This is a genomic window from Streptomyces sp. NPDC087787 (assembly GCF_044743035.1).
GTDB lineage: Bacteria > Actinomycetota > Actinomycetes > Streptomycetales > Streptomycetaceae > Streptomyces.
In genome coordinates this window covers 680,425-734,861 of the sequence record NZ_JBIUVQ010000001.1, presented here as the reverse complement: position 1 = coordinate 734,861, position 54,437 = coordinate 680,425, and the positions used below count along the sequence as shown (strand labels likewise).

Genomic DNA, 54,437 nt, shown 5'->3' with positions numbered 1-54,437 from the left:
TTCGCCGTACCCGGTGCGGCAGGCGGGGCAGAAGCACAAGGACATCAGGTACTGTCCGGCCTCCCCGAGACCCACCCCGGCCGTCTTGTCGTGGGCGTGCAGATGGGCGAGCCCGTACCAGCCGAGGGACTCCAGCTCGGTGCCGCGCGCCCCGGGGCGGACGGCCGCCTCGGCGGCCAGCTCGGTCAGGTACGCGCGCGTGGCGGGCTGGGCGATGCACGGCGCCCACGGGTAGCGGTCGCCGTAGGCGTTGACGACGGAGGTGTCCGGATGCTCGGCGCCCAGGCGGGAGTTGTGCGCGAGGACGACCCAGGTGTGCACCTCGAGGCCGGTCCCGGCCAGGGCCGCCGCGGCCTCGCCGTACGCGTCGCCCGGTGCCCAGTCGCCGGCCGGATACGGGCGCGGGGTGCGGCCCTCCCAGCGGGCGTCCACCGGATACAGCACGGCGGCGTGCTCGGCGGTGACCACACGGTGGCGCGGATGGCGGGGGGTCAGCGCGCGCGTGGAGTGGTAGGCGGCGGCGAGCGTCACCTGCTCCACTCCGAGGGCGGCCAGACGGCCGGGCGCCTCGGGATCGCCGTTCACGTCCCAGGGGTAGACGAAGGCCGAGGTCTTCACGCTTCCTCCTCGTCGAGCAGCACGCTGCCGCGCTCGATCAGCCGGGCGAGTACATGTTTCTGAGCAATGTCCACGTTCATGAACGCGATCACGTTAGGAGGCCCCATTCGGGCAGGTCAAGCGCGCGAACCGGCAACACGCAAGCGGATTTCGCGCGTTCACGACACACTTGACGGGGTACGGACACTGTTCATAGCGTGTCCATCCATGTGAATCATGGCCACACACAGGAACGCCCCCTTCAAGGAGACCGAGGATGCCCGCTCCCCGCACCGTTCTGCTCACCGGCGCCGCCGGCGGGCTCGGCACCCTGATGCGGGGCCTGCTGCCCGACTACGGCTACGCGCTGCGCCTGCTGGACATGCGGCCCATCGAGGACGAGCCGGACGCGATCGTCGCGGACCTCTCCGACCGGAACGCGCTGCGCGAGGCCGTCCGGGGCGTCGACGCGATCATCCACCTCGCGGGCATCTCCCTGGAAGCCCCCTTCGAGAAGGTCCTGAAGGCCAATATCGAGGGCACGTACCACCTGTACGAGGCGGCCCGCGAGGAGGGCGTGCGGCGGATCGTCTTCGCCTCCTCCAACCACGTGGTGGGCCACACTCCGCACCCCGGCCCCGGCGAGCCGCTCCTGCCGGTCGGGACCCCGCGCCGCCCCGACACCTTCTACGGCCTGTCCAAGTCCTTCGGCGAGGACCTCGCCCAGCTCTACTGGGACAAGCACGGCCTGGAGACCGTCTCGGTGCGCATCGGCTCCTGCTTCCCCGAACCGACCAGCGTGCGGATGCTCTCCATGTGGATGAGCCCCGCCGACGGCGCCCGTCTCTTCCACGCGGCCCTGACCGCCGGGGACGTGGGCCACACCGTCGTCTACGGCGCGTCCGCCAACACCCGCCTGTGGCTCGACCTGACCAGCGCGCGGGAGCTCGGCTACGAACCGCAGGACGACTCCGAGCCGTACGCCGAGAAGCTGATCGCCGAGCAGGGCGAGCTCGACCCGGACAACAAGGCCCATCTCCACATCGGCGGCCCCTTCGTGACGGACCCGCCCATCTGGCCGTACTGACGCGGCGGAAAATCGACGCAACGAAGGGCGGGCGGGCACCCAACGGGCCCGCCCGCCCTCGTGTTCGGGCATCCGCGCTGCCCGTTCCCACGTTCCGGAACACCCCCTCGCAGGTCCGAGGCGGGCACCAGCCGAGCCGAACGGGCGTAAACGGGCAGGAGTGAACCCAAAACAAGCCTGGTCAGAACCGCTTACCCGCTGTAGAACATCCGGCAAGGGCCGCACCGGGCCCGAACGGGCATCGAAACCAGGAAGCGGGTGGTCGACCCATGAGCCACGGGACGGCCGAGGAGCGCCAGCGCGAGATCGTGCGGCTGGCGCGTGCCACCGGATCGGTAGACGTCACCGCGCTCGCCGCCGACCTGGGCGTGGCCAAGGAGACCGTCCGACGGGACCTGCGCTCCCTGGAGGACCACGGTCTGGTGCGTCGTACCCACGGAGGCGCCTACCCCGTGGAGAGCGCCGGCTTCGAGACCACCCTGGCCTTCCGCGCCACCAGCCACGTACCCGAGAAGCGCCGGGTGGCGACCGCCGCCGCCGAACTGCTCGGGGACGCCGAAACGGTCTTCGTCGACGAGGGCTTCACCCCGCAGCTCATCGCCGAGGCCCTGCCCCGGGACCGGCCGCTGACCGTGGTCACCGCCTCCCTGCCGGTCGCGGGCGCGCTCGCCGAGACCGGCACCATCTCCGTGCTGCTGCTCGGCGGCCGGGTCCGCTCCGGCACCCTCGCCACCGTGGACCACTGGACGACGAAGATGCTGTCCGGTTTCGTCATCGACCTGGCGTTCATCGGCGCCAACGGCATCTCCCGCGAACACGGTCTGACCACGCCCGACCCGGCGGTCAGCGAGGTGAAGGCGCAGGCGGTCAGGGCCGCGCGCCGGGTGGTGCTCGCGGGCGTCCACACCAAGTTCGGGGCGGTCAGCTTCTGCCGGTTCGCCGAAGTCGGCGCGCTGGAGGCGATCGTGACGAGCACCCTGCTCCCGGCGACCGAGGCACACCGCTACTCCCTGCTCGGACCGCAGGTCATCCGGGTCTGACCGCCGAGTCGCCCGGCACCCCGCTGGACCTCACCCTTCACCCGCCCCGCGAGGCGCTCTCGTCCCCCCTCAAGTCCCCATTAGTGTCAACATCTCCTGGAGTACCCATGCGAACCCAGAGCCGACGCTCGCCACGGACCCTCTTCGCCGTGGCGGCGGTAGGGACGCTGATCGCTCCGCTCGCCGCCTGCTCGGGCGCCGGCGGGTCCGGATCCGCCGGCGGCAGCTCCGTCAACGTCCTGATGGTGAACAATCCGCAGATGGTGGAGCTGCAGAAGCTGACCGCCGCCCACTTCACCAAGGACACCGGCATCAAGGTGAACTTCACCGTCCTGCCGGAGAACGACGTCCGGGACAAGATCAGCCAGGACTTCGCCAACCAGGCCGGGCAGTACGACGTCGCCACCCTGAGCAACTACGAGATCCCGATCTACGCCAAGAACGGGTGGCTGCACCCCCTCGACGCCTACGTCAAGAAGGACACCGCCTTCGACCAGGCCGACATCCTCCCCCCGATGACCCGGGCGCTCACCGCCGAGGACGGCAAGCTGTACGGCGAGCCGTTCTACGGCGAGTCCTCCTTCCTGATGTACCGCAAGGACGTCCTGGAGAAGAAGGGCCTGAGCATGCCGGACAAGCCCACCTGGAAGCAGGTCGCCGACCTGGCCGCCAAGGTCGACGGCTCCGGCATGAAGGGCATCTGCCTGCGCGGACTGCCGGGCTGGGGCGAGGTCATGGCACCGCTGACCACGGTGGTGAACACCTTCGGCGGCACCTGGTTCGACAAGGACTGGACGGCACGGCTGGACTCCAAGGAGTTCAAGGAGGCCACCCGGTTCTACGTCGACCTGGTCCGCAAGCACGGCGAGGCCGGTGCCGCCCAGTCCGGCTACGCGGAGTGCCTGAACAACATGACCCAGGGCAAGACGGCCATGTGGTACGACGCCACCGCCGGGGCCGGCTCCCTGGAGGCCGACGGCTCTCCGGTCAAGGGCAAGATCGGCTACGCCCCGGCCCCGGTCGAGAAGACCGACGGCTCGGGCTGGCTCTACACCTGGGCGTGGGGCATCCAGAAGGCGTCCAAGAACTCCGAGAACGCCTGGAAGTTCATCTCCTGGGCCTCCAGCAAGGACTACGAGAAGCTCGCCGGCGAGAAGGCGGGCTGGTCCAACGTCCCGGCCGGCAAGCGCGCCTCGACCTACGACATCCCGGAGTACCGCAAGGAGGCCGCCGCGTTCGCGGACGTCACCCGGGACGCCATCGCGAACGCCAAGCCCGAGGACCCGGGCGTGCAGCCCCGGCCCGCGCCCGGCATCCAGTTCGTCGGCATCCCCGAGTTCACCGACCTGGGCACCAAGGTCTCCCAGGAGATCAGCTCCGCCATCGCCGGACGCCAGTCGGTGGACAGCGCCTTGACGAAGGCCCAGAAGCTCGCCGAGGCCGTCGCCCAGAAGTACGAGGGGTCATGACCTTGACGTCCCCGGCCCGCGCCGCCGCCGTCCCCGGACGGCCGGCGGCCCGGCGCCCGAACCGCATGCGTGCCTGGGCCACCCGGGCGCCCCTGCTGCCGGCGCTGATCTTCATGATCGTCGTCACCCAGCTGCCCTTCGTGGCCACCCTGGTGATCTCGTTCCTCGACTGGAACGCGCTCTACCCCGACCGTCGCCACTTCGCCGGATTCGCCAACTACGGCGAGGTGCTGAGCGACCCCGAGCTGCGCAGTTCGGTGTGGACGACCATCCTGCTGACCGTCACCGTGGTGCTGGTCAGCCTGCTGCTCGGCCTGCTCCTCGCGCTGCTGCTCGACCGCCGCTTCCGCGGCCGGGCCGCCGTGCGCACCATGCTCATCGCGCCGTTCCTGCTGGTGCCGATCGCCGCCGCGCTGATGTGGAAGCACCTGCTGTTCAACCCGGAGTACGGGCTGTTCAACGGCATCCTGCACGCCATCGGCGGGGACGGGGCGGTTCAGCCGGACTGGATCTCCGAGATGCCGCTGATGGCGGTGGAGGCCGCGCTGATCTGGCAGTGGACCCCGTTCATGATGCTGATCCTGCTGGCCGGACTGCAGAGCCGCGACTCCCAACTGCTCGAGGCGGCCAGGATGGACGGCGCGAGCGACTGGCAGATCTTCGTGCACATCACCCTGCCGCATCTGCGCCGCTACCTCGAACTCGGCGTGCTGCTCGGCTCGATCTACATCGTGCAGAACTTCGACGCGGTGTTCACCATCACCTCCGGCGGCCTGGGCACCGCGAACCTTCCGTACACGATCTACCAGACCTTCTACCAGGCGCACGAGAACGGCCTCGCCTCCGCGGCCGGCGTCATCGTCGTGATCGGCTCGATCATCCTGGCGACCTTCGCGCTGCGCGTGGTGTCGTCGCTGTTCCGTGAGGAGGTGTCCCGCTGATGGCCACCGTCGCCACCACCGCCTCGCGGTACGGCAAGCCGCGCGGCCGGTTCCGGGGTGCGGCCCTGGGCGTCGTCGCCTGGCTGGCCGGACTCGTGTTCGTGCTGCCCCTGCTCTGGATGGTGCTGACGTCCTTCCACTCCGAGGCGGACGCCGCGACCAACCCGCCGTCGGTGGCCGCATCGCTGACGTTGGACGGCTACCGGCAGTTCTTCGGGCTGACCGGCGGGGCCAGTCCCTGGCCCGCGCTGATCAACTCCATGACCGCCTCGCTGGTCTCCACCCTGCTGACCCTCCTCCTCGCGCTGCCCGCCGCGTACGCGCTGTCCATCCGGCCGGTGAAGAAGTGGACCGACGTCCTGTTCTTCTTCCTGTCCACCAAGATGCTGCCCCTGGTGGCCGGTCTGCTGCCGATCTACCTGTTCGCGAAGAACACCGGTCTGCTCGACAACATCTGGGCGCTGGTCATCCTCTACACGGCCATGAACCTGCCGATCGCGGTCTGGATGATGCAGTCCTTCCTGTCCGAGGTGCCGGTCGCGATCATCGAGGCCGCCCAGATCGACGGCGCCCGGCTGCCGACCGTGCTGGGCCGCGTGGTCGCCCCGATCGCCCTGCCCGGCATCGCGGCGACCGCCCTGATCTGTTTCATCTTCAGCTGGAACGAGCTGATGTTCGCGCGGGTCCTCACGGGTGTGGTCGCCGAGACCGCCCCCGTGTTCCTCACCACCTTCATCACCAGCCAGGGCCTGTTCCTGGCCAAGGTGTGCGCCGCGTCGCTCGTCATCTCCCTGCCGGTGCTCGCCGCGGGGTTCGCCGCCCAGGACAAACTGGTCCAGGGCCTGTCGTTGGGAGCCGTCAAATGAAGGCCGCCGTCATCGAGTCCGTGGGCCGCGCCGTCGTCACCGAGGTCCCCGACCCGACGCCGGGGCCCCGCGAGGTCGTCGTCGAGGTGGCGGCCTGCGGGCTGTGCGGCACCGATCTGCACATCCTCCAGGGCGAGTTCGCGCCCAAGCTGCCGATCGTGCCCGGGCACGAGTTCGCCGGCGAAGTGGCCGCGGTCGGCACGCAGGTCACGGAGGTGTCGGTCGGCGACCGGGTCGCGGTCGACCCGTCGCTGTACTGCTACGAGTGCCGCTACTGCCGCGACGGGCACAACAACATGTGCGAGCGGTGGGCCGCGATCGGCGTGACCACCGCGGGCGGCGCCGCCCGGTACGCCGTGGCCCCGGTCGCCAACTGCGTCAAGCTGCCCGAGCACATCCGCACCGAGGACGCGGCCCTGATCGAGCCGCTGTCGTGCGCGGTCCGCGGCTACGACGTGCTGCGCACGCGCCTGGGCTCGCACGTGCTGATCTACGGCTCCGGGACCATGGGCCTGATGATGCTGGAGCTGGCCAAGCGGACCGGCGCGGCCGGCGTCGACGTGGTCGACGTGAACCCGGCCCGCCTCGAGACGGCCCGGCAGCTGGGCGTGTCGGCGTCCGCGGCGAACGCCGACGAGCTGGACCGGCCGCAGGGCTGGGACGTGGTGATCGACGCGACCGGCAACGCGGCGGCGATCCAGGACGGCCTGGACCGGGTGGCCAAGGCGGGCACCTTCCTCCAGTTCGGGGTGGCCGACTACGCGACCCGGGTGATGATCGACCCGTACCGGATCTACAACCAGGAGATCACCATCACCGGCTCCATGGCGGTGCTGCACAGCTTCGAACGGGCCGCCGAGCTGTTCGCGGCCGGGGTGCTGGACCCCGAGGTCTTCATCAGTGACCGGATCCCGCTGGAGCGGTACCCGGAGGCGCTCGACCAGTTCGCCTCCGGAGTGGGCCGGAAGATCGTGGTGGTTCCGTAGGGCCTCTCGTCTGGACCATGCCGGGCTCGCGGGCCCCGGCACCGCACCCTGATCCGGCCCGATCCGGACGAAAGACCCTGGCGGGCACCGGCTCCGGCCGGTGCGGGCGCTGCGCCGCCTCACCCGTTTGCCGGGTAAGGGAACGGTAAAGCGCCCTCGCTCGTTACCTCCCACATGACAGCTATGACCCCTGGCTCGAACATCCCGCTGGCCGTCGCGCGTGTGACGGTCGACGTCGCCGCTCCGGTGCGGCTGGACGTATCGGGCCTGCTGCTCACCGCCGACGGCAAGGTGCGCTCGGACGACGACTTCATCTTCTACAACCAGCCGTCCGGGCCGGGCGTGACCTACCGTTCGGGCGGCGGCGGCGCGCCCGACGCGATCACCGTGGACACCGCCGCGGTGCCGCCGGGCATCGAGAAGATCGTGGTCACCGCGAGCCCGGACGCCGCCGGGCAGACCTTCCAGGGCATCGAGCCCACGGCCACCGTCCGCGACGCGGACACCGGTGCGGTGCTGGCCACCTTCACCCCGCCGCGGCTCGGCACCGAGACGGCGCTGGTGGTCGTGGAGATCTATCTGCGCGGCGGCCAGTGGAAGGCGCGGGCCGTCGGCCAGGGGTACGCCGACGGACTCGCGGGCATCGCCACCGACTTCGGCGTGACGGTGGAGGAACCTGTCCCCGCCCCGGTGGCCCCGCCACAGCCGGCCGTCCCGCCGCGGCCGCTCACCCCGCCGCCCCCGGCGCCCGCCGCGCAGACTCCGGCCGCCCCTCCGGTTCCCCCGGCCCCGCCGGCCGCCCCCGCCCCGGGCACCGGGAAGGTCAACCTGGACAAGGGCCGGGTCAGCCTCCGGAAGAACCAGACCGTGTCCCTGGTCAAGGGCGGCCGCCCGCTGCTCGCCCGGGTCAAGATGGGCCTCGGCTGGGAACCGGCGTACCGCGGCGCCGACATCGACCTGGACGCCTCGGTCATCGCCTACGGCCCGCAGCGCAACCACATCGACAGCTGCTACTTCGGCAAGCTCACCATCCTGAACGGCGCCGTGAAGCACTCCGGCGACAACCTCACCGGCGAGGGCGCGGGCGACGACGAGGTGATCGTGGTCGACCTCGGGCGCCTGCCCCAGGAGGTGACCGGCCTGGTCTTCACCGTGAACTCCTTCTCGGGCCAGAAGTTCACCGATGTCGCCAAGGCCTACTGCCGCCTGGTGGACGCCACCACCGAGGAGGAGCTGGTCCGCTTCGACCTCACCAACGCCGAGGCGCAGACCGGGGTGCTGATGGCCAAGCTCATCCGTCAGTTCACCGGCGAGTGGGAGATGACGGCCATGGGCGACTTCGTCAAGGCGCGCACCGTGCGGAACATGGTGAAGCCCGCGGCCCAGGCGCTGTAGGACAGAATTCGCCTGTCGCAGCCACTTTCACCAGAGGATGAACCACACATGATCACGCTGACGAAAGAAGACGGACCGGCGGACCTGGACGGGGTGACCCACATGTCCATCGGCGTGTCCTGGGACCCCACCGGGGGCACCTCCGGCGGGGTGATGGGCGTGCTCCGCCGCAAGATGGGCACGGACCTCGACCTGATCGCCGTCGCCATGCAGGGCGCGGACCCGGTGCGTCTGGCGGGCCTGGACTCGCTGGACCCCATGGGCAACGGCTCGTTGCAGCACAGCGGCGACAACCAGACCGGCCGCGGGGACGGCGACGACGAGACGGTGACGGTGGAGTTCGCGCGGATACCGCAGAACATCACCTCGATCGTGTTCATCGCCGCCGCGTTCAAGAAGGGCAGTTCCTTCCAGAAGGCGCGCAACATCAGCTTCAAGGTCTACGACGCGACCGGGGGCACCTCCCAGCAGGTCGCCGACATCTGGCCGAGCCTGCTCACCCAGGACAACGGCTGCGCCGTGGCCAAGGCCATGCGCGTCGGCGGCTCCTGGAAGCTCGAAGTGATCAACGAGACGGGCAAGATCAAGCAGGGCGACGAACACGCCCTGATGCGCTTCGCCGTCAGCAAATGACGTACCCCGCCCCATGACCGAACGGCCGCGGCCCGCACAGTGAACGCGGGCCGCGGCCGGTCACCGCCTCCGCTCAGCCGCCGTGCGCGGAGCGTGCCTTGAAGGCTGCCTTGCGGGCCTCCTTGGCGGTCTTCTTGTCCGGGTGCAGGCGGCCCATCGCCTCCAGTACGTCCGCCGTCTGCGGATGGTCCACCCGCCAGGCGGCCGCGAAGAAGCCGCTGTGCTGTTCGGCGAGACCCTCGACGAGGGCGTGCAGTTCCTCGGAGTCGCCCTCGGCGGCCAGTTGCGCGGCCACCGTGTCGATGGTCAGCCAGAAGATCATCTCCTGGGACGGCGCCGGCACGTCGGCCAGGCCCCGCTCGGTCAGCCAGACCCTGGCGAGACCGCCCAGTTCGGCGTCGTCGAGCACCTCCCGCAGCGCCGGTTCGGCCTCCGCGCCCACCAGGGACAGCGCCTGCTGGCAGCGCAGCCGCCGCAGCGGAGCGCCCGCGTCCGTGCCGCGCGCCGCGGCGATCAACTCCCGTGCGGCGGCGAGCGGTTCACGGCTCGCCAGCCACTGCTCGGTCTCCGCGTGCGTGGCCGCGGGCGGAAACCCGGCGGTACCGTCGAGCAGCGCGTCGGCACCCTTGTCCGCGAGCTCGCCGATCACCGGCGCCCGGCAGCCGGCCTCGAGCAGCCGGGTCCGCAGGCCGTGCAGTCCGAGCGGGGTCAGCCGCACCATGCCGTAGCGGGCGACGTCCACCTCCTCGACCGGCGTGGACGGCTCGCTCTCGGCCTCCGCCATCAACTCCTCGTCCACCGGCCGGTACTCGACCAGACCCGCCGGCTCCAGCAGCCGGAACTGGTCGTCCAGCCGCATCATCGCCTCGGAGACCTGCTCCAGTATGTCGTTGGTGGGCTCCCCCATGTCGCTGGGCACGATCATGGAGGCGGCGAGCACGGGCAGCGGCACCGCAGCGCCGCCGGCCCCCTCCGCGCCGGCCGTCAGCCGGTAGAGATTGGCGAGCACCCCGTCGAGGAACTCCGCCTCCGCCTCGGGGTCCCAGTCCAGCCCGGAGAGGTCGACCGCGCCGCCCTGGCCCACCGCTTCGACCAGCGCGTCCAGGTCGGGCACGCTCGCGTCGGCCAGCACGGTCTCGAGGGCGTTCGACCAGAGGGCGAGCACGTCGTGCGGCGAGCCGCCGGTCAGCAGCTCCAGGTCGGGGCCGGGTGCGACGGCGCCCTCGTCCTCGTCGGCGACGCGGACGAGCCCGGTGTCCAGGGCGACCCGCCAGGCCTCGCCCGCGGCGGCCGCCGCGTCGTCGCCGCTCAGACCGAGCACCTCGGCCGCGGCGGGCAGTTGTTCCTGCGCGAGCCCGCCGTCCGCGTCGACCCGTGTCCCGTCCCCGGCCCAGCGCGCGAGCCGCGCGGCGCGGGAGAGCAGCGGTGTGGCGAGCGCGTACCGGGCCAGCTCCGGTTCGGAGGCGATCCGCACCGGCGGGAACGAGGACCTGTCTGACATCGGCTGGTATCTCCTAGCGGACCGGGGCCCGCAGGGTGGGAAGCCCACGGGCCGGTAAGCCTGACGACTCAAAAGCTCAGCCTAGACGGATTTCGCCCCATCCCATCCGGTTCACCTTTCCGTCACCTCCCGTCCATGGCGCAAACCTTGACAACCGACCGGGCCGCCCAGCAGATTGACGCGCGTAGAAATGCGGAGGCGGCTCGTTCCCGTCACGCTCTACGCGCGTCGACCGGTGCTCCCGCCCGCGTCCCGCGTTTTCGCGTCGCACCCCGTCGCCGTACTCCGTCATGCCCGAAGGGATTCACCGTGCCCAGCAAGTCCTCCGCCCGTCTCGCCGCGCTGACCATCGCCGCCGTCTGCTCGGCCGCGTCCGCCGTCGTCCTCACCTCTCCCGCGCACGCGGACACCGTGCGCATCCACGACATCCAGGGCACCACCCGGATATCCCCCTACGCGAACCAGCAGGTCACGGCCGTGCCCGGCATCGTCACCGCCGTGCGCACCTACGGCTCCACCAGAGGCTTCTGGATGCAGGACGCCAATCCGGACAGCAACCCCGCCACCAGCGAGGGCATCTTCGTCTTCACCAGCTCCATCCCGACGGTCGCGGTCGGCGACTCCGTCACGGTGACCGGAACCGTCTCCGAGTACGTCCCGGGCGGCGCCACCTCCGGCAACCAGTCGGTCACCGAGATCACCAAGCCGGTGGTCACCGTCGTCTCCAAGGGCAACCCGGTCCCGGCCCCGGTCGTGATCGACGCCAAGTCGGTTCCCGCCGTCTACGCCCCGGCCGGCGACCCCGCCGCGAAGGGCTCGGTCAACGGCCTGACCCTGGAGCCGACGAAGTACGCCCTGGACTACTACGAGTCCCTGGAGGGCATGAACGTCCAGATCGCCGACGCCCGCGTGGTCACCGCCACCAACCCCTACAGCGAGCTGTGGGTCACGGTGAAGCCGGACGAGAACCGCAGCTCCCGCGGCGGCACGGTCTACGGCTCCTACGACTCCCAGAACACCGGCCGCCTCCAGGTCGAGTCGCTGGGCTCCACCGCCGACTTCCCCGTGGCGAACGTCGGCGACACCCTCGCGGGCACCACCACCGGCCCGATGGACTACAACTCCTACGGCGGCTACACGCTCGTCGCCGGCCGGCTCGGCACGCTCGAGAGCGGCGGCCTGCAGCGCGAGACGACCGCCAAGCAGTCCCCCGGTGAGCTCTCGGTGGCCACCTACAACGTCGAGAACCTCGACCCGTCCGACGCCACCTTCGACGAGCACGCCGCCGCGGTCGTGCACAACCTGCAGTCGCCCGACATCGTGTCCCTGGAGGAGATCCAGGACAACAACGGCGCCGTGAACGACGGCACGGTCGACGCGAGCGCGACCATGGGCAAGCTGATCGACGCGATCGTCGAGGCCGGCGGCCCGAAGTACGACTGGCGCTCCGTCGACCCGGTCAACAACCAGGACGGCGGCGAGCCGGGCGGCAACATCCGCCAGGTGTTCCTGTTCAACCCCGCGCGGGTCTCCTTCACCGACCGTCCGGGCGGCGACTCGACCACCGCGGTCGGCGTCAGGAAGGTGAACGGCAACAAGGCGGCCCTGACGGTCTCCCCGGGCCGGATCGCCCCCGCGAGCGACGCCTGGAAGAACAGCCGCAAGCCGCTGGCCGGCGAGTTCGTCTTCCGCGGCCGCACGGTCATCGTCATCGCCAACCACTTCGCCTCCAAGGGCGGCGACCAGGGCCTGACCTCGCAGTACCAGCCGCCGGCGCGCAGCTCGGAGGTCCAGCGCCACCGCCAGGCGGCCGAGGTGAACTCCTTCGTCAAGGACATCCTCAAGGTCGAGAAGAACGCGGACGTCGTCGTGCTCGGCGACATGAACGACTTCGAGTTCTCCGACACCGCGAAGATCCTCGAGGGTGACGGCGAGCTGTGGTCGGCGATCAAGTCGCTGCCCAAGAACGAGCGTTACACCTACGACTACCAGGGCAACCTCCAGGTTCTGGACCAGATCCTGATCAGCCCGGCGATCAAGCGCGGCGGCAACTTCGACTACGACAGCGTGCACGTCAACGCGGAGTTCCACGACCAGACCAGCGACCACGACCCGCAGGTGCTGCGCTTCCACCCGTGACACCCGCGCGTGCTGAGGACGGGGTCGGCGGCCGTCAGGCGCAGGCCCCGTCCAGCCATTCCCGCCAGGCCAGTTCGTTGGCCTTCGCGTCGGCGTCCGGCGCGAAGTCGTGGACGCTGACGCCGACGGGGGCGCCCCAGCGGTTGCGTCCGAAGAGGCGGATGAGGGCGTCGTCGGTGCGCAGCCCGATGAAGTACGGGGTGCGGTAGTCGAGTACGGCCTCGAACGTCCGAGGCCCTTGGACGGTCACGCGCGCACCCGTGGCCGTGTCGTCGGTGAGCCCGAGGGCCCGGCCCACGGTTGTGAAGGCATCGGGTGCGGTGGATGCCTCCGGGCCGTCCAGGGTCGCGAAGGCCACCGGGCGCGGCGCGAAGTGCGTCAGGTACTCGCGCAGGGTGTGCAGATAGAAGTCGGTGTGCTTGTTCGCGCCGTCGTACTGGTTGTCCCAGTCGTCGGTGAAGATGCCGCTGTGCACGTACCGCACCCAGGCGCGGCGGCCGCCGTCGCGCGGTTCGATGGTGTGGTCGAGCTGGTTGAGCGACTGGACCGGGAACCCCGGGTCCTCACTGCGGTTGGTGTAGCGGTGCGGCGGATCCCAGGCGGTGACCGTGGACCCGAAGGGTCCGGCGCCGCCCACCCGGGGCTCCGGCGGCTCCATCGGCCACAGATATCCACCGGTACCGGTCGTGATCGCCTCCCACACCTCCTGGGGGGTGGCGTCGACCTCAAACTCACGGACGATCTCGAATTCCTTGGACATGACGGGCTCCTGCTCGGTGACGGTCGGGTCGGTGACGATCGGGGGGTACTGGGCCGTTATCGGGCTTCGGGTTCCACGGCGGGCGCGGCCTGCTCCTTCACCGTGGGATGGAAGGCGACGACGATCCGATGGCCGCGTCCGCCCTCGGAGTCCGGGGCGTCGTACTTGCGGATCAGGGCGGTGACGCCGGCCGTCAGCTCCTCGACGAACGCGGCCCGGTCGGCGGCCGACGCGAGGCGGATCTCGCCGTCCAGCGCGTAGGTCGCCAGCCGCTTGCGGGCCTTGGCCGCGCCGGTGATCAGCGAGCCGACATCGCGCACCAGCCGGGCACCGAGGGCAAGCAGCCAGCGCGCGGAGAGCTGGTCGCGGAAGCGGTCCGGGTCGGGCTGCACGGCGGCCAGGGCCAGCGGGGAGATGACGTACGACGCGGCGGTGGCGCGCATCAGCCGCTCGGTGACGTTGCCCTTGCGGCGCTCGCCGGCCAGCTCGACCAGTCCGTGCCGCTCCAGCGCCTTGAGGTGGTAGTTCACCTTCTGCCGGGGCAGGCCGACCGTGCCGGCCAGCATGGCGGCCGAGGCGGGGCCTGCCGCCAGCTCGGCGAGCAGCCTGGCCCTTATGGGGTCCAGGGAGACGGCTGCGGCCTCGGGGTCCTCGATCACGGTGACGTCCAGCATGCGACTCACCCTCCCACCGGAAACTTTTCTTGTCCAGACGGTTCTAGTTTTCGGTGGGTCGTCGCGCCCGGTCCTCGGCGCACAGGAAGGCCGCCCCCACCTCTCGGGTGGGGGCGGCCTTGAGGAAGCCGGTGGTCCCGGTGTGGCGTGGTCCGGGTGTACCGATGGTCCCGGTGCGCCGTGCCGGACCGGACGGTCTCAGCGGCGGCGGCTGCGCCGGATCAGCAGTCCGGTCGCGACCAGCGCCGCCGCGCCCGCCGCGAGCGCCATCACCATCGGGCGCGGGTTGCGCCGGTACGCCTCGACCGCGTTGCTCACCGGGGCGGACTGCCCGACCCGGGAGGCCCGCTCCTGGACCGTGTGCCCGGCACGCGTGGCCCGTTCCTGGACCAGGTGACCCGCGCGCGTGGCCCGCTCCTGAAGCACGTGCCCGGACCTGCCCGCCCCTTCCTGGGTCCGGTGACCGGCATGGGTGGCCTTCTCCTGGACGCGATGGCCGGCGTGCGCGGCCGAGCTGCGCAGCTGGACCGTCAGGGCGCCGGCCTTGTCCATCAGGTCCGCCGCGCGGGCCTTCGCGCGGCCCTTCACGTCCGCCTTGGCCGCCAGTTCCTCGACGGTGTCGCCGAGTTGGCTCCTCGTCTGCTCGATCTGCTGCCTCAGCTCGTCGGGGCCCTTCGCTCCGGTCGGCGGGGTGGCGCCGCCGTCCCCCTGTGTCCTGTCCGTCATCGGTGGTGTGCCCTTTCCTTGATCGCCTCGACGTCCGCCTTGACGCTGCCGAGCATCTCCTCCGGCGTGGGTGGTGAGGCGCGGCGCAGCTGGGCGCGGCCGACGATGGCCAGCACACCGGCGATCGCGAACAGCAAGGCCGTCACGACAAGCGCCGCGGCCCACACGGGCAGCGCCAGCGAGAGGGCGGCGGTGGCCGCGCCGGCGAGGGCGATCAGCCCGACATAGCCGACGGCGCCCGCCGCGCCGAGCAGTCCGCCGCCGCGTCCCATGCGGCGGCCCTTCTCGGTCAGCTCCACCTTGGCCAGCGCCATTTCCTGCCGTACGAGCTGGGAGAGCTGCTCGGTGGCCCGGTGGACGAGTTCACCCACCGAGTGCTCGCCCGCCACCGGCACAGCCGGTGCACGGTCGCCCACCGACGGTTCGGCCGGCAGACGTTCGTCCAGCGAACGTGTATCCGGCGCACGGTCGCCCGACGGGCGCTCGCGCACTGGGCGGCGCTGGTCGGGCGCAGGCCTCACATCGATCGTCCCGGTCACGGTGTCCGCCTCCTCTCGGTCCGGACCATCCGGGTACCCGGGACCTCCGCGACTACCCGTGGCCGGGACCATCAGGACCGCGCTCGCCGAGCCGGGCCAGCTGGGTCTGGAACCAGTCGAGGCGCGCCTGCAACAGGGCGGCCTCCGCGGCGAGTTCGGGTACCCCGAGCCCTTCGGGTCCGGCGAGCCGGCCGCTCGGCGCACCGGACGCGGCGACCGTCGGGGCGATCACCGCCGGCCCGCTGCCGCCGGCCACGACCCGCAGCCCGGCCCCGGCCAGCCGGGCGAAGCCGGCGCAGGTCACGGACGTACGGCCGTGCAGGCAGCCCGCGCAGGCGGCGGTCAGCGCCCGCCAGCCGGGCCTGCCCCACCCTGCGTCGGCCAGGGCGGCGGCGGGCGCGCCGCACGCGCACGGGCCGACCGTCGCCGTGCGCACCCGCTGGCGGGCGTAGCGGAACCCGCGTTCGTAGCGGATGTAGGCGCCGAGGACGGAGACCTCCAGCAGGACGGCTCCGCGGTGCTCGGCCGTGCACAGCAGGGCCTCGGCGGCGGCGCGCTCGTGCACGCAGTGGAAGCCGCAGTCGCACAGACGGGCGGGTGGCCGGTGCCGGCGGCCGTAGACGCAGGCCGCGTAGGCGACGACGCCGTACGGCAGCGCGCCGCCGAGCGACACACCGGTGAAGCGGGCCCGGGTGCCGTCGTGGGAAAGCACCGGGTGGGCGATCTTGTATCCGGTCGGCGGCTCCGTCGGGCGTTCCGCGGGCAGCCGCAGCCTCATCGGGCGGCCGGTGCCTCTTCGGGCGCGGCGGCGGCCTGCGGTTCCTGGATCTCCTGGCCCTCCTGGACCGTCCCGGGCAGTCCGGCCGGCTCGTCGCGGACCGTCGGCCGTTCCTCCGCCACACCGGTGGCCAGTGCCTTGCCGAGCTTCATGACGCCTCCCGTGCCCTGCCGTCGGTGACCTCCTGCCCATGGTGACGCATCACGGCCGACTTGGACACAGGACGCCTTCTCTCCAGCTTCGCTTACCGATACCCGGTAGGAGAATTAAGTGGAGCTTCACTGTCAACTCTGCCGACACTGCTTCCATGACGACGACCACAGCCACTCCCGCCCCGCCGTTCGGCCGCGCCCTGTGCGCCATGATCACGCCCTTCACCGCCTCGGGCGAACTCGACCTCGACGGCGCCCAGCGGCTCGCCGACCGGCTGGTGGGCGAGGGGTGCGACGGCCTCGTGCTCAGCGGTACGACGGGCGAGTCGCCGACCACGACGGACGCCGAGAAGTCGGCGCTGGTCCGGGCCGTACGCGAGGCGGTCGGGGAGCACGCCGCGATCGTCGCGGGCGTGGGCACCGCCGACACCCGGCACACCGTCGAGCTGGCACTGGCGGCCGGGAAGGCGGGCGCCGACGGGGTGCTGGTGGTGACGCCGTACTACAGCAGACCACCGCAGGACGCCGTGGAGGAGCACTTCCGCACGGTGGCGGACGCCTCCGGCCTGCCGGTGATGCTCTACGACATCCCCGGCCGCACCGGCACGCGCATCGAGCCGGAGACCATGCTGCGCCTTGCCGCGCACCCCAGGATCGTGGCGGTCAAGGACTGCTCCTACGACTTCCTCGGCACCCAGAAGGTGCTGGCCCGAACCGAGTTGGCCTACTACGCGGGCTGCGAGGAGCACATCCTCCCGCTGTACGCGGTGGGCGGCACCGGGTACGTCAGCACGGTCGCGAACCTGGTCCCGCGCCGACTGCGCTCGATCATCGACGCGTTCGACGCGGGCGACACCGCCCGGGCCGCCCGCCTCCAGCAGCAGGCCACGGAACTCATCGAGTCGACGATGTCCGCCGGCCTCCCCGGCACGGTCACCGTCAAGGCCCTCCTGAACGACCTGACCCTGCCCGCAGGCCCGGTCCGCCCGCCCTTGCGCCCCGCGACCCCCGAAACGACGGCCGCCCTGCGCGCGGCGTACGAACGGCTGCGGGCGGCGTGATCGCGGCTACGCGCCCGCAGTCATGACACCTCCGCGACGAACTCCGGGCGGTACGTGGCTTGGTAGTCGTCGAGCGCCCGTCGAAGCATGGCGGCCCCATGGGGGACGCCGTCGGTGAGTTGGTCCCAGCCAAGGAATCGCACATGTTCCGGGATCCGGACCAGACCAGTGATCGCGTCCCAGAAGGCATCCCAGTTCATGCCGTAGAAGTCCGGGAACCCCAGCTCCCGCTTCAGAAGCAGGTGCAGAGCGCGCTCGTCGGTACCCCGCTGACATCAATGGTGATCACGGCGACATGCTTGCATGGGGTTGCACCGTTCTGACATAGGTGGCTTCCGCCTTGTGGTGTGCGCGATCGTCCTTGTGGTGCTTCGCACGTTCGGCGCGCACGAGGTCATCGAGCCCGGCGGCGACCTCCCACTGCCGGGCATCGCCCTGATGAATGAGCATTGCCTGCTCGGGGTCGTCCGGCGTCCCCACCGACTAGGCGGTGAGAAGCTCAGTGACCGGCTACTCCGTCGACCGTCATCCGGCACCAGACCTCTTCCGCCCGCTGCCGGAGAGCGGGAACGAGTTCCAGGTTGTCTCCGCGTTCGGCGCTCTGCAGGAGTTCGGTGATGACCACCAGTTCCGCGAAGCGCCCGGCGTCGCTGTCGAGGAGAGTGGAAAGTTCCCGGCGGACGCGCTCGGCGGTCTCCGGCATCGTGAGGCTGTAGGCGTGCAGGAGGGCCGCGTCATAGCCGGCCGGGGCGGTGCCCCAGCCTTCCCAGTCCAGGATGCCGAGTTCGGGACCGGCGAGATTGGCCCAGTGCAGGTCACCGTGTGCGGTGGACCACGCGGGCGGAGTCGTGGGCACCCCACTGCCGAGGAAAGCGAGGTACTTCGGCATGGCGCGATCCAGGTATGCACGACGTACGGCCGTCCGGTCGGTACGGACCACCGAGAGGTGGTCGAGGGCCTCACGGAGGCCATCCCACCAGGCTGTTGTCAGGCGAGGCGGGGCGGCAAGTACCGGAGTGGACGAAAGGGTTCCGTCGGCGACAAGGTCATACAGCTCTGCTTTGTACGCCTCCTCTCCCTCTGTCCACTGCCGTACGAGACGAAGACAAGGGCGCGGCACCTGCTGGGGTACCAACTGCGCGGCGTCCTCCGGTCCCGTCCACAGCTTGCCGCTCGTCCTGCCCACCGGGCTGTGGACGACGCGCAGCCATGCCGGCCCGTAGGGTCCGGTGACCGGTCGGCCCAGCGTGCGTCCCCTCCATCCCCACGCCTCCTGCGTGCCTCCGCCGGACGGCTGAGCGTCCAGGGCCGCCCCGAGGAAGCCGCACGCCACGGTATGGGCCCTCCGCATGCGCGCGGCGACCTCGGGATCTTCAGGTTCCGAGGACATCGATGACCTTCCTCAGGCGATCTGGCGACAAGGGCTCGCAGGCCTCAGCGCCCAGGGCATCAGCCCAGTGTGCCGGTGTACTCGACGACAGCAGGACACGCGACACCCCGGGAGCCGACAGGGCGGCCAAGAGCACGACCTGCGCAGGGGAGGCAGCGGGGTCGATGATGCGCACCAGTTCCTCCGTCATCACGCCGAGGAGCTCGCCGCCTCCGAGTGGGGCCGATGCGAAGACATTAAGCCCCGCTTCCCGAGCCTCCACCAGCGCTCCGCACCCGTCGAGTGCGTCCGCCACTACGGCGAGTTGAACAAGTGAGACCGGGAACTGCACAGCTCGGAAGCAGTGGTGTGGCCCGCCCACGGTTTCCGCAAGTGCGGTGAGTTCAGAGATGGTGAACATGCCGCTCGACAAGCCCGCCCAAGTGGCGACGCCGTAGCCGCCGATCTTGCCGGCGTCTGCAGCGCTCTCCAGTTCCTCGAAGGCCTCGGTCAGCGTCCGCGACAGATCGGCCGTGTCCGTCCGGCCATGCTCCGGATTGTGGACGAAGACCAGGTCCGGGACGCGGCCAAGGCGGGCACGACTACGAGCGAGCTGCCAGGCAAGGTAGGGGCGTGCCAGGCAGTGGCCTTGCTCGCGGTCGTACGGCAGCACCCCGGCGTCCCGAGCAGCCTGCCGGTCGGAGTCGGACACGAAGCCGACCTTGGTCGAGACACGTACCTGTGGACACGCCTCAAGGACCGGCTGCAGAGCTGCCTCGGCCGTACCGGACGCGTAGTTCGGCGCCGTATCGACCCATGTCACCCCGGCGTCCACGGCCGCAACCACCGACTGCCACACGTCACGGCACCGATACGTCCCCGCCGCCAGTCGGGCGCTCATCCAGCCCGCCCCACGGCCGCGACCTCGCCGTCCACCAATTCGCTTACCAGTTGCGCCACCTGCCCCACGCGAAGCCCGGCCGCCCGGGCGAGTGTGTCCAGCCGGTGATGGCCTCCGTCCACGAGGAGAGACAGTAGGGGCGCGGCCTCCGGGGAGAAGGTCCATTCCTCTCCCCCTGCCGTCAACACCGCGTGGCCCTCCTCGTCGCTGTGCAGCCGGGCGCGAGCGGTCACCAGGTGTACGACGACCGCGGGGTCGGGCGGTACGCCCTCGACATACGGCAGTGAGGGCACAAGGCGGGCCCGGTCGGTGGCATCCCGCATGGTGAGGAACCGGTCGAGCAGCCTCCCGTCCCCGAACTCCTTCATGACGAGGTCGCCGAGCGACCGCACGAAGTCCGCCTTCTCTGCATCGGTCCCGAAGCGGGGCAGGTCGCTGCGCACGGTCGCTTCACGGCGAAGGTCCTCGGAGAGCCACTGGAGGAGGTCGGCGCCGGTCGTCGTCTGCATGCCGCAGGTGAGGTGGAGGGAGTGGACGCCTTCGGAAGCGGCGACCGCGTGCCACCAACCGCGCGGCAGGTACAGCATGTCCCCTGCGTGCAGGACCAGTTCGACGAGCGGCTCATTCGGCGGCGGTTCGGGGACGTCCGTGTCACGGTGGAGCGGGGCTTGCCTCGTGGGGCCGTGGATGCGCCATCGTTTCGCGCCGTCGAGCTGGAGGACGAACACGTCGTGGTCGTCCCAGTGGACTCCGAAGCCTTCCTCGGGGGTCCAGGAGGCGTAGGCGTTGACCTGGATGCCGGTGCGCAGGTGTCGTTCCAGTTCCTGGGCGAGGTGGCCGACGCCCGGATGCAACTCGTCGATCGCGTCCAGGACGAGGGTGGCGCCCTCGGCGAGGTGGCGGTGCAGTTCGGCGGGCTTGAGCCGGTGCCACACGGTGCTGCGACGGGTGGTGACCGGCGCCGAGTAGGCGTGTTGGGGCAGCGCCTCGCCGCCCGCCGAGAGGCGCAGGCGGGGCGGTTCGAGCCGGTGGTGGGTGAGCAGGGCGTTCAGGTCGTCCCAGCCGAGCAGGCCGCCGAAGCGGCCCGGTTCACCGGGAAAGTGGCGGTAGGTGCGGCCGTACACCTGGGCGAGGAAATCCTCGCCCAGGCGCGCGACCACCGCGGGTACGTCGGTGGTCATTGATTACGGCCCTTCTCAGTCGTTGCCGTCGGAACGACCGGTGGAACCGCCGTCCGAGGGCTGCTCGGCCCGCGATCGGGCGGCGGCGATCCGGCGACGGGCGACCAGCAGGCCGTGGCCCTCTTGATCACCGTTCGTGGTCACGTTCTGTTCGGACATGGCTGTGTCTCCTTACGTGTTGGCGGAAGCGAGCAGGTTGCCCACTCCCTGGCTGTGGCGTCTCCAGCTGCCCCACCAGGCGGTGGCGGCCCGGCCGGAGGCGCCTGTACCCGACTTCAGGACTCATGCGTCCAAAAGTCAGGTGGTCAGTGATCAGGTGGCAGTGACATGCGCACGGGAGTCGCTGAGCACGCCACATCCCGGTTCGGCAACCGTCACCGGCCGCCGTGCACCCCCGAACGAGAGATCGCTTTCGCTTGCGGCGGGGAACGGGCGGGACTGCGAGGGCGAGCAACTGCCGACCTCGAACCAGACCGCCTTTCCGGCCGTGGTCGACCGGACGCCCCACGCCTGGGCAAGACCGTCGACCAACTGCAGTCCGCGCCCGCTCTCCTCGTCCACGTCGGCCGGCACCCGCTGCGGGAGAAGGCCGCCTTCCGCGTCCTCGGCTTCCAGGCGTACGCGAGTCCCGTCCCAGCTCACCGTGACCCGGCAACCCTCCCCCGCGTGCACCACGGCGTTCGCGATCACCTCACCGGCCAGCAGCTCCAGCGTCTCGACCGTGTCCTCCGCGAGTGGCACGTCCCAGTCACGGACGATCGCGACAACCCTGCGACGAGCGGAAGAAACGGAGCTGACGTCCGATGGGACACAGAGGGACGAGGACTTCGGGGCAGGTGCTCGGAACGTCATGGAGGGCGAACCTTCCTGGCTGTGTGCGTCGGAGTTCCACACAACCGCCCGCAACTGCCAACGCCCAGAGCACAATGGACGCACCAATGCGGAATCCGTGCGTCACCACCACGCCTCACCTGGGGACTCGCCCAGCCGCACGTCCTGGCAGGGCAGGAGAAACGGGGAGACAGCGTCATGGCGCACCACCGCAACGGCCTCGCAGCGCGTCGCCGAACCGTGGGCCTTACCCAAGAGGCCCTCGCCGAGCACATGCAGGTGGACCGCTCCACCATCACCCGTTGGGAATCAGGCCGCACCGCCCCGCAGCCCTGGATGCGTCCACGGCTGGCCCGCCTTCTTCGCGTCAACGCCGAGGGCCTCAACGACCTACTGACCGCCTGGCCGCCAGGCAGCACGCAGGCACAGGACGCCCTCGATTACGCGATGCTTCACCCGGGCCGCCTCGATGTGCCCGCCGTCGCCACACTTCGTACTCGCTTCGACGACTGCGCCGCTCGTTACGACCTTGTGCCTTCGGCCGGCCTCATCGCAGAAGCAGCAGCGCAGCTCAACCGCATCGACCAGCTCGCCGCAGGCTCCGCCCGCGGACGCGTCCAGAGGGAACTCGACGCCCTGCACGCCGACGCCTGCACTCTCATGGGTCAGCTGGTCTGGGACGCCTCTCAGCGCCGCGACCACACCACCGCGAAGACGTACTACGAGCAGAGCGCCGACCTCGCTCGCCACCTACGGGACACCACTCTCGAAGCCCACGCCTTACTGCGCACCTGTTACGTCGCGCTGTACGGCGCACACGACGCGCAGGCAGGGCTCGCGCTCGCGAAGCACGCAGCCGAGATTGCCGAGCGCACGAGTCCCGCCCTGTCCGGGCTGGCGCTGCTGCACGTCGCCGAGGCACACGCCATGCTGCGGTCGACCTCGGACTGCGAACGCGCTCTCTCCCGCGCAGAGCGCCAACTCGACCACGCGGACGACAGCGACGCCGCCGCCGACCTGGTGTCACCAACCCAGTTCGGCCGCCTCGCAGGCTCCTGCTATCTCTCGCTTGGAGACCACCAACGGGCCGAAACCCTGCTGACCAGCACGGCAGAGAAGCTACGGGACAGGCGAAAGTCACGCGCAATCGTGCTGGGGAACCTTACGCTCGCCCGTATCCGTCAACGCGATGTCGAGGCGGGGGTGGCCAGCCTCACCGAAGCCATCGCCGAGCTGGAGACCACACGCGGAGGCGGAGGCATGAACATCGTCTTCGGAGCCGCCCGCGAACTGCGCCCCTGGCGACAGGAACCCCTCGTCGCGGAGGTCCACGACAGACTGCTCGGCCTGATGACGGCAGCGTAAGAGAGAGAAGGAGACACCGGTGGCAGCCAACTCCCTGGACCGCGCCAAGCAGGCGGTACGCACGCAGGTCTGGGACGCCCTGACCGCCGCCGACGCCGTCCACGACCCCTCCGTCCACGGCCGCATCCCTCACTTCAAGGGCGCCGAGGAGGCTGCGGCCCGACTCGCGGGGCTCCCGGCCTGGCAGCGTGCGAGTGTCGTCAAGGCAGTGCCGGACAAGGCCCAGCTTCCGGTTCGGGCACGGGCCCTGGAGGAGGGCAAAACCGTCTACATGGCGGTGCCGAAGTTGGCCACCCTCAAGCCCTTCTACCTCCTCGACCCGGCCCGCCTCACCGTCCCACCCGCCGAGGCTGCAGCCAGCCGCACCGCCGCCACGATCGCCCCCACCGTCGAGGTCGACGCCCTCCGACCGCTGGACCTGATCATCCTCGGCAGCGTCGCCGTCAACCGCGACGGCGCCCGCATCGGCAAAGGAGCCGGCTACTCCGACATCGAGTTCGCCCTGCTCACCGAGGCCGGCCTGGTGACGCCGGAGACCATCGTCGTCACCACCGTCCACGCCCTCCAGGTGACCGAAACCCCGATCCCCACCACGGAGCACGACGTCGCGGTCGACGTGATCGTGACCCCCGACGAGACCATCGCCTGCCCGAACCCTCACCGCCCGTCGGGAGTTGACTGGTCGGCCCTCACGGCAGAGAAGATCGCCGCAATCCCGGCACTCATGGCTCGGCAGGGCGCCTGACGAGGAATCGCCCTTCGAAGGACCGCTCAATCAGACGGAGATCATCCAACTTCCGCCACTGCCGCGAGACCGTGGCGCTCGCCGAGCCGTCGGTAGCGAAGCTCAAGCCGCTGGCGCGCCCCCACGTCTCAGCGCGCTCGGTCACGCTGAAGTCATCACCCGACGTGACGGCGTATATCAGCAGCAAGAGGTCCAGTGCCCGCTCGTGGCACATCAGTTGACACAGAGGCCCCGGCTTCTGGCGCAGGGTCGGGCCGTCCTCGGTGTCCCGAACGAAGGCGCGACAAATGAGCACCGTACGGTTGGTTCGCTGCGAGCGATTGAGCAGCCACTCGATCGTCTCGGCCTGCGTGAGGGATACTTCGTTCGCAGAGGTGGCTCGGAGTGCGGAACGTCGCGTCATGCGGGCCAGTTTGCGGTACGCGACCCGTGCTGGGCGGCCAAGTACCGCCGCCCTCGGGAACCCGCCCTGCCCTCCGTCCGGGTCTATAACCACCAATGACGCCTAGAACCCCCAATATTATCTCTGGCCGTTTCCGATCAGCCGGAACATGACTGGTCAGCAGTGACATTGGGCTTTTGATCTTTAACGTTTGAGATAGCGATCTTTGTGCTCTAGAGGGGGCTATCTTGCTTATCTCTGGCCAAGGTCGTTATCGGTAGTGAGCAGGTTTCGTTAGCGGGTCCCATGGTCACGGTCCATCCACTGCACTCCTGGATCAGATCGCCTCGGGAAGCCGCCCTGGGGACTGTGGTCAATCGACGGGGGCATGAGCCGATGTCTCGCCCAGAGGAAGCAGTGAGCGCCCTCCCCGGGGCCGTCCTCGGGCCGTGGAAGGGCGCTCAACGATGACCAACGCCGACAACTGCCGACAGCTCTGCAGGAGGTCAGGACGTTGATCGACAAGGCGGGTGCAAGTCACGACCGCCCATGGTCAGTTGTGGCTGTGCAGGATCTCGTTCAGGCCGTCCCATACCGCGTTGTTCGGGCGGGCCTCGACGGCGCCGGTGACCGAGTTGCGGCGGAAGAGGATGTTGGAGGCGCCGGACAGCTCGCGTGCCTTGACGATCTGGCCGTCGGGCATCGTGACCCGGGTGCCGGCGGTGACGTACAGACCGGCCTCGACCACGCACTCGTCGCCGAGCGCGATCCCCACGCCCGCCTCGGCGCCGACCAGGCAGCGCTCGCCGATCGCGATGATCACGTTGCCGCCGCCGGAGAGGGTGCCCATGGTGGAGGCGCCGCCGCCGATGTCGGAGCCGTCGCCGACCACGACACCCGCGGAGATGCGGCCCTCGACCATGGAGGTGCCGAGGGTGCCCGCGTTGAAGTTGACGAAGCCCTCGTGCATCACGGTGGTGCCCTCGGCGAGGTGCGCGCCGAGCCGCACCCGGTCGGCGTCGGCGATGCGGACGCCCTTCGGGACGACGTAGTCGGTCATGCGCGGGAACTTGTCGATCGAGGTCACCTGGAGGTGCAGGCCCTCGGCGCGGGCGTTGAGCCGCACCTTCTCGATGTCGTCCACGGCGACCGGGCCGAGCGAGGTCCAGGCGACGTTGGCGAGGTGGCCGAAGATGCCGTCCAGGCTCTGGCCGTGCGGCTTGACCAGCCGGTGCGAGAGCAGGTGCAGACGCAGGTAGACGTCGTGCGCGTCGATCGGCTTCTCGTCGAGCGAGGCGATGACCGTACGGACCGCGACCACCTCGACGCCCCGGCGCGCGTCCGGTCCGATCGCCGCGGTGGCACCCTCGCCGAGCAGCTCCGCGGCCCGCTCGGCGGACAGCCGCTCGCTTCCGGCCGGGCCGGGCTGGTCCGTCAGCTCGGGGGCGGGGAACCAGGTGTCGAGAACGGTGCCGTCGGCGGCGATCGTGGCGAGTCCGGCGGCCACGGCGCCGGTGGTGCGGGGGACAGTCGTGTCGGTCATAGAAGGAAACCTAACGTGAGGCGGGGCGCACCGGCGAACCGGTGCGGTGGACGTCTCATGTGCCGGTCAGGGGCCCGCGCGGGAGGCTGCGCGGCGGGTGTGCCGCCGGGTCAGGCGTCCGCGGGCGGCGGGATCATCCGCCTCAGCATCTCGCGCGCGTAGCCCTCGTCGTAGGGGGTGCCGGTCAGCAGCACCTGGAGGCAGATGCCGTCCATCAGGGCCACCAGGGCGCGGGCGGTGGTCGGGTCGGTGCGGCGGGAGAGCAGGGCCGCGACGTCCTCGGCCCACTCGGCGGCGACGGGGCGGAGCGCGGGACGGCGCAGGGCGGCGAGATACAGCTCGTACTCCAGCTCGACCCCGGTGCGTTCACCGTCCAGCCACTCCCCCATCCAGCCCGCGAGCGCCTCCGCGAGGTCGGTGCGCGGGTCGTCGAGGCCGCCGCGCGCGGCGATCACCTTGGCGAAACCCTCGCTGGCCTGCCCGAGTGCCGCGACCATCAGCTCGTCCAGCGTCCGGAAGTGGTAGGTCGTGGAGCCCAGCGGTACGTCCGCCTCCGCGGCCACCGTGCGGTGGCTCAGTCCGGCCAGGCCCTTGGCGCCCACCACGCGCAGCGCCGCGTCGATGATCCGCTGCCGCCGCTCCGGGTCGTACCGCCGGGCCATCAGTGGGCCCCGCCCAGGCTGAGGACGACCACTCCGAGGATGATCAGCCCGATCCCGGCGACCTTGGCGAGGCCGAGCCCCTCCCCGAACAGCATCAGACCGAGCGCGGCGACGGCCGCGGTGCCGATGCCGGACCAGATCGCGTAGGCGGTGCCGATGGCCACGGTCTGCAGGGTCCGGGCGAGCAGCACGAAGGAGAGGACGTACCCGACGACGGTCACCAGCGAGGGCCCGAACCTGCTGAAGCCGTCGCTGTACTTCATGGCCGTCGTGGCCGCGACTTCCGCGGCGATGGCCCCGGCGAGCAACACGTATCCCATGGGGCGAGCGTATCCACCGATGTGTACGGCCGTACACATCGAACGGGTCATACGGTCATGTGATCACGTGATCACTTGGTCATGACGCACTGAAACGGCGAACGGCGAGGTCCGAGTGGACCTCGCCGTTCGCCGTTGTGCTCGTTGATCTCAGACGTTGAAGCCGAGCGCCCGCAACTGCTCGCGGCCGTCGTCCGTGATCTTGTCGGGGCCCCACGGCGGCATCCAGACCCAGTTGATGCGCAGCTCGTTGACGAGGCCGTCCGTGGCGGACTTGGCCTGGTCCTCGATGACGTCGGTGAGCGGGCAGGCCGCGGACGTCAGGGTCATGTCGATGGTCGCGATGTTCGACTCGTCGACGTGGATGCCGTAGATCAGGCCGAGGTTGACGACGTCGATGCCCAGCTCGGGGTCGACGACGTCCATCAGGGCCTCGCGGAGCTCCTCCTCCGAGGCCGGCTTCATCTCCACGGTCTCGCTCATGCGGTCTTCCTTTCGGCGTCGGCGCCGCTCAGCGCCTGGGCCGTCGCGTCCTTCCAGGCCATCCAGCTCAACAGGGCGCACTTGACCCGGGCCGGGTACTTGGACACCCCGGCGAACGCGACCGCGTCCTCCAGGACGTCCTCCATCGCGTCGTCGGGTTCGATCCGGCCCTTGGACTGCATCAGCTCCAGGAAGGTCTCCTGGATCCTCTGCGCCTCGGCCAGCTCCCTGCCGACGAGCAGTTCGTTCAGTACGGAGGCCGAGGCCTGGCTGATCGAGCAGCCCTGGCCCTCGTACGAGACGTCCTTGATCGTCGTGCCGTCGTACTTCACGCGGAGGGTGATCTCGTCGCCGCACGTCGGGTTCACATGGTGCACCTCGGCGTCGCCATCCCTCAGACCACGCCCGTGCGGGTTCTTGTAGTGGTCCAGGATGACTTCCTGGTACATCGAATCCAGCTTCATGCGATCGTTCGTCCCGTCAGCCGAAGAAGTTCCGTACGTGCTCCAGGCCGTCCACCAGTGCGTCGATCTCGGCCGGCGTGGAGTACAGATAGAACGACGCCCGCGTGGTCGCAGGAATTCCGTACCGCAGGCACACCGGCCGTGCGCAGTGGTGGCCCACACGCACCGCGATGCCCTGTTCGTCGAGGACCTGGCCCACGTCGTGCGGGTGGATGTCACCCAGCGTGAAGGAGATCGCCGCGCCCCGGTCCTCGGCCGTGGTGGGGCCGATGATCCTGAGGTCGGGGACCTCCGCCAGCCGCCGCACCGCGTACTCCGTGAGCGCGTGCTCGTGGGCGAGGATCTTGTCCATCCCGATCGAGTTCAGGTAGTCGATCGCCGCGCCCAGACCGACCGCCTGCGCGATCGGCGGGGTGCCCGCCTCGAACTTGTGCGGGGCGGGGGCGTACGTCGACGAGTGCATCGACACGGTCTCGATCATCTCGCCGCCGCCGAGGAACGGAGGCAGGTCCTCAAGGAGCTCCTGGCGGCCCCAGAGCACACCGATGCCGGTCGGGCCGCACATCTTGTGGCCGGTGAACGCCACGAAGTCGGCCTGGAGTGCCTGGACGTCCAGCGGCATGTGCGGCGCCGCCTGGGAGGCGTCGACGCAGACCAGCGCGCCGACCTCCTGGGCGCGGCGCACTATCGCCTCGACCGGGTTCACGGTGCCGAGGATGTTGGACACCAGCACGAAGGAGACGATCTTCGTCTTCTCGGTGATGACCTCGTCGATGTTCGACAGGTCGAGGCGGCCGTCATCGGTCAGGCCGAACCACTTCAGCTTCGCACCCGTGCGCTGCGCCAGCAGCTGCCAGGGAACGATGTTGGAGTGGTGCTCCATCTCGGTGATGACGATCTCGGTCTCGTGGTCCACCCGGTAGGGCTCCTCGGCCCAGCCGAGCATGTTGGCCACGAGGTTGAGCGACTCGGAGGCGTTCTTGGTGAAGATCACCTCGTCGCGGCTCGGCGCGTTGATGAACGCGGCGACCTTGTCGCGCGCGCCCTCGTACAGCGCCGTGGCCTCCTCGGCGAGCACATGCACACCGCGGTGGACGTTGGCGTTGTAGCGCTCGTAGTACTCGCTCAGGGCGTCCAGCACCTGGCGCGGTTTCTGCGAGGTCGCCGCGTTGTCCAGGTACACGAGCTTCTGGCCGTCGTGGACCAGCCGGTCCAGGACGGGGAAGTCCTTGCGGATCGCCTCTGTGTCGAGGAGGCCCGGCAGCTGTGTCACGCGGATGCGCCACCCTTCACGTATGCCTCGTAGCCCTCGTTCTCCAGCTTGTCCGCGAGCGCGGCGCCGCCCGACTCGACGATCCGGCCGCCGGCGAACACGTGGACGTGGTCGGGCTTGATGTAGCGCAGGATGCGCGTGTAGTGGGTGATCAGCAGGGTGCCGACCTGGCCGCTCTCGCGGACCCGGTTCACGCCCTCCGACACGATGCGCAGGGCGTCGACGTCGAGGCCGGAGTCGGTCTCGTCGAGGATCGCGATCTTCGGCTTGAGCAGCTCCAGCTGGAGGATCTCGTGCCGCTTCTTCTCACCGCCGGAGAAGCCCTCGTTCACGTTGCGCTCGGCGAAGGCCGGGTCCATGGAGAGCCGCTCCATGGCCTCCTTGACCTCCTTCACCCAGGTGCGCAGCTTCGGCGCCTCGCCGCGGACGGCGGTGGCGGAGGTGCGGAGGAAGTTGGAGACCGAGACGCCGGGGACCTCGACCGGGTACTGCATGGCCAGGAACAGGCCCGCGCGGGCGCGCTCGTCGACGGACATCTCCAGGACGTCCTCACCGTCGAGGGTGACGGAGCCGCCGGACACGGTGTACTTGGGGTGGCCCGCCAGGGCGTAGGCGAGGGTCGACTTGCCGGAGCCGTTGGGGCCCATGATGGCGTGCGTCTCGCCCTGCTTCACGGTGAGGTCGACGCCCTTGAGGATCTCCTTCGTGGCGTTGTCGGCCTCGACGGTGACGTGCAGGTCTCGGATTTCAAGCGTTGCCATGGGTGCCTCAGGACTCCTGGGTGAGGGAGACGAGCACGTCGTCCCCTTCGATCTTTACGGGGTATACGGGGACAGGGCGCGTCGCGGGAAGCGCGTCGGGCTTTCCGGAACGGAGGTCGAAGCGCGAGCCGTGCAGCCAGCACTCGATGTGGCAGTCGTCGACCTCGCCCTCGGAGAGCGAGACGTTCGCGTGGGAGCAGATGTCGTTGATGGCGAACACCTCCCCCTCGGTCTTCACGACCGAGACCGGCGTGCCGTCGAGTTCCACCCGCTTCGGGGTGTCCTCCTCCAGCTCGCTCAGCCCGCAGACGCGTACGAAGGTGTGGGTCATCCGACCGCCGCCTCCAGCTCCTCCTCGATCTTGGCGATGAGGCGCTCCTCGATGTCCTTGACACCGATCTGCTGGACCAGTTCGGCGAAGAAGCCGCGGACCACCAGACGGCGGGCCTCCTGCTCCGGGATGCCGCGGGCCATCAGGTAGAAGAGCTGCTCGTCGTCGAAGCGGCCGGTCGCGGAGGCGTGCCCGGCGCCGACGATCTCGCCGGTCTCGATCTCCAGGTTCGGCACGGAGTCGACACGGGCACCGTCGGTGAGCACCAGGTTGCGGTTCATCTCGTAGGTGTCCGTGCCCTCGGCCTTGGCCTCGATCAGCACGTCACCGATCCACACCGCGTGCGCGTCGTCGCCCTGGAGGGCGCCCTTGTAGGCGACGTTCGACCTGCAGTGCGGGGTGTTGTGGGTGACCAGGAGGCGGTGCTCCTGGTGCTGGCCCGCGTCGGTGAAGTACAGGCCGTACAGCTCGGCCTCGCCGCCGGTGCCGGCGTAGGTGACGCGCGGGCTCAGGCGGACGAGGTCACCGGCGAAGGTGACGACGACCGACTTGAAGGAGGCGTCCCGGCCGATCAGCGTGTTGTACTGGGCGACGTGCACGGCCTTGTCGTCCCAGTCCTGGATGGAGACGACGGTCAGCTTGGCGCCGTCGCCGAGCAGGAAGTCGACGTTGGCGGCGAGTACCGCGTCACCGGTGTGGTCGATGACGACGACGGCCTCGGCGAAGGCCCCGAGTTCGATGACCTGGTGGCCGTAGGCGACCCCGTCCTGGCCGTGCACCGCGATGCGGATCGGCTCGGTCAGGACGGCCTCCTTGGGCACGCTCACGACCGAGGCCTTCTCGAAGGCGGAGTAGGCCTGGGCGGCGACGCGGTCCACCGGGGTGCCGGCCTTGCCGAGCCGGGCGTCGTCGCGGCCGACGGTCTCGACGGTGACACCGTCGGGGGCCTGGACGTCCACCTTGACGCCCTCGCCGGTGGCGGTCGCGGTCCCGTCGTGCAGACCGCGCAGCCGCTCCAGCGGGGTGAAGCGCCATTCCTCCTCGCGACCGTGCGGGACCGGGAAGTCCGCGACGTCGAAGGAGGGCGGCGCGCTCATGCGCGTGGCGACGGTCGACTCGGCGGCGACCGCGATCTGGCCGGCGGTCGTCGAACCGACGGATGGGGGTCCCCCCGCCCGAGCGAGTCCGAGGGTGGGGGAGTTCTGGGCCTCAGCCATGGCTGTCGTATTGCTCGCTTTCTTGCGTATGGGCTACGGCGGACTGCGGGCCGGCGATTCGCGCCGGCCCGGGTCGGTGCTTAACCGACCGCGCCCTCCATCTGCAGCTCGATCAGCCGGTTGAGCTCCAGCGCGTACTCCATGGGCAGCTCCTTGGCGATCGGCTCGACGAAGCCGCGCACGATCATCGCCATCGCCTCGAACTCGCTCAGACCACGGCTCATCAGGTAGAAGAGCTGGTCCTCGGAGACCTTGGAGACGGTCGCCTCGTGGCCCATGGACACGTCGTCCTCGCGGACGTCCACGTAGGGGTACGTGTCGGAGCGGGAGATGGTGTCCACGAGCAGCGCGTCGCAGAGCACGTTGGACTTGGAGCCCGCGGCGCCCTCGCCGATCTCGACCAGGCCGCGGTAAGAGGTACGGCCGCCGCCGCGCGCCACCGACTTGGAGACGATGTTGGACGAGGTGTTCGGCGCCATGTGGACCATCTTGGAACCGGCGTCCTGGTGCTGGCCCTCGCCCGCGAAGGCGATCGACAGGGTCTCGCCCTTGGCGTGCTCGCCCATCAGGTAGACGGCCGGGTACTTCATCGTCACCTTGGAGCCGATGTTGCCGTCGATCCACTCCATGGTCGCGCCCTCGTAGGCCACGGCGCGCTTGGTGACCAGGTTGTAGACGTTGTTCGACCAGTTCTGGATGGTCGTGTAGCGGCAGCGGGCGTTCTTCTTGACGATGATCTCGACGACCGCGCTGTGCAGGGAGTCGCTCTGGTAGATCGGCGCGGTGCAGCCCTCGACGTAGTGCACGTAGGCGCCCTCGTCGACGATGATCAGGGTCCGCTCGAACTGGCCCATGTTCTCCGTGTTGATGCGGAAGTAGGCCTGGAGCGGGATCTCCACGTGGACGCCCGGCGGGACGTAGATGAAGGAGCCGCCGGACCACACGGCGCTGTTCAGCGAGGCGAACTTGTTGTCGCCGACGGGGATGACGGTGCCGAAGTACTCCTTGAAGAGCTCCGGGTGCTCCTTCAGGGCGGTGTCCGTGTCGAGGAAGATGACGCCCTGCTCCTCCAGGTCCTCACGGATCTGGTGGTAGACGACCTCCGACTCGTACTGCGCGGCGACACCGGCGACGAGGCGCTGCTTCTCCGCCTCGGGGATGCCGAGCTTGTCGTACGTGTTCTTGATGTCCTCGGGCAGGTCCTCCCAGGACTGCGCCTGCTTCTCCGTGGAACGCACGAAGTACTTGATGTTGTCGAAGTCGATCCCCGACAGGTCCGAGCCCCAGTTCGGCATGGGCTTCTTCTCGAAGAGCCGCAGGCCCTTCAAGCGCAGCTTGGTCATCCACTCCGGCTCGGACTTCTTCGCCGAGATGTCGCGGACGACCTCCTCGTTCAGACCGCGCCTGGCAGAGGCGCCGGCCGTGTCGGAGTCGGCCCAGCCGTATTCGTACTTGCCCAGGCCCTCGAGTTCGGGGTGGGCAGTCTCCGTGGGGAGAGTCATGCGGGGTTCCTCCCGGCCGTGCTTGCGGATGCGTTCTGGCTTTGGTGATCGGTCTGGGAAATCTTGGGGATGAACGTCGTGCAGACGCCGTCGCCGTGCGCGATGGTCGCCAGTCGCTGGACGTGAGTACCCAGCAGCTCGGCGAAGATCTCCGTCTCCGCCTCGCACAGCTGCGGGAACTGCTCCGCGACATGCGCGACCGGGCAGTGGTGCTGGCAGAGCTGCTCACCCCGCTGCGGGAGGGGCGCGCTGCGCGCCGTAGCAGCGTACCCGTCCACGCTCAAGGCCTTGGCCAGCGCTTCGGTGCGCTGGTCGGGTGTGACGGCCTCGACCGCCTCGCGGTACGCGCTCGCCTGCGCGGCGATCCGGGCCCGGGCGAAGGCGGCGACCGCCTCCGGCCCGCCCTCCCGCTCGGCGATCCAGCGGAGCGCGTCCACGGCGAGCTTGTCGTACGACTGGTCGAAGGCGTCCCGGCCGCAGTCGGTGAGCGCGAAGACCTTGGCGGGCCGGCCGCGCGTCCGCGCTCCGTACACCCGCTGCTCCCGCGCGGCGACCACGTCGTCGGCGGCCAGGGCGTCCAGGTGGCGCCGTACGGCGGCCTGGGTGAGTCCCAGCCGGCCGGCCAGCTCGGCGACGGTCGACGGGCCGTGGTCCAGGATGGACCGCGCGACCCGGTTGCGCGTGGAACGCTCCCCGGTTGCGAACTCCTCCTGCGGGGCCCCCGTGGGGGTCTCCCGAACCTCGCCGACGTTTTTCACAACGCCATTGTTGCGTAATTCCTCACGGACTGACAAGCGGCCTTGATCCGGATGGGCGGTGCCCTGCGTCACTTAGGCAAACCTAATCCGACCTGCGGAAACGATCTCCGGTCGATCAAACGGGTGGCACCCTCCGGGGCGATGCGCCAGACTCCCCGACCATGCCCACACCGTCGCCGACCGGCCCGCTCGTCACCCGGGACACGATCGCCGAGGGACTGCGCGACCTCGGCGTGCGCCCCGGCGAGACCCTTCTCGTCCACTCCTCCCTCAGTTCGCTCGGCTGGGTCTGCGGGGGCCAGGTCGCGGTCGTCCAAGCACTGCTCGACGCGCTCGGTCCCGACGGCACGCTCGTCGTCCCCACCCACTCCGGCGACCTCTCCGACCCGGCGCGCTGGAGCAGACCGCCGGTGCCCGAGGCGTGGTGGGACACCATCCGGGCCGCGATGCCCGCCTACGACCCCCGCGTCACCCCCTCCTTCGGGGTCGGGGTGATCCCGGAGACCGTGCGCACCTGGCCGGGCGCCTGCGCAGCGCTCATCCGGACGCCTCGTTCGCCGCGATCGGCCCGCGCGCCGCGGAAGTCGTCGACGGGCACGCCGCCGACTGCCGGTTCGGCGAGCGGAGCCCGCTCGGACGGCTGGAGGCGCTCGGCGCCCGGGTGCTGATGCTGGGCGCCGGATACGGCTCCTGCACCTGCTTCCACCTGGCCGAGTACCGGATCCCGGCGCCGCTCGCCCGGGAGGGCAGGCCGGGGCCGCGCGGCTGGGAGGTCGTCACCGACGTGTCCGTCACCTCCGAGGGGTTCGAGGAACTCGGACACGACTTCGAGCGCGACCGGCCGGTGGTCCGCGGCACGGTGGGCGCCGCACGGTCGCGGCTGTTCCCGGTGGCGGACGCGGTGGCGTACGCGCAGCGGTGGCTCGCGGTGCATCGGCCCCGGGAGGATGACTTCCCTCACCCGGCCGCCTGAGCCGTCCGGCGCGTCCCTAGACTTTGGCCTCATGCGAAGTGAGCCCGTGGTCCAGGTCCAGGCCTTGGTGAAGCGGTACGGCACGAAGACCGCGGTGGACGGCCTCGACCTGGTGGCCCGGGCGGGCGTGACCGCCGTACTCGGCCCCAACGGCGCGGGCAAGACGACGACGGTCGAGACCTGCGAGGGGTACCGGCGGCCGGATTCCGGCACGGTGCGCGTCCTGGGCCTCGACCCCGTGAGACAGTCCGCGCAGCTCAGGCCCCGTATCGGCGTGATGCTCCAGTCCGGTGGCGTGTACTCCGGCGCGCGGGCCGACGAGATGCTGCGGCACGTCGCCGGACTGCACGCCCACCCGCTGGACGTGGACGCCCTTATCGAACGGCTCGGGCTCGGAGGCTGCGGGCGGACCTCCTACCGCCGGCTCTCCGGCGGCCAGCAGCAGCGGCTCGCGCTCGCCATGGCCGTCGTCGGGCGGCCCGAACTGGTCTTCCTCGACGAGCCGACCGCCGGACTCGACCCGCAGGCCCGCCGGGCCACCTGGGACCTGGTGCGCGACCTGCGCGCCGATGGCGTCTCGGTGATCCTCACCACGCACTACATGGAGGAGGCCGAGCAGCTCGCCGACGACGTCGCGATCATCGACGCCGGCCGGGTCGTCGCCCACGGCTCCCCGGAGGAGCTGTGCCGCGGCGGCGCCGAGAACACCCTGCGCTTCACCGGCCGCCCGGGACTCGACGTCGCCTCCCTGCTCAAGGCACTGCCCGCCGACTCCTCGGCCGCCGAGCTGACCCCGGGCTCCTACCGCGTCGCCGGCAAGGTCGACCCGCAACTGCTCGCGACCGTGACGTCCTGGTGCGCCCAGCACGGCGTGATGCCGGACCGCATCTCGGTCGAGCGGCACACGCTGGAGGACGTCTTCCTGGAGCTGACCGGCAAGGAGCTGCGCTCGTGACCACCACCACCGCCACCGGTACGTACGCCCCGAAGCCGGGCGCGGCCCCGCTGACCCGCATGATCGCGGCGCAGGCGGCGCTGGAGACGCGGATGCTGCTGCGCAACGGGGAGCAGTTGCTGCTGACCGTCGTCATCCCGACGCTGCTGCTGGTGCTGTTCAGCTCCGTGGACATCGTCGACACCGGCTCCGGCAGGGCCGTGGACTTCCTCACCCCCGGTGTCCTCGCGCTCGCCGTGATGTCGACCGCGTTCACCGGGCAGGCCATCGCGACCGGCTTCGAGCGGCGCTACGGCGTGCTGAAGCGGCTGGCCGCCTCGCCGCTGCCGCGCTGGGGGCTGATGACCGCCAAGACGGCCTCGGTGCTGGTCACCGAGGTGCTTCAGGTCGTGCTGCTGACCGTGATCGCCTTCGCGCTCGGCTGGTCGCCGCACGGCAACCCGTTCGCCGTGCTGCTGCTGATGGTCCTCGGCACGGCCGCCTTCTCCGGTCTCGGCCTGCTGATGGCCGGGACCCTGAAGGCGGAGGCCACGCTGGCCGCCGCCAACCTGGTCTTCCTGCTGCTGCTGGTCGGCGGTGGGGTGGTCGTGCCGCTGGACAAGTTCCCGCCCGTCGCCCAGGACGTGCTCGGCCTGCTGCCCATCTCGGCGCTCTCCGGCGGGCTGCGGGACGTGCTCCAGCACGGCGCCGGGATGCCCTGGGGCAACCTCGCGATCCTCGTCGTCTGGGCGGTGGCGGGTCTCGCGGCCGCCGGGAAGTTCTTCCGTTGGGAGTAGGGCGCGATGGACCCTCGTGAAACCATGCACAAGCGGGCGCCTACGATGGAACGCGTGCCGAACCTGACCCGCGCCGACGCCATGAGCGCCGCGCGCAACCCGCTCGCCCTCATCGCCGAACGCTGGACCCCGCATCCGAGGACCGTCCAGCGGGCGGCCCTGTCCGCGCTGGTGATGGCGGTGGTCATCGTCGTCACCGGCGGCGCCGTCCGCCTGACCGGCTCGGGCCTCGGCTGCCCGACCTGGCCCACCTGCACGGACGATTCGCTGACCACCACCCGCGAGATGGGTGTGCACGGCGTGATCGAGTTCGGCAACCGGATGCTGACGTACGTGCTGTGTGCCGCCGTGGGCTGGGCGATCGTCGCCGCGCGCGCCCAGAAGCCGTGGCGGCGCAGCCTCACCCGGCTGGGCTGGGCGCAGTTCTGGGTGGTCATGGGCAACGCGGTGCTCGGCGGCATCGTCGTCCTGGTGGGCCTCAACCCGTACACCGTCGCGGCGCACTTCCTGCTCTCCTCGGCGCTCATCGCGGTCGCCACGGTGATGTGGCAGCGCACCCGCGAGGGCGACGCCGAGCCGCGTCCGCTGGTCGGCAAGCCGATCCGGCAGCTGGTCGGGTTCCTGGTCCTCGCGAGCGTGCTGCTGATCGCGGTGGGCACGGTGGTCACCGGTGCCGGGCCGCACGCGGGCGACTCCCAGGAGGTCTCCCGCATTCCGATCGACTGGCAGACGGTCGCCAAGCTGCACGCCGTGCTGGCGTGGATCGTGATCACGCTGACGTTCGCCCTGTGGTTCATCCTCAAGGCCGTCGACGCGCCGCGGGGCCCGCTGGCGCGGACCCGTGAACTGTTCCTGATCCTGCTGGGTCAGGGCGTCGTCGGCTACGTCCAGTCCTTCACGCATCTGCCCGAGGCCCTCGTCGGCCTGCACATGCTGGGCTCGTGCGTCATGTGGATCTGGGTGCTGCGCGTGCTGCTGTCGCTGCGTGAGCGGCCGGAGGCCGTGGCCGATCTGCCGGGTCCCGCCACCGAGGCGACGCTGGCGAAGGCCTGAGACCGAACGGGCTCGGCGGGGTGTCCGGGGTTCGCCCCGGACACCCCGCCGAGCCCGTTCGCATCGCCCTGCGGCCCCGTGTCGACGAGGTGGGCGGTGACGCCTCCGCCGCGCAGCGGCCGGCGGCCGGCTTCCAGGGGTGAGCCGGCCGTCAGGTGACCGCCGGCCCCGGCGTCCGGATCCGGTCAGCGGTTGGACGGGCCGCCCACCTGGAGGCCCGCCATGCGGCTCCACTCGTACGGACCCGTCCGCACCTTGGCCGCGAACGCGCCGTCGAACGCCTCGTGGACGGTGATCCCGGACTTCTCCACCGCCTGCTCGGCGATGGCGTACGTGGGGGCCACGAGGTCGCCCCAGGTGCCGTCCTCGCCGACCAGGACGATCCTGGCGCCGCGCTCCCCGAGGTACGCGACCTGTCCCTCGGCGCCTCCGTGTGCCTTGGAGAAGGAGCCGATCCGCCGGGCGAGACGGGCGGCCCTGCGCTCGGCCTTGGGGTCAACCTGCTGCGTGTCTGCCATGGCCAGGATGCTACCCACGGGTAGATCAAACGGCGACGGGCGGGGTGCGTGGCCTTGACCACGTACCCCGCCCGTGGGACGTCCCGGCGAGAACTCAGCGCAGGAAGGGATCCACCGCCACCGCGACGAACAGGAGCGACACATAGGTGATGGACCAGTGGAACAGGCGCATCTCCTTCAGCTTCGCGCCGGTCGCCTCGGCCTTGGCCCGGTTCTGCAGCGCGTGCGCCTCCCACAGCCACCAGCCGCCCGCGGCCAGCGCCACGGCCGTGTAGAACCAGCCGGTGTAGCCGAGCGGGGTCAGCAGCAGCGAGACCGCCACCATCACCCAGCTGTAGATCACGATCTGCCGGGCGACCACCTTGTTCGAGGCGACGACCGGGAGCATCGGCACGCCCACGCGCGCGTAGTCCTCCCGCACCTTCATGGACAGCGGCCAGTAGTGCGGCGGCGTCCAGAAGAACATGACGAGGAAGAGGATGACGGGCGCCCAGGACATCGAGTTGGTGACCGAGGACCAGCCGATCAGCACCGGCAGGCAGCCGGCGATGCCGCCCCACACGATGTTCTGCGAGGTACGGCGCTTGAGGATCATCGTGTAGACGACGACGTAGAAGAGGAGCGCGCCGAGCGACAGCCACGCGGACAGCCAGTTGACGGTGAGGCCGAACAGCAGCGTGGAGACGACCGCCAGCGTGATGCCGAAGGCCAGGCACTCGCGCGGGCTGACCATGCCGGTGACCAGCGGGCGCTGGGAGGTGCGGTCCATGAGCGCGTCGATGTCGCGGTCGATGTACATGTTCAGCGCGTTGGCGCCACCCGCCGACAGGTAACCGCCGACGCAGGTGAGAAGGACCAGCCCCAGATCGGGCACGCCCCGCTGTGCCAGGAACATCACCGGAACGGTGGTGATCAGCAGCAGCTCGATGATCCGCGGCTTGGTCAGCGCCACGAACGCCTTGACACGGGCCCCGAACGGCCGGTGGCTCGGGCTCTGGCTCGCACCGAGTACCCCCGCTGGACGGGATTCGACGGCCGTCACGCACACCCCTGACAGAGACTCCCAGCGAGCCGCCCGTGTGAACCGACGGTAAGGACTCGCGCGTACCACGCCACTGTAGACGTTGCCCAGACCCGGACATTCGCGGGGGTCGGATCGTGTTGGCGAGCCCTCCGGAAGGGCGCGATCCGGCTCGATTGAGCGATCGAATGAGCAGCTCCGTATTCATGTGCGGAATGCGATTCCGACCAGCGGGGAGGCGGATTCCGGAGAGTCCCGGCACTCTGGAACGACGCGGAAAAACGCACGTTCTGACGGGATAGGCTCGACAACGTCCGGCCGACGCCGAGAAGGCCGGCAAACCGGTGCGCGGTCCCCCCGTACGCCGGCATCCGACATGTGGAGAGGAGCCCTGACTCAGGGTGAGCAACAAGCCGACCACCACAGACCTCGACTGGACCGAGTTGGACCAGCGTGCCGTGGACACCGCGCGCGTCCTGGCCGCCGATGCCGTACAGAAGGTCGGCAACGGCCATCCCGGCACGGCGATGAGCCTGGCTCCCGTCGCCTACACCCTCTTCCAGAAGGTGATGCGGCACGACCCGGCCGATCCGCAGTGGGTGGGCCGCGACCGTTTCGTACTGTCCGCCGGCCACTCCTCCCTGACCCTCTACACCCAGCTGTACCTGGCCGGTTTCGGGCTGGAGCTGGACGACCTGAAGTCCTTCCGCACCTGGGGTTCCAAGACGCCCGGCCACCCGGAGTACGGGCACACGGCGGGCGTGGAGACCACGACCGGCCCCCTCGGCCAGGGTGTCGCCAACGCGGTGGGCATGGCGATGGCCGCCCGCTACGAGCGCGGTCTGTTCGACCCGGAGGCCCCCGCCGGCGAGTCCCCGTTCGACCACTTCATCTTCTGCGTCGCCGGTGACGGCTGCCTCCAGGAGGGCATCTCCGCCGAGGCGTCCTCGCTGGCCGGCCACCAGAAGCTCGGCAACCTGATCCTGCTGTGGGACGACAACCACATCTCGATCGAGGGCGACACCGAGACGGCCGTCTCCGAGGACACCGCTCTGCGGTACGAGGCCTACGGCTGGCACGTGCAGCGCGTGGAGCCCAAGGAGGACGGCGACCTCGACCCGCAGGCGATCCACGCGGCCGTCGAGGCGGCCAAGGCCGTCACCGACCGGCCGTCCTTCATCGCGATGCGCTCGATCATCGCCTGGCCGGCCCCGCACGCGCAGAACACCGAGGCCGCGCACGGCTCGGCGCTGGGCGAGGAGGAGGTCGCGGCCACCAAGCGCGTCCTCGGCTTCGACCCCGAGCAGCACTTCGAGGTCTCCGACGAGGTGCTGAACCACACCCGCGCCGCCGTCGAACGGGGTCGCCGGGCCAGGGCCGAGTGGGAGAAGTCGCTCCAGGTCTGGCGCGAGGCGAACGCGGACCGGGCCGCCGAGTTCGACCGGATCGCCGCGGGTGAGCTGCCCGCAGGGTGGGACGAAAAGATCCCGGTGTTCGAGGCGGGCAAGGGCCTGGCCACGCGCGCCGCGTCCGGCAAGGTGCTCCAGGCGCTCGGCGACGTGGTCCCGGAGCTGTGGGGCGGATCGGCGGACCTCGCCGGCTCGAACAACACCACCATCGACAAGACCTCGTCGTTCCTGCCCGAGGGCAACCCGCTGCCGGAGGCGGACCCGTACGGGCGCACCATCCACTTCGGCATCCGTGAGCACGCGATGGCCGCGGCGATGAACGGCATCACGCTGCACGGCAACACCCGCGTCTACGGCGGCACCTTCCTGGTCTTCTCCGACTACATGCGCAACGCGGTGCGCCTGTCGTCCCTGATGCACCTGCCGGTGACGTACGTCTGGACGCACGACTCCGTCGGTCTGGGCGAGGACGGCCCCACCCACCAGCCGGTCGAGCACCTGGCCTCGCTGCGCGCCATCCCGGGCCTGAACATCGTCCGCCCGGCCGACGCCAACGAGACCGCGATCGCCTGGCGCGAGATCCTGCGCCGCTGGACCAAGGAGTTCGGCAAGGGCGCCCCGCACGGGCTGGCGCTGACCCGCCAGGGCGTGCCGACGTACGAGCCCAACGACGACGCGGCGCGCGGCGGTTACGTCATGTTCGAGGCGGAGGGGCCCGACGGGCAGAACACCGAGGCGCAGGTCGTCCTGATCGCCACCGGTTCCGAGGTGCACGTGGCCGTGGAGGCCCGTGAGCGGCTCCAGGCCGAGGGCGTCCCCACCCGGGTGGTGTCCATGCCGTCCGTGGAGTGGTTCGAGGAGCAGGACCAGGGGTACCGGGACAGCGTGCTGCCCCCGGCCGTACGGGCACGTGTCGCGGTCGAGGCAGGTGTCGGTCTGACCTGGCACAAGTACGTGGGAGACGCCGGCCGCATCGTTTCCCTCGAGCACTTCGGCGCCTCGGCCGACGCCAAGGTGCTGTTCCGCGAGTTCGGCTTCACTGCCGAGAATGTGGCCGCCAAGGCCCGGGAATCCATCGCCGCCGCCCAGCGCTGACGCTCATATACGACCCGTAGGAGATGCATTTTCCATGACAGACGCACTGAAGCGCCTTTCCGACGAAGGCGTCGCGATCTGGCTGGACGACCTGTCGCGCAAGCGGATCACGTCCGGCAACCTCGCCGAGCTGATCGACCAGCAGCACGTCGTGGGCGTCACCACCAACCCGACGATCTTCCAGAAGGCCATCTCGCACGGGGACGGCTACGAGCAGCAGGTCTCGGACCTGGCCGCCCGCCGGGTCACGGTGGAGGAGGCCATCCGCATGATCACAACGGCGGACGTCCGCGACGCCGCCGACATCCTGCGTCCGCTCTTCGACGCCACCGGCGGCAAGGACGGCCGGGTCTCCATCGAGGTGGACCCGCGTCTGGCGCACAACACCAAGGCGACGGTCGCCGAGGCCCGCCAGCTCGCCTGGCTGGTCGACCGGCCCAACACGCTCATCAAGATCCCCGCCACCCGGGCGGGCCTGCCGGCGATCGCCGAGACCATCGGCAACGGCATCAGCGTCAACGTCACCCTGATCTTCTCGCTGGAGCGCTACCGCGCGGTGATGGACGCGTACCTGAGCGGCCTGGAGAAGGCCCGGGCGCGCGGCCTGGACCTGTCGAAGATCCACTCGGTGGCGTCCTTCTTCGTGTCCCGCGTGGACACCGAGATCGACCGGCGGATCGACGAGCTCGGCACCGACGAGGCCAAGGCGCTGCGCGGCAAGGCGGGCGTGGCCAACGCGCGTCTGGCCTACGAGGCGTACGAGGACGTCTTCTCCTCCGACCGGTGGAGCGCGCTGGAGCGGGAGGGCGCCAACAAGCAGCGTCCGCTCTGGGCGTCCACCGGGGTGAAGGACAAGGCGTACAAGGACACCATGTACGTCGAGGAGCTGGTGGCGCCGAACACGGTGAACACCATGCCCGAGGCCACCCTCGAGGCCACCGAGGACCACGGCGCGATCCGCGGCGACGCGATCACCGGCACCTACGAGCAGGCCCGCGCGGACATCGACGCGCTGGAGCGCATCGGGATCTCCTACGACGACGTCGTCCAGGTCCTGGAGGACGAGGGCGTCGAGAAGTTCGAAGGGTCCTGGAACGACCTGCTGAAGTCCACCGAGGCGGAGCTGGAGCGCCTCGCTCCCGCGGAGGGCTGAGAACCTTGGCTCCTCTCACCGTCACCGGAGCGAATCCGCTCCGTGACCCCGCCGACCGACGGCTCCCGCGCATCGCGGGGCCGTCGGGCCTGGTCATCTTCGGTGTCACCGGAGACCTGTCGCGCAAGAAGCTGATGCCCGCGGTGTACGACCTGGCCAACCGGGGTCTGCTGCCGCCGGGCTTCTCGCTCGTCGGCTTCGCCCGCCGCGACTGGGAGCACGAGGATTTCGCGGAGGTCGTGCACGACGCCGTCAAGGAGCACGCGCGCACGCCGTTCCGTGAGGAGGTCTGGCAGCAGCTCATCCAGGGGATGCGCTTCGTGCAGGGCACCTTCGACGACGACGACGCGTTCGAGCGGCTGCGCGGCACGATCGAGGAACTGGACAAGGCGCAGGGCACGGGAGGCAACTTCGCCTTCTACCTGTCGGTGCCGCCGAAGTCCTTCCCGGTGGTCATCCAGCAGCTCAAGAAGCACCAGCTCGCCGACCAGAGCCACGGCTCGTGGCGGCGCGCGGTCATCGAGAAGCCCTTCGGCCACGACCTGAGGTCGGCCGAGGAGCTCAACTCGATCGTGCACGAGGTCTTCGCCCCGGACCAGGTCTTCCGCATCGACCACTACCTGGGCAAGGAGACCGTCCAGAACATCCTGGCGCTGCGCTTCGCCAACACGATGTTCGAGCCGATCTGGAACCGGTCCTTCGTGGACCATGTGCAGATCACCATGGCCGAGGACATCGGGATCGGCGGCCGGGCCGGCTACTACGACGGCATCGGCGCCGCCCGTGACGTCATCCAGAACCACCTGCTGCAGCTCCTGGCGCTGACCGCCATGGAGGAGCCCGCCTCCTTCGACGCGGACGCGCTGGCCGCGGAGAAGACCAAGGTGCTCGGCGCGGTGAAGCTGCCCAAGGACCTGGGCAGGTCGACCGTGCGCGGGCAGTACGCGGCGGGCTGGCAGGGCGGCGAGAAGGTCATCGGCTACCTCGAGGAAGAGGGCATCGACAAGAAGTCGAAGACCGACACCTACGCGGCCGTCAAGCTGGCGATCGACAACCGCCGCTGGGCGGGCGTCCCCTTCTATCTGCGCACCGGAAAGCGCCTGGGCCGCCGCGTCACCGAGATCGCGGTCGTCTTCCAGCGGGCGCCGCACTCCCCCTTCGACACCTCGGCCACCGAGGAACTCGGGCAGAACGCCATCGTCATCCGCGTCCAGCCGGACGAGGGCGTGACGGTCCGCTTCGGCTCCAAGGTGCCCGGCACGTCGATGGAGATCCGGGACGTGTCGATGGACTTCGCCTACGGCGAGTCCTTCACGGAGTCCAGCCCGGAGGCGTACGAGCGGCTGATCCTGGACGTGCTGCTCGGCGACTCCAACCTCTTCCCGCGCACCGAGGAGGTCGAGCTGTCCTGGCGGATCCTCGACCCGATCGAGACGTACTGGGACAAGCACGGCAGGCCCGCGCAGTACCCGTCCGGGACATGGGGGCCCGCCGAGGCGGACGACATGCTCGCACGAGACGGACGGAGCTGGCGCCGGCCATGAAGATAGACCTGACCGACACCACGGCCAGCAAGATCAACAAGGCGCTGGTGAAGGCCCGGCGGGCGATCGGCACCCCGGCCGTGGGCATGGTGCTCACGCTGGTCATCGTCACCGACGAGGAGAACGCCTACGACGCCCTGAAGGCCGCCGGCGACGCCTCGCGGGAGCATCCCTCGCGCCTGCTGGTCGTCATCAAGCGGCACGCCCGGACCCTGCGCGACCGCACCTCCTCGCGGCTGGACGCCGAGGTGCGGGTGGGCGCGGACGCCGGCACCGGCGAGACGGTGGTGCTGCGCCTGCACGGCGAGGTGGCCGACCACGCCCAGTCGGTGGTGCTGCCGCTGCTGCTGCCCGACGCGCCGGTCGTCGTCTGGTGGCCGGTGAACGCGCCGCTCGACCCGGCCAAGGACCCGCTGGGCGCCCTGGCGCAGCGCCGGGTCACCGACACCTACTCCTCCGAGCAGCCGGTGCGGGAGCTCTCGGCGCGGGCCGAGGCGTACACGCCCGGCGACACGGACCTGTCCTGGACCCGGATCACGCCGTGGCGCTCGATGCTGGCCGCGGCCCTCGACCAGGTCACCTGCGAGGTCAGGGCCGTGGAGGTGGAGGGCGAGGAGTTCAACCCGAGCTGCGAGCTGCTGGCGATGTGGCTCGCGGACCGGCTGGACGTACCCGTCAGGCGCTCGCGGTCCGCGGGGCCCGGTCTGACCGCGGTCCGCATGGAGACCAGCTGCGGCCCGATCGCCCTGGACCGGGCCGACGGCAGGCTGGCGACCTTGTCCATCCAGGGGCAGCCGGAGCGGGCGGTGGCGCTGAAGCGGCGGGAGACGGCCGAGCTGATCGCGGAGGAGCTGCGGCGGCTCGACCCGGACGACACGTACGCCTCCGCGCTGCGGTTCGGCGTGGACCGGCTGGACGGCAGCCGGGCGTCCGACGGCTCCAGTGCTTCGGCGCCGGAGCCGGTCGCGGTGCCCGTGCCCCAGGAGGAGGCCGCCAAGTGAGCACTCCGCAACTGGTCGTCCACCACGACAAGGAGCTGATGGCGCAGGCCGCCGCGGCCCGGCTGATCACCCGGGTCGTGGACGCGCAGGCCTCGACGGGTTCGGCGTCCGTGGTCCTCACCGGCGGCCGCAACGGCAACGGTGTGCTGGCCGCGCTGGCGGCGGCGCCCGCCCGCGACGCGATCGACTGGGGCCGGCTCGACCTGTGGTGGGGCGACGAGCGGTTCCTGCCGGAGGGCGACCCGGAGCGCAATGTCACGCAGGCCCGCGAGGCCCTGCTGGACTCCGTGCCGCTGGACCCCAAGCGCGTGCACGCCATGCCCGCGTCGGACGGTCCCCATGGCGCGGACGCCGAGGCGGCGGCGGAGGCCTACGCCGAGGAGCTGGCCCGCGCGGCCGGCCCCGAGAACCACGGCGCGGTCCCGGCGTTCGACGTCCTGATGCTGGGCGTCGGCCCGGACACCCATGTCGCGTCCCTCTTCCCGGAGCACCCGGGGGTGCGCGAGACGGAGCGTACGGTGATCGGGGTGCACGGCTCCCCCAAGCCGCCGCCCACCCGCGTCTCCCTCACCCTGCCCGCCATCCGCTCGGCCCGTGAGGTCTGGCTGCTGGCGGCAGGCGAGGACAAGGCCAACGCGGTGGCGATGGCCCTGTCGGGCGCGGGCGAGATCCAGGCCCCGGCAGCCGGCGCCCGGGGCCGCGCCCGCACTCTGTGGCTCCTGGACAAAGCGGCGGCATCCCAACTGCCGCGGTCGCTGTATCCGCCGGCTTCGGCGTGAACGGCAAGGTGCGGCGGCGGTGGGAACACCGCCGCCGCACCTTGTTCCCGGCCCGTCCGGCATGCGGGGAGGAAGCCGTTCAGGCCGGACCGGAGGTCGGCGTCACTTCACCGACCCGGCCATCACCCCCTGCACGAAATGCCGCTGGAAGGCGAAGAACACGACCACCGGCACGATCAGCGACAGGAACGCCCCCGGCGCCAGGACATCGATGTTGCTGCCGAACTGCCGGATCTGCGACTGGAGTTCCACCGTCAGCGGCTGCGACGAGGTGTCGGCGAACAGCAGCGCCACCAGCATGTCGTTCCACACCCACAGGAACTGGAAGATGGCGAGGCTCGCGATCGCGGGCCGCCCCACCGGCAGCACCAGCCGGGTGAAGATGCGCCACTCGTTGCCCCCGTCCATGCGGGCCGCCTCCAGCATCTCCTTCGGCATCTCGGCGAAGTAGTTCCGCAACAGGAACACCGCGAACGGCAGTCCGTAGGCCACGTGGAAGAGGACCACGCCGGGGATCGTGCCGAACAGGCCGAGCTGACCGAAGAGTTTGGCGACGGGCAGCAGGCCGATCTGCACGGGCACCACCAGCATGGCCACCACCAGCAGGAACAGCGGCTCACGGGCCGGGAAGTCCAGCCAGGCGAACGCGTATCCGGCCAGCGCCGCGATGACCACGACCAGGAACGTCGTGGGCACCGAGATCAGCACCGTGTTCCAGAAGGCCCTGGTGATGCCGGAGTTCCTCAGCAGTGCCGAGTAGTTGTCGAAGGACAGTTGCTGCGGGCTTGCCAGCGCCGTCCACCAGCCGCCCTTCGCGGTGTCCTGGGCCGAACGCAGCGACGACACGAACAGCCCCGCGAGCGGGGTCATCCAGACCAGGCCGATCACCACGAGGACGGCCTGGACCAGCGCGCTGCTCAGGGCCCGCCTGACCGCGTTCATCACTGACTCCTTCGGAAGCGGCGGACGTTGAACACCATCGCCGGGATCACCAGGAGCAGCAGGAGCACGCCGAGCGCGCTGCCGAGGCCCTGGTTGTTGCCACCGCCGAAGGACACCAGCCACATCTGGGTCGCCAGCACGGTGGCGTCCTGCTGCACCGGGCCGGGCGCGATGATGTAGACGAGGTCGAAGACCTTCATCACGTTGATCACGAGGGTGACGAAGACGACGGTGAGGACGGGGGCGAGCAGCGGCACGGTGATCCGGCGGAAGATCTGCCACTCGTTGGCCCCGTCGATGCGCGCCGCCTCCAGCGCGTCACGCGGCAGCGCGGACAGTCCGGCACCGATCAGCACCATCGCGAACCCGGTCCAGATCCACAGGTAGGCGCCGATGATCATCGGGGTGACGAGCGTCGGGCCGAGCCAGGAGACACCCTGGTAGGGCTGGGCGAAGTTGGCCTGCGGCAGCTTCACCTCGTACGAGCCCGCCTTCAGGCCCGTGAAGCGGAAGGAGCCGTCGGAGCCCGTGGTGGTGCTCGCGACCGTCCCGCCGTCGCGCACCGCCTCGACCTTCATCCCGGGCATACCGCTCTCGCCGGGGTCGATCTTGCCCTGGGTGCCGCCTCCGCCGGGCGCGAAGTCCAGGTAGACGACTCCGCTCAGTTCGTCCGCGGCGGTCTTCCCGTCCTCCACGGGGCGGGCGGGCGAGGCGCCGCCGGGCAGGTCCTTGGGCAGCACGCCGACCATGGGCAGGGTCACCGTGGAGCCCGGCGAGAGGCTCGTGTCCGTGAGGTAGGAGCCGTCACGGCCCTCGCTCAGCCCGAACCCCTCGCGGGCGCGGGCGCTCGGGTAGGCCGGGGATCCCTTGAACGCGTCGTGCACGGAGACCACGGCGGCGTTCAGGACGCCCTTGTCCGGGTCCTCGTCGTAGGCGAGCCGGAAGATGATGCCGGCGGCCAGGAAGGACACGGCCATCGGCATGAACAGCAGCAGCTTGAACGCCGTCGCCCAGCGGACCTTCTCCACCAGCACGGCGAGGATCAGTCCGAGCCCGGTGAGCAGCGCCGGGGCGACGACGACCCAGATCGTGGTGTTCCGGATGGCCTTCAGCGTCGCCGGGTCGTGGAACATCTCGGTGTAGTTGTCCCCGCCGACGAACCGGGTGCCGGAGGCGTCGAAGAAGCTCCGGCCGACGGAGAACAGCACCGGGTAGACGACGAGGGCGCCGAGCAGCAGCAGTGCGGGGAAGACGAACAGCAGCGCGACGACCAGCCCCCGCCGCCGCGCGCGCCGGACTCGGTCGGCGCGCGCGGCGGGCGACGGGGGGCCCGCGCCCTTCTCCTTCGGGAGCGTGGTGGCGGTCATGGCGGGTCAGCCCTGGTTCTTGTACGCCTTGGCCGCCGCGGCCTCCAGCTTCGCCGCGGTGCCCTTCGGGTCGGACGGGTCGCGCAGGAAGTCCTGGAGCAGCTTCCACTCGCCCACGCCGCTGGTGCCGCCGAAGGCCGCCGGGGCCTGGTCGGACATGTCGAAGCGGACCGCGTCGGAGTCGCCCGCCGCGACCAGGGACTTGGCGGTGGCGCGGGTCACGTCGTCGCCGTAGGAGGCGAGGTCGAGGTTCTTGTTCGGGGACAGGAATCCGCCGGCCTTGGCCCACACGGCCGCGGCCTCCGGGGTGGCCAGGTACTCGAGGAGCTTCATGCCGGCCTTGGCGTTCTTGCCGTCCTTGAGGACGGCGGCCGCGTCACCGCCGCTGACGACCGGCGCGTTGCCGCCGTCGACCGGCGGGAAGGGGAAGAAGTCCGCGTCCTTGCCGATGGTCCGGTCGAACTGGTCGTGGGCGACGCCCGCGACGAAGTCGCCCTCGTAGACCATGCCGGCCTCGGGCTTGGGTCCGAAGACCTTCTCCACCGAGCCCGGGAAGTCGGTGTTGAGCGCGCCCTTCTGGCCGCCCGCGATCAGCTGCTTGTCCTTGAACAGCTTGCCGAGCGTGGTGAGGGCCTTGACCACGCTGTCGTCGGTCCACTTCAGCTCGTGGGCGGCGAGGGCGTCGTACTTCTCGGGGCCGGCCTGGGAGAGGTAGACGTTCTCGAACCAGTCGGTCAGGGTCCAGCCGTCCTGTCCGGCGACCGCGAAGGCGGCGAGTCCGGAGTCGGAGAGGGTGTGGCCGGCCTTGAGCATCTCGTCGTAGGTCGCCGGTGCTTTGACGCCGGCCTGGTCGAGCGCGTCGGGGCTGTACCAGACGGTGGACTTGTGGGCGGCCTTGAAGTACAGGCCGTACAGGGTGTCGTCGACGCTGCCGTACTTCTTCCACACCGGCGCGAAGTTCGCGTCCACCGACTTCTGGGTGGTGTCGGACAGCGGCTCCAGCCAGCCCTTCTTGGCGAACTGCTGGAGCACGCCGACCTGCGGGACCATCACGACGTCGGGGGCGTTGCCGCCCTCGATCTTGCTGCCGACGACGGTGGAGACGTTGTCGCCGGTCGACATGAACTGGGTCTTGGCGCCGGTCTTCGCGGAGAACGCGTCCAGCACCTTCTGGAAGTTCTTCTGCTCGCTGCCGGACCAGACGCCGGCCACGGTGACCGTCTGGCCGCTGAGCGTCTTGTCGCCGCCACCGGCGGAGACGGGCTCGTCGCCGCCGCAGGCGGTGGCGCCGAGGGCGAGGACGAGGGCGGTGCAGCCGGTGAGCAGGGTGGTACGTCGTCGCATCATCGTTGATGTCCCTTCGGAAGGTGGGGATTGACGCAGTTCAGAGATCGGTGAGGTTCAGCGGTCGGTGAGGTTCAGAGATCGGTGCCGTCGGTGATCCACCAGGCGGCGGTGGACCCGGCGAGCACTCCGGGCGGGCAGTCGGCGCTGGCCAGCAGCGGAGTGCCGGGGACCGGCGCGGTCGTGGGCGACGTACCGAAGTTGACGGCGCAGACCAGGCCGTCGCCGCGGACGAAGGCGAGCACGTCCGGCGGGGTGTCCAGCCAGCGCAGCGAGCCCTCGCCCAACTGGGGCAGCGCGGATCGCAGTTGCAGGCCGTCGCGGTACAGGTGCCAGAAGGAGCGGGTGTCGGCGAGGGCGCGTTCGGTGACGTACTCGGCGAAGTACTCGGGCTGCGGCAGCCAGGGCTTGGCGCTCTGGGTCCCGGAGGTGAAGCCGAACGGGGAGACCTGTCCCGACCAGGGCAGGGGCACCCGGCAGCCGTCGCGGACGTGGGTGCGGCTTCCGGTGCGGTGGAAGATGGGGTCGGTGAGCACGTCGTCGGGCAGGTCGACGACCTCGGGCAGGCCGAGTTCCTCGCCCTGGTAGACGTACGCGGCTCCGGGCAGCGCCAGCATCAGCAGCGCGGCGGCGCGGGCGCGGGCGGCGCCGAGTCCGCTGCCCTCCACGGCGGCCTCGCCGTAGCGGGTGACGGTGCGGACCTGGTCGTGGTTGTTGAGGACCCAGGTGACCGTCGAGCCGGTGCCGGCGATGTCGAGCATGGCCTCGGAGATGACCTTGCGGAAGGCGTCGGCGTCCCAGGGGGCGCCGAGCAGGTCGAAGAAGAAGGCCTGGTGCAGTTCGTCCGCGCGGACGTACTTGGCGTGTTCGCGGGCGCTGGGCACGGAGACCTCGCCGACGAGCAGGCGTTCACGGCCGTCGCGTGCGGTGTACTCCTCGCACACCGCGCGCCAGTGCCGCCACACGTCGTGCACCTCGGGCTGGTTCCAGGCGAGCGGGTTGACCGAGTCGCGGGTGCGGGCGTCGGCCTCCGGGTCCGGGGAGTCGGGCAGTTCGGGGTGCTTGAACAGGCCGGCGGCGACGTCGATGCGGAAGCCGTCCACGCCCCGGTCGAGCCAGAAGCGCAGGACGCGCTCGAACTCGGCGGGGATCTCGGGGTTGCGCCAGTTCCAGTCGGGCTGCTCGGGCGTGAACATGTGCAGGTACCACTGGCCGGGGCGGCCGTCCGGCTCGGTGACCCGGCTCCAGGCGGGGCCCCCGAACATGGCGTGCCAGTTGTTGGGCGGCTCGGCGCCGTCGGGGCCGCGCCCGTCGGTGAAGTGGAAGCGGTCGCGGGCCTCGCTGCCGGGCGCGGCGGCGAGCGCCTCGCGGAACCACGGGTGCTCGCTGGAGCAGTGGTTGGGGACGATGTCGAGGAGCACCCTGATCCCCAGCCGACGGGCGGTGGCCATCAGCAGGTCGAACTCGGCGAGGTCGCCGAAGAGCGGGTCGACACCGCAGTAGTCGGCCACGTCGTAGCCGTGGTCGTGCTGCGGGGAGGGGTAGAAGGGGCTCAGCCAGATGCCGTCGACGCCGAGCTTCTTCAGATACGGCAATCCCGCGCGCACCCCGGCCAGATCGCCGATGCCGTCGCCGGTGCTGTCCAGGAAGCTGCGGACATACACCTGGTAGATCACCGCGTCGCGCCACCAACCATGCCTGTTCAATCCATTGACCTGTTCCTGTGAAGGCAGCCGTTATGCATGCATGTTAGGTAGCGGTGTCTCGAAGGTGTCAACGAACGGAACAGAAGCTACTCAGCAGTTGACCGCCCATGTCCGGACTTGTCCGGACGGATCAGAGGCAGTTGTGATGGCGGCGTTACCTAACACGTAACTAGCGTGGGCGCTTCGCTGCGCGCGGTACGAGTGCTACGAGCGCCCGGCGATGGCGTCGAGCTCGCGCGCCAGGCGCCGTACGGCCGCCTCGGGGGTCTGCCGCCCCGCCAGCGCGTCGTGCACGACCGCCTGCACCACGAGGCTGACCTGGTCGTAGTGCGGGCTCTTGGGGCGCGGCGCGGCGGCCAGCACGGAGGCCCGCAGGGTCGGCAGATACGGGAACCGCCGCACGAGTGCGGGGTCCTCGTACAGCGCGGCGCGCACGGGCGGCAGCGCGCCCTCGGTGAGCACCTGGCGCTGGACGGGCTCGCTGGTGAGGTACGCGATGAGGCGCGCGGCCGAGTCGGGGTGCCGCGCGTGCGTGTTGACGGCCAGGTTGGAGCCGCCGAGGACACTGGTGCCCGGCCCGTCGGGTCCGGGCAGCGGCACGGCGCCGATCCTCCCGGCGACCTCGGAGCCCCCGGCCGAGGCGACGGCGTACGCGTAGGGCCAGTTGCGCAGGAAGAGCAGCCGGCCGTCCTGGAAGGCCTGCTTGGACTCCTCCTCCTTGTACGTCAGCGCCTCCCTGTGGATCCATCCCTCGCGGAAGCCGCGCGCCAGGAAGCCGATGCCCTCGCGGGCCGCGCGCGAGTCGACGGTGACGCGCTCGCCCTCGTCGCCGAGGATCGTGCCGCCCGCCGAGTACACGGCCTCGGCGGCGTTGACGGTCAGGCCCTCGTACGGCAGGAACTGGCCCGCGTAGCCGTCCAGTCCGTACTTCGGCGCGATGGTCCGGGCGGCGTTCTCCAGTTCGGTCCAGGTGCGCGGCGGCGCGACGCCCTCCTTGTCCAGGACGTCCTTGCGGTACAGCAGCAGGCCGGCGTTGGTGACGTACGGGACCGCGTACAGCCGTCCGTCGTAGGTGGCCGTGCCGACGACCGGGGGCAGGAAGGTCTTCAGCGGGAAGCGTTCGCGCGGCAGCGGGCGGATCCAGCCGGCCGCTGCGAACTCCGACGTCCAGTTCACGTCGATGTTGAGCACGTCGAACCGGCTGCGGTTGCCGCCGCGCAGGTCGGTGGCCATCTGCGCCCGGGTCTCGTCGGCGGCGTCGGGCAGCTCGACGAGGGTGACCCTCTCGGCGGGATGGGTACGGTTCCAGCCCTCCAGCAGCGGGCCGAGGTAACCGGTCAGATCGCCCGCGGTGGCCAGGGTGAGCGGGCCGCGGCCCTCACCGCTCCCCCCGGTCGCCCTCGCGCCCGAGGATATATAGCCGGTCATGACCACGACCAGAACAAGGAGGCCCCTACCAGCGGCGTGGATCCACCGCATAGGTTCCTCCTTGCACACCGGCGCCGGGCACCTTCGCCCGGCTCAGGCCATGTATACCTGTTAGGTATGGGCGATACTAGGGCCCGGCGTCAATCTCACGTCGTCCACCCGGAGACCCCCGCATGACGCGTCTGACGAGGACCTAGGAGGAGAGCACGCGTGCGCCTGCCCCTCCTGGCACTTCTCGCGCGCGGTCCCGCCCACGGCTACGAGCTGAAGCAGGACCTTGAGCAACTGCTGGGCTCCGCGTACCCTCAGCCGAACGTCGGCCAGATCTACGTGACCCTCGGCCGCCTCGAGAAGTCGGGACTGATCGAGGGCGAGGAGGTCGAGCAGTCCAGCCGGCCCAACAAGAAGATCTACCACCTCACCGACGCCGGGCGGGAGGAACTGCGCGCCTGGTTCGAGGAGCCCGAGGACGAACCCCGGGTGCGGGACGAGTTCTTCATGAAGCTCGCCCTCGCCCCGCAGACCGGTCTCGCCGACCAGATCGCCCTCATCAACAAGCAGCGGCGCCAGTACCTCAACACCATGCGCAGTCTGTCGAAGCTGGCCGCCGCCGAGAACCGGGACAACCGAATCGCCCAACTGCTGATCGAGGGCGCCATGCTGCACCTTCAAGCCGACCTGGACTGGCTGGAGCGGTGCCAGGAGGAACTGGAGGGGCTGGAGTGAGTGACGTCCGAGCTCCGGCGCTGCTGCGGGCCGAGGGCCTGGTCAAGACGCACCACGGCCAGGGGGCGCCCGCCCGGGCCGTGCGCGGGGTGGATCTGTCGGTGACCCGCGGCGAGTTCGTGGCGGTCACCGGCCCGTCCGGGGCCGGCAAGTCGACGCTGCTGCACCTGCTCGGCGGACTGCAGCGGCCGGACGAGGGCAGCATCTGGCTGGACGGCCGGTGCACCGACTCCTACGGCGAGGCCCGCTGGGCCGAGGAGCGCCGCAACGGCATCGGGATCGTGTTCCAGTTCTTCAACCTGGTCTCCAACCTGTCCGTCGCCGACAACGTCGAGCTGCCCGCCCTGCTCGCCGGCCGCTCGCCGCGGCAGGCACGCGCCGAGCGGGAGGAGCTGCTGGCCGAGCTGGGCCTCGAGGGCAAGGAGCGCAGCATGCCGGGCGAGCTGTCCGGCGGTGAGCAGCAGCGGGTCGCGCTGGCCCGCGCGCTGGTCAACCACCCTCCGCTGCTGCTCGCCGACGAGCCCGCCGGCAGCCTCGACAGCAAGGGCACCCGCGAGGTGATGCGGCTGCTGTCGCGCTTCCACGGGCGCGGCCAGACGATCGTGCTGGTCACCCATGACGCCCGGCTGGCCAGCGCCGCGGACCGGGTGATCAGTTTCTTCGACGGCCGGATCGCCGACGACGCGGAACTGGACGGGAGCACGCCGTCGCGGAGCACGGGGATCTCGGGTGTGCTGGAGCTGAGGGACTGAGTGCGGTGTACGACCACCTGATGTGCTCGGGTCACGGCCGCCGGGCGTGCCCGGGTCCGCGTTCCGGACCGAGGGGCTGAGGCCCGTGCGAGCCACGTTGCGCTGGGCGCACTCCGATCTGCGCACCCACCGCGGGGAAGCGCTGTTCATCGCGCTGGCCACGACCGGCATCGTCGCCTCGCTGCTGCTGGCCACCGCCTTGTTCGGCTACGCCACCAACCCCTGGCAGCGGGTCTTCACCCAGTCCAACGGGGCGCATGTCTGGCTGCACACGGCGCGGTCCGCCGAGACGGAGCGGCTCGCCGCGCTGGACGGCGTCGAGTCGGTCACCGACGCCTACCTCATCGAGTCCGCCACCGTCGTCTCCCGCGGCACCCGCGCCACCGTGGAGCTGCGCGGCACCCCGTCGCAGCCCACCGTGGGCCGCCCGCTGCTCACCGCCGGGCACTGGCCGGCCGCCGGG

The 54,437-nt window shown here is 70.4% G+C and carries 57 protein-coding genes and 1 pseudogene (2 of these 58 only partly in view); 24 read left to right on the top strand and 34 right to left on the bottom strand.

The features are described 5' to 3' along the window. Positions 1-618, bottom strand: partial view of a hypothetical protein gene (locus ACIOWN_RS03390; RefSeq protein WP_362355455.1) — the 5' portion only. It extends 582 nt beyond the left edge of the window; 618 of the gene's 1,200 nt are visible here — the first part of the coding sequence; the start codon lies at positions 616-618; the stop codon falls past the left edge of the window. A gap of 256 nt (positions 619-874) precedes the next feature. Between ACIOWN_RS03390 and ACIOWN_RS03385 the strand changes: the two genes are divergently transcribed. From ACIOWN_RS03385 to ACIOWN_RS03350, 8 genes are all read left to right on the top strand, one after another. Then, complete coding sequence (locus ACIOWN_RS03385; RefSeq protein ID WP_362355458.1) at positions 875-1,684, top strand: NAD(P)-dependent oxidoreductase; 810 nt, start codon at positions 875-877, stop codon at positions 1,682-1,684. Between the two features lie 269 nt (positions 1,685-1,953). Beyond that, positions 1,954-2,724, top strand: coding sequence for a DeoR/GlpR family DNA-binding transcription regulator (locus ACIOWN_RS03380; protein ID WP_225074110.1), 771 nt, complete (start codon positions 1,954-1,956; stop codon positions 2,722-2,724). Between the two features lie 107 nt (positions 2,725-2,831). Continuing rightward, positions 2,832-4,193: a sugar ABC transporter substrate-binding protein gene (locus tag ACIOWN_RS03375; RefSeq protein ID WP_362355461.1), complete on the top strand. Its 1,362-nt coding sequence runs from the start codon at positions 2,832-2,834 to the stop codon at positions 4,191-4,193. Then, the gene (locus ACIOWN_RS03370; RefSeq protein ID WP_362355464.1) at positions 4,190-5,134 is read left to right on the top strand and encodes a sugar ABC transporter permease; all 945 of its coding nucleotides are present in this window, start codon (positions 4,190-4,192) and stop codon (positions 5,132-5,134) included. The genes ACIOWN_RS03375 and ACIOWN_RS03370 overlap by 4 nt, the downstream gene beginning before the upstream one ends. Continuing rightward, positions 5,134-6,000: a carbohydrate ABC transporter permease gene (locus tag ACIOWN_RS03365; RefSeq protein WP_362355467.1), complete on the top strand. Its 867-nt coding sequence runs from the start codon at positions 5,134-5,136 to the stop codon at positions 5,998-6,000. The genes ACIOWN_RS03370 and ACIOWN_RS03365 overlap by 1 nt, the downstream gene beginning before the upstream one ends. Further along, positions 5,997-6,986: a zinc-dependent alcohol dehydrogenase family protein gene (locus tag ACIOWN_RS03360; RefSeq protein ID WP_362355470.1), complete on the top strand. Its 990-nt coding sequence runs from the start codon at positions 5,997-5,999 to the stop codon at positions 6,984-6,986. Before ACIOWN_RS03365 ends, ACIOWN_RS03360 begins: the two co-directional genes overlap by 4 nt. 183 nt (positions 6,987-7,169) lie before the next feature. After that, a complete protein-coding gene (locus ACIOWN_RS03355; protein WP_362355473.1) occupies positions 7,170-8,381 on the top strand; it encodes a TerD family protein in 1,212 nt (403 codons plus the stop codon). 48 nt (positions 8,382-8,429) lie between these two features. After that, positions 8,430-9,014, top strand: coding sequence for a TerD family protein (locus ACIOWN_RS03350; RefSeq protein WP_362355476.1), 585 nt, complete (start codon positions 8,430-8,432; stop codon positions 9,012-9,014). Positions 9,015-9,087: 73 nt separating this feature from the next. Here ACIOWN_RS03350 and ACIOWN_RS03345 read toward each other — a convergent pair whose 3' ends face one another. Further along, positions 9,088-10,515 carry a hypothetical protein gene (locus ACIOWN_RS03345; RefSeq protein ID WP_362355479.1) on the bottom strand — a complete coding sequence of 476 codons (1,428 nt, stop codon included), beginning with the start codon at positions 10,513-10,515 and terminating at the stop codon, positions 9,088-9,090. A 309-nt stretch (positions 10,516-10,824) separates the two neighbouring features. On the opposite strand from ACIOWN_RS03345, the gene ACIOWN_RS03340 reads away from it, so the two are divergent. Next, positions 10,825-12,654 (top strand): endonuclease/exonuclease/phosphatase family protein, encoded by a 1,830-nt coding sequence (locus ACIOWN_RS03340; protein WP_362355482.1) that lies wholly within the window; start codon positions 10,825-10,827, stop codon positions 12,652-12,654. Positions 12,655-12,688: 34 nt separating this feature from the next. Here the strand turns inward: ACIOWN_RS03340 and ACIOWN_RS03335 are convergent, their stop codons facing one another. From ACIOWN_RS03335 to ACIOWN_RS03310, 6 genes are all read right to left on the bottom strand, one after another. Continuing rightward, positions 12,689-13,414 carry an SRPBCC domain-containing protein gene (locus tag ACIOWN_RS03335; RefSeq protein ID WP_358732593.1) on the bottom strand — a complete coding sequence of 242 codons (726 nt, stop codon included), beginning with the start codon at positions 13,412-13,414 and terminating at the stop codon, positions 12,689-12,691. A 56-nt stretch (positions 13,415-13,470) separates the two neighbouring features. Further along, entirely contained in the window at positions 13,471-14,088 is a 618-nt protein-coding gene (locus ACIOWN_RS03330; RefSeq protein WP_358732594.1) for a helix-turn-helix domain-containing protein, read from the bottom strand. A gap of 198 nt (positions 14,089-14,286) precedes the next feature. Then, positions 14,287-14,814 carry a DUF3618 domain-containing protein gene (locus ACIOWN_RS03325; RefSeq protein ID WP_362355486.1) on the bottom strand — a complete coding sequence of 176 codons (528 nt, stop codon included), beginning with the start codon at positions 14,812-14,814 and terminating at the stop codon, positions 14,287-14,289. Further along, on the bottom strand, positions 14,811-15,230 hold the full coding sequence (locus ACIOWN_RS03320) for a phage holin family protein (protein WP_362355590.1): 420 nt from the start codon (positions 15,228-15,230) through the stop codon (positions 14,811-14,813). The genes ACIOWN_RS03325 and ACIOWN_RS03320 overlap by 4 nt, the downstream gene beginning before the upstream one ends. Positions 15,231-15,405: 175 nt before the next feature. After that, the gene (locus tag ACIOWN_RS03315) at positions 15,406-16,131 is read right to left on the bottom strand and encodes a hypothetical protein (protein WP_362355488.1); all 726 of its coding nucleotides are present in this window, start codon (positions 16,129-16,131) and stop codon (positions 15,406-15,408) included. After that, positions 16,128-16,283, bottom strand: a complete 156-nt coding sequence (locus ACIOWN_RS03310; protein WP_362355490.1) for a hypothetical protein — start codon at positions 16,281-16,283, stop codon at positions 16,128-16,130. The genes ACIOWN_RS03315 and ACIOWN_RS03310 overlap by 4 nt, the downstream gene beginning before the upstream one ends. A 155-nt stretch (positions 16,284-16,438) precedes the next feature. Between ACIOWN_RS03310 and dapA the strand changes: the two genes are divergently transcribed. After that, complete coding sequence (dapA, locus tag ACIOWN_RS03305) at positions 16,439-17,344, top strand: 4-hydroxy-tetrahydrodipicolinate synthase (protein WP_362355492.1); 906 nt, start codon at positions 16,439-16,441, stop codon at positions 17,342-17,344. Between the two features lie 20 nt (positions 17,345-17,364). Here dapA and ACIOWN_RS03300 read toward each other — a convergent pair whose 3' ends face one another. From ACIOWN_RS03300 to ACIOWN_RS03270, 7 genes are all read right to left on the bottom strand, one after another. Beyond that, on the bottom strand, positions 17,365-17,568 hold the full coding sequence (locus tag ACIOWN_RS03300) for a barstar family protein (protein ID WP_401980249.1): 204 nt from the start codon (positions 17,566-17,568) through the stop codon (positions 17,365-17,367). Between the two features lie 61 nt (positions 17,569-17,629). Further along, a complete protein-coding gene (locus ACIOWN_RS03295; RefSeq protein WP_362355494.1) occupies positions 17,630-17,824 on the bottom strand; it encodes a hypothetical protein in 195 nt (64 codons plus the stop codon). Between the two features lie 19 nt (positions 17,825-17,843). After that, positions 17,844-18,695 carry a phosphotransferase gene (locus tag ACIOWN_RS03290; RefSeq protein WP_401980246.1) on the bottom strand — a complete coding sequence of 284 codons (852 nt, stop codon included), beginning with the start codon at positions 18,693-18,695 and terminating at the stop codon, positions 17,844-17,846. A gap of 22 nt (positions 18,696-18,717) precedes the next feature. Next, positions 18,718-19,614: an aldo/keto reductase gene (locus ACIOWN_RS03285; RefSeq protein ID WP_362355498.1), complete on the bottom strand. Its 897-nt coding sequence runs from the start codon at positions 19,612-19,614 to the stop codon at positions 18,718-18,720. Further along, a complete protein-coding gene (locus ACIOWN_RS03280) occupies positions 19,611-20,795 on the bottom strand; it encodes a JmjC domain-containing protein (RefSeq protein WP_362355500.1) in 1,185 nt (394 codons plus the stop codon). Before ACIOWN_RS03280 ends, ACIOWN_RS03285 begins: the two co-directional genes overlap by 4 nt. A 15-nt stretch (positions 20,796-20,810) precedes the next feature. Next, positions 20,811-20,954, bottom strand: coding sequence for a hypothetical protein (locus tag ACIOWN_RS03275; RefSeq protein WP_326801974.1), 144 nt, complete (start codon positions 20,952-20,954; stop codon positions 20,811-20,813). Between the two features lie 153 nt (positions 20,955-21,107). Beyond that, complete coding sequence (locus ACIOWN_RS03270; RefSeq protein ID WP_362355502.1) at positions 21,108-21,647, bottom strand: ATP-binding protein; 540 nt, start codon at positions 21,645-21,647, stop codon at positions 21,108-21,110. 177 nt (positions 21,648-21,824) lie between these two features. Between ACIOWN_RS03270 and ACIOWN_RS03265 the strand changes: the two genes are divergently transcribed. Further along, positions 21,825-22,991 (top strand): helix-turn-helix transcriptional regulator, encoded by a 1,167-nt coding sequence (locus ACIOWN_RS03265; protein ID WP_362355504.1) that lies wholly within the window; start codon positions 21,825-21,827, stop codon positions 22,989-22,991. Positions 22,992-23,010: 19 nt separating this feature from the next. Then, entirely contained in the window at positions 23,011-23,736 is a 726-nt protein-coding gene (locus tag ACIOWN_RS03260; protein WP_362355506.1) for a 5-formyltetrahydrofolate cyclo-ligase, read from the top strand. On the opposite strand, the gene ACIOWN_RS03255 is transcribed toward ACIOWN_RS03260, so the two are convergent. The 12 genes from ACIOWN_RS03255 to ACIOWN_RS03200 form a co-directional block, all read right to left on the bottom strand. Further along, the gene (locus tag ACIOWN_RS03255; RefSeq protein WP_362355508.1) at positions 23,714-24,139 is read right to left on the bottom strand and encodes a hypothetical protein; all 426 of its coding nucleotides are present in this window, start codon (positions 24,137-24,139) and stop codon (positions 23,714-23,716) included. The genes ACIOWN_RS03260 and ACIOWN_RS03255 overlap by 23 nt on opposite strands. Positions 24,140-24,671: 532 nt before the next feature. Continuing rightward, a complete protein-coding gene (gene dapD / locus ACIOWN_RS03250) occupies positions 24,672-25,661 on the bottom strand; it encodes a 2,3,4,5-tetrahydropyridine-2,6-dicarboxylate N-succinyltransferase (protein WP_362355510.1) in 990 nt (329 codons plus the stop codon). Between the two features lie 110 nt (positions 25,662-25,771). Beyond that, complete coding sequence (locus tag ACIOWN_RS03245; RefSeq protein WP_362355512.1) at positions 25,772-26,323, bottom strand: TetR family transcriptional regulator; 552 nt, start codon at positions 26,321-26,323, stop codon at positions 25,772-25,774. After that, complete coding sequence (locus ACIOWN_RS03240) at positions 26,323-26,643, bottom strand: multidrug efflux SMR transporter (RefSeq protein WP_362355514.1); 321 nt, start codon at positions 26,641-26,643, stop codon at positions 26,323-26,325. Before ACIOWN_RS03240 ends, ACIOWN_RS03245 begins: the two co-directional genes overlap by 1 nt. A gap of 150 nt (positions 26,644-26,793) precedes the next feature. Beyond that, positions 26,794-27,126 (bottom strand): metal-sulfur cluster assembly factor, encoded by a 333-nt coding sequence (locus ACIOWN_RS03235; RefSeq protein ID WP_100569477.1) that lies wholly within the window; start codon positions 27,124-27,126, stop codon positions 26,794-26,796. After that, on the bottom strand, positions 27,123-27,590 hold the full coding sequence (sufU, locus tag ACIOWN_RS03230; RefSeq protein ID WP_100569478.1) for a Fe-S cluster assembly sulfur transfer protein SufU: 468 nt from the start codon (positions 27,588-27,590) through the stop codon (positions 27,123-27,125). Before sufU ends, ACIOWN_RS03235 begins: the two co-directional genes overlap by 4 nt. Before the next feature lie 16 nt (positions 27,591-27,606). Next, complete coding sequence (locus ACIOWN_RS03225; RefSeq protein WP_362355516.1) at positions 27,607-28,863, bottom strand: cysteine desulfurase; 1,257 nt, start codon at positions 28,861-28,863, stop codon at positions 27,607-27,609. Next, a complete protein-coding gene (gene sufC, locus ACIOWN_RS03220; RefSeq protein ID WP_100569480.1) occupies positions 28,860-29,624 on the bottom strand; it encodes a Fe-S cluster assembly ATPase SufC in 765 nt (254 codons plus the stop codon). The genes ACIOWN_RS03225 and sufC overlap by 4 nt, the downstream gene beginning before the upstream one ends. Positions 29,625-29,631: 7 nt before the next feature. Then, positions 29,632-29,955 carry a non-heme iron oxygenase ferredoxin subunit gene (locus tag ACIOWN_RS03215; RefSeq protein WP_100569481.1) on the bottom strand — a complete coding sequence of 108 codons (324 nt, stop codon included), beginning with the start codon at positions 29,953-29,955 and terminating at the stop codon, positions 29,632-29,634. Further along, positions 29,952-31,172: a Fe-S cluster assembly protein SufD gene (gene sufD, locus ACIOWN_RS03210; RefSeq protein ID WP_362355519.1), complete on the bottom strand. Its 1,221-nt coding sequence runs from the start codon at positions 31,170-31,172 to the stop codon at positions 29,952-29,954. Before sufD ends, ACIOWN_RS03215 begins: the two co-directional genes overlap by 4 nt. 80 nt (positions 31,173-31,252) lie before the next feature. Then, positions 31,253-32,674 carry a Fe-S cluster assembly protein SufB gene (gene sufB, locus ACIOWN_RS03205; protein WP_358732630.1) on the bottom strand — a complete coding sequence of 474 codons (1,422 nt, stop codon included), beginning with the start codon at positions 32,672-32,674 and terminating at the stop codon, positions 31,253-31,255. Then, a complete protein-coding gene (locus ACIOWN_RS03200; protein WP_362355521.1) occupies positions 32,671-33,432 on the bottom strand; it encodes an ArsR family transcriptional regulator in 762 nt (253 codons plus the stop codon). Before ACIOWN_RS03200 ends, sufB begins: the two co-directional genes overlap by 4 nt. A gap of 161 nt (positions 33,433-33,593) precedes the next feature. Between ACIOWN_RS03200 and ACIOWN_RS03195 the strand changes: the two are divergent. The 4 genes and pseudogenes from ACIOWN_RS03195 (at position 33,594) to ACIOWN_RS03180 (ending at position 37,189) form a co-directional block, all read left to right on the top strand. Then, positions 33,594-34,405, top strand: a pseudogene (locus ACIOWN_RS03195) (aminoglycoside N(3)-acetyltransferase). Positions 34,406-34,436: 31 nt separating this feature from the next. Beyond that, positions 34,437-35,360, top strand: a complete 924-nt coding sequence (locus ACIOWN_RS03190) for an ABC transporter ATP-binding protein (protein WP_362355523.1) — start codon at positions 34,437-34,439, stop codon at positions 35,358-35,360. Between the two features lie 59 nt (positions 35,361-35,419). Continuing rightward, the gene (locus tag ACIOWN_RS03185) at positions 35,420-36,136 is read left to right on the top strand and encodes an ABC transporter permease (protein ID WP_362355594.1); all 717 of its coding nucleotides are present in this window, start codon (positions 35,420-35,422) and stop codon (positions 36,134-36,136) included. 45 nt (positions 36,137-36,181) lie between these two features. Next, positions 36,182-37,189 carry a COX15/CtaA family protein gene (locus tag ACIOWN_RS03180; RefSeq protein WP_362355596.1) on the top strand — a complete coding sequence of 336 codons (1,008 nt, stop codon included), beginning with the start codon at positions 36,182-36,184 and terminating at the stop codon, positions 37,187-37,189. 185 nt (positions 37,190-37,374) lie between these two features. On the opposite strand, the gene ACIOWN_RS03175 is transcribed toward ACIOWN_RS03180, so the two are convergent. Then, a complete protein-coding gene (locus tag ACIOWN_RS03175; protein ID WP_199836671.1) occupies positions 37,375-37,707 on the bottom strand; it encodes a hypothetical protein in 333 nt (110 codons plus the stop codon). A 94-nt stretch (positions 37,708-37,801) separates the two neighbouring features. After that, entirely contained in the window at positions 37,802-38,755 is a 954-nt protein-coding gene (locus ACIOWN_RS03170; RefSeq protein WP_362355525.1) for a heme o synthase, read from the bottom strand. 374 nt (positions 38,756-39,129) lie between these two features. Between ACIOWN_RS03170 and tkt the strand changes: the two genes are divergently transcribed. From tkt to pgl, 5 genes are read left to right on the top strand one after another with little or no spacing between them, the layout of a single operon-like run. After that, complete coding sequence (tkt, locus tag ACIOWN_RS03165; protein WP_362355527.1) at positions 39,130-41,232, top strand: transketolase; 2,103 nt, start codon at positions 39,130-39,132, stop codon at positions 41,230-41,232. 34 nt (positions 41,233-41,266) lie between these two features. Further along, positions 41,267-42,385: a transaldolase gene (gene tal, locus ACIOWN_RS03160; protein WP_362355529.1), complete on the top strand. Its 1,119-nt coding sequence runs from the start codon at positions 41,267-41,269 to the stop codon at positions 42,383-42,385. Between the two features lie 5 nt (positions 42,386-42,390). Next, positions 42,391-43,929: a glucose-6-phosphate dehydrogenase gene (gene zwf / locus ACIOWN_RS03155; protein WP_362355530.1), complete on the top strand. Its 1,539-nt coding sequence runs from the start codon at positions 42,391-42,393 to the stop codon at positions 43,927-43,929. Then, a complete protein-coding gene (opcA, locus tag ACIOWN_RS03150; RefSeq protein ID WP_362355532.1) occupies positions 43,926-44,930 on the top strand; it encodes a glucose-6-phosphate dehydrogenase assembly protein OpcA in 1,005 nt (334 codons plus the stop codon). The genes zwf and opcA overlap by 4 nt, the downstream gene beginning before the upstream one ends. 38 nt (positions 44,931-44,968) lie before the next feature. After that, positions 44,969-45,709: a 6-phosphogluconolactonase gene (gene pgl / locus ACIOWN_RS03145; protein WP_362355598.1), complete on the top strand. Its 741-nt coding sequence runs from the start codon at positions 44,969-44,971 to the stop codon at positions 45,707-45,709. Between the two features lie 102 nt (positions 45,710-45,811). Here pgl and ACIOWN_RS03140 read toward each other — a convergent pair whose 3' ends face one another. The 5 genes from ACIOWN_RS03140 to ACIOWN_RS03120 all read right to left on the bottom strand — a co-directional run bounded on the left by ACIOWN_RS03140 (position 45,812) and on the right by ACIOWN_RS03120 (position 52,547). After that, positions 45,812-46,651 carry a carbohydrate ABC transporter permease gene (locus tag ACIOWN_RS03140; RefSeq protein ID WP_362355534.1) on the bottom strand — a complete coding sequence of 280 codons (840 nt, stop codon included), beginning with the start codon at positions 46,649-46,651 and terminating at the stop codon, positions 45,812-45,814. Next, positions 46,651-48,018, bottom strand: a complete 1,368-nt coding sequence (locus tag ACIOWN_RS03135; protein ID WP_362355536.1) for an ABC transporter permease subunit — start codon at positions 48,016-48,018, stop codon at positions 46,651-46,653. Before ACIOWN_RS03135 ends, ACIOWN_RS03140 begins: the two co-directional genes overlap by 1 nt. Positions 48,019-48,024: 6 nt before the next feature. After that, entirely contained in the window at positions 48,025-49,365 is a 1,341-nt protein-coding gene (locus ACIOWN_RS03130; protein WP_362355538.1) for an ABC transporter substrate-binding protein, read from the bottom strand. A 71-nt stretch (positions 49,366-49,436) separates the two neighbouring features. After that, positions 49,437-51,068, bottom strand: coding sequence for a glycoside hydrolase family 13 protein (locus ACIOWN_RS03125; protein WP_362355540.1), 1,632 nt, complete (start codon positions 51,066-51,068; stop codon positions 49,437-49,439). Positions 51,069-51,272: 204 nt separating this feature from the next. After that, positions 51,273-52,547, bottom strand: coding sequence for an ABC transporter substrate-binding protein (locus ACIOWN_RS03120; protein WP_362355542.1), 1,275 nt, complete (start codon positions 52,545-52,547; stop codon positions 51,273-51,275). A 159-nt stretch (positions 52,548-52,706) separates the two neighbouring features. Here ACIOWN_RS03120 and ACIOWN_RS03115 point away from each other — a divergent pair, with 159 nt between their 5' ends. From ACIOWN_RS03115 to ACIOWN_RS03105, 3 genes are all read left to right on the top strand, one after another. After that, on the top strand, positions 52,707-53,222 hold the full coding sequence (locus tag ACIOWN_RS03115; protein WP_326802004.1) for a PadR family transcriptional regulator: 516 nt from the start codon (positions 52,707-52,709) through the stop codon (positions 53,220-53,222). After that, positions 53,219-53,974, top strand: coding sequence for an ABC transporter ATP-binding protein (locus ACIOWN_RS03110; protein WP_362355544.1), 756 nt, complete (start codon positions 53,219-53,221; stop codon positions 53,972-53,974). The genes ACIOWN_RS03115 and ACIOWN_RS03110 overlap by 4 nt, the downstream gene beginning before the upstream one ends. A gap of 85 nt (positions 53,975-54,059) precedes the next feature. Next, positions 54,060-54,437, top strand: partial view of an FtsX-like permease family protein gene (locus ACIOWN_RS03105; RefSeq protein WP_401980027.1) — the start only. It continues 1,905 nt past the right edge of the window; 378 of the gene's 2,283 nt are visible here — the first part of the coding sequence; it begins with the start codon at positions 54,060-54,062; its stop codon lies off the right edge, out of view.

What these genes read in the sequence shown, in the direction of transcription:
- ACIOWN_RS03385 (WP_362355458.1), top strand. Translation starts at nt 875, where the DNA reads ATGCCCGCTCCCCGCACCGTTCTGCTCACCGGCGCCGCCGGCGGGCTC.
- ACIOWN_RS03380 (WP_225074110.1), top strand. Translation starts at nt 1,954, where the DNA reads ATGAGCCACGGGACGGCCGAGGAGCGCCAGCGCGAGATCGTGCGGCTG.
- ACIOWN_RS03375 (WP_362355461.1), top strand. Translation starts at nt 2,832, where the DNA reads ATGCGAACCCAGAGCCGACGCTCGCCACGGACCCTCTTCGCCGTGGCG.
- ACIOWN_RS03370 (WP_362355464.1), top strand. Translation starts at nt 4,190, where the DNA reads ATGACCTTGACGTCCCCGGCCCGCGCCGCCGCCGTCCCCGGACGGCCG.
- ACIOWN_RS03365 (WP_362355467.1), top strand. Translation starts at nt 5,134, where the DNA reads ATGGCCACCGTCGCCACCACCGCCTCGCGGTACGGCAAGCCGCGCGGC.
- ACIOWN_RS03360 (WP_362355470.1), top strand. Translation starts at nt 5,997, where the DNA reads ATGAAGGCCGCCGTCATCGAGTCCGTGGGCCGCGCCGTCGTCACCGAG.
- ACIOWN_RS03355 (WP_362355473.1), top strand. Translation starts at nt 7,170, where the DNA reads ATGACCCCTGGCTCGAACATCCCGCTGGCCGTCGCGCGTGTGACGGTC.
- ACIOWN_RS03350 (WP_362355476.1), top strand. Translation starts at nt 8,430, where the DNA reads ATGATCACGCTGACGAAAGAAGACGGACCGGCGGACCTGGACGGGGTG.
- ACIOWN_RS03345 (WP_362355479.1), bottom strand. Translation starts at nt 10,515, where the DNA reads ATGTCAGACAGGTCCTCGTTCCCGCCGGTGCGGATCGCCTCCGAACCG.
- ACIOWN_RS03335 (WP_358732593.1), bottom strand. Translation starts at nt 13,414, where the DNA reads ATGTCCAAGGAATTCGAGATCGTCCGTGAGTTTGAGGTCGACGCCACC.
- ACIOWN_RS03330 (WP_358732594.1), bottom strand. Translation starts at nt 14,088, where the DNA reads ATGCTGGACGTCACCGTGATCGAGGACCCCGAGGCCGCAGCCGTCTCC.
- ACIOWN_RS03325 (WP_362355486.1), bottom strand. Translation starts at nt 14,814, where the DNA reads ATGACGGACAGGACACAGGGGGACGGCGGCGCCACCCCGCCGACCGGA.
- ACIOWN_RS03315 (WP_362355488.1), bottom strand. Translation starts at nt 16,131, where the DNA reads ATGAGGCTGCGGCTGCCCGCGGAACGCCCGACGGAGCCGCCGACCGGA.
- ACIOWN_RS03310 (WP_362355490.1), bottom strand. Translation starts at nt 16,283, where the DNA reads ATGAAGCTCGGCAAGGCACTGGCCACCGGTGTGGCGGAGGAACGGCCG.
- dapA (WP_362355492.1), top strand. Translation starts at nt 16,439, where the DNA reads ATGACGACGACCACAGCCACTCCCGCCCCGCCGTTCGGCCGCGCCCTG.
- ACIOWN_RS03290 (WP_401980246.1), bottom strand. Translation starts at nt 18,695, where the DNA reads ATGCGGAGGGCCCATACCGTGGCGTGCGGCTTCCTCGGGGCGGCCCTG.
- ACIOWN_RS03285 (WP_362355498.1), bottom strand. Translation starts at nt 19,614, where the DNA reads ATGAGCGCCCGACTGGCGGCGGGGACGTATCGGTGCCGTGACGTGTGG.
- ACIOWN_RS03280 (WP_362355500.1), bottom strand. Translation starts at nt 20,795, where the DNA reads ATGACCACCGACGTACCCGCGGTGGTCGCGCGCCTGGGCGAGGATTTC.
- ACIOWN_RS03275 (WP_326801974.1), bottom strand. Translation starts at nt 20,954, where the DNA reads ATGTCCGAACAGAACGTGACCACGAACGGTGATCAAGAGGGCCACGGC.
- ACIOWN_RS03270 (WP_362355502.1), bottom strand. Translation starts at nt 21,647, where the DNA reads ATGACGTTCCGAGCACCTGCCCCGAAGTCCTCGTCCCTCTGTGTCCCA.
- ACIOWN_RS03265 (WP_362355504.1), top strand. Translation starts at nt 21,825, where the DNA reads ATGGCGCACCACCGCAACGGCCTCGCAGCGCGTCGCCGAACCGTGGGC.
- ACIOWN_RS03255 (WP_362355508.1), bottom strand. Translation starts at nt 24,139, where the DNA reads ATGACGCGACGTTCCGCACTCCGAGCCACCTCTGCGAACGAAGTATCC.
- dapD (WP_362355510.1), bottom strand. Translation starts at nt 25,661, where the DNA reads ATGACCGACACGACTGTCCCCCGCACCACCGGCGCCGTGGCCGCCGGA.
- ACIOWN_RS03245 (WP_362355512.1), bottom strand. Translation starts at nt 26,323, where the DNA reads ATGGCCCGGCGGTACGACCCGGAGCGGCGGCAGCGGATCATCGACGCG.
- ACIOWN_RS03240 (WP_362355514.1), bottom strand. Translation starts at nt 26,643, where the DNA reads ATGGGATACGTGTTGCTCGCCGGGGCCATCGCCGCGGAAGTCGCGGCC.
- ACIOWN_RS03235 (WP_100569477.1), bottom strand. Translation starts at nt 27,126, where the DNA reads ATGAGCGAGACCGTGGAGATGAAGCCGGCCTCGGAGGAGGAGCTCCGC.
- sufU (WP_100569478.1), bottom strand. Translation starts at nt 27,590, where the DNA reads ATGAAGCTGGATTCGATGTACCAGGAAGTCATCCTGGACCACTACAAG.
- sufC (WP_100569480.1), bottom strand. Translation starts at nt 29,624, where the DNA reads ATGGCAACGCTTGAAATCCGAGACCTGCACGTCACCGTCGAGGCCGAC.
- ACIOWN_RS03215 (WP_100569481.1), bottom strand. Translation starts at nt 29,955, where the DNA reads ATGACCCACACCTTCGTACGCGTCTGCGGGCTGAGCGAGCTGGAGGAG.
- sufD (WP_362355519.1), bottom strand. Translation starts at nt 31,172, where the DNA reads ATGGCTGAGGCCCAGAACTCCCCCACCCTCGGACTCGCTCGGGCGGGG.
- sufB (WP_358732630.1), bottom strand. Translation starts at nt 32,674, where the DNA reads ATGACTCTCCCCACGGAGACTGCCCACCCCGAACTCGAGGGCCTGGGC.
- ACIOWN_RS03190 (WP_362355523.1), top strand. Translation starts at nt 34,437, where the DNA reads ATGCGAAGTGAGCCCGTGGTCCAGGTCCAGGCCTTGGTGAAGCGGTAC.
- ACIOWN_RS03185 (WP_362355594.1), top strand. Translation starts at nt 35,420, where the DNA reads ATGATCGCGGCGCAGGCGGCGCTGGAGACGCGGATGCTGCTGCGCAAC.
- ACIOWN_RS03180 (WP_362355596.1), top strand. Translation starts at nt 36,182, where the DNA reads ATGGAACGCGTGCCGAACCTGACCCGCGCCGACGCCATGAGCGCCGCG.
- ACIOWN_RS03175 (WP_199836671.1), bottom strand. Translation starts at nt 37,707, where the DNA reads ATGGCAGACACGCAGCAGGTTGACCCCAAGGCCGAGCGCAGGGCCGCC.
- tal (WP_362355529.1), top strand. Translation starts at nt 41,267, where the DNA reads ATGACAGACGCACTGAAGCGCCTTTCCGACGAAGGCGTCGCGATCTGG.
- opcA (WP_362355532.1), top strand. Translation starts at nt 43,926, where the DNA reads ATGAAGATAGACCTGACCGACACCACGGCCAGCAAGATCAACAAGGCG.
- pgl (WP_362355598.1), top strand. Translation starts at nt 44,969, where the DNA reads ATGGCGCAGGCCGCCGCGGCCCGGCTGATCACCCGGGTCGTGGACGCG.
- ACIOWN_RS03140 (WP_362355534.1), bottom strand. Translation starts at nt 46,651, where the DNA reads ATGAACGCGGTCAGGCGGGCCCTGAGCAGCGCGCTGGTCCAGGCCGTC.
- ACIOWN_RS03135 (WP_362355536.1), bottom strand. Translation starts at nt 48,018, where the DNA reads ATGACCGCCACCACGCTCCCGAAGGAGAAGGGCGCGGGCCCCCCGTCG.
- ACIOWN_RS03130 (WP_362355538.1), bottom strand. Translation starts at nt 49,365, where the DNA reads ATGATGCGACGACGTACCACCCTGCTCACCGGCTGCACCGCCCTCGTC.
- ACIOWN_RS03120 (WP_362355542.1), bottom strand. Translation starts at nt 52,547, where the DNA reads ATGCGGTGGATCCACGCCGCTGGTAGGGGCCTCCTTGTTCTGGTCGTG.